Here is a 57,671-nt window from a genome sequence, read left to right as displayed (position 1 = left end):
TGCCGGTGAAGGAACATCACCCTGCAGCACAATCCGGTCTTGCTTCCGTCTTGGCGTCGGCTTGGGAATAGCCGAGAGCAGCGCTGCTGTATATGGATGCAATGGAGCGGCGAATAAAGCCTCGGTCTCTGCGACTTCAACCATTTTACCCAAATACATGACGCCTACACGATCCGAGATGTGACGGACGACATTTAGGCCATGCGCAATGAACAAGAATGTCAAACCAAGCTCCTTCTGCAGCTTCATCAGCAGGTTAATTACCTGGGACTGCACCGAAACGTCGAGTGCCGATACCGCTTCGTCGGCAACAATGAACTGAGGATTCAGCGCAATCGCACGTGCGATCCCGATCCGCTGGCGCTGTCCGCCCGAGAATTCATGCGGGTAACGGTTTCTCCGCGATGCATCGAGGCCCACCAGCTCCATCAGCTCCACGACTCTGGCGTCGATTTCCTTGGCCGACATGCTCCGGTGAATACGCAGCGGCTCTCCAATAATATCCTTGACCAGAAACCGCGGATTCAAAGACCCGAAAGGGTCCTGAAAAATAATCTGCATCTTCTCCCGCAGCTTCCGCAAATCCTGATGGCTCAAAGAGTGGATATCCTGGCCACCAAACAGGACCTCTCCTCCAGTAGCGCTTTGCAGTCTGAGCAGTACGCGTCCAAAGGTAGACTTGCCGCAGCCGGATTCACCAACGAGTCCAAAGGTTTCCCCTTTGCGGATAGACAAGGAAACACCGTCTACCGCCTTTACCTGCCCCACGGTCCGGTTAAGAAGACCTTTAGTAATCGGGAAGTATTTTTTGATATTCTTCACCTCCACCAGAACTTCAGCGGTGGAGGTTGTCTCCATCATCGGTTGGACTGCCGTGTCATTCGTCATGCTTGTCTCACCTCATCTTTGTTGTCAGCTTGAACCGGCTTACCCTGAAACAGCCAGCAGGCCGCACGGTGATCATCCGTAATCATGAAATCCGGCGGCTCCTTCATACTGCAGACCTCCATCGCATGCGGACAGCGCGGATGAAAGCGGCAGCCTGTCGGAAGCTGGCCAATGGGCGGAATCGTTCCTTTTATCGTATACAGTTCTCCGCCGCGTCCTCCCTCAAAGCCGGGAATGGATTGCAGCAGACCAATGGTGTACGGATGGCTGGGATGATCAAAGATTTCTTCTACCGTGCCCTCTTCTACAATCGCTCCCGCATACATAACAGCAATACGGTCCGCAATTTCAGCCGCAACACCCATATCATGGGTGATCAGCAGAATGGACATGCCAAGCTCGGCCTGAAGCTTGCGCAGCAAATCCAGAATCTGAGCCTGAACGGTAACATCGAGGGCTGTAGTAGGCTCATCGGCGATCAGCAGCTCAGGATTACAAGCGAGGGCAATAGCGATAACCACCCGCTGGCTCATCCCGCCGGACAGCTCATGCGGATACTGTTTCGCCCGGATTTCCGGTGCCGGAATACCAACCAGCTTCAGCAGGCCAACAGCCATCTCTGCAGCTTCTTTGGCATTTTTATTCTGATGAAGCTGCAGACTTTCGGCAATCTGATCCCCTATCGTGAATACCGGATTCAATGTGGACATCGGATCCTGGAAGATCATAGCGATCTTGTTGCCACGGATTACCCGCATCTCCTCCTGCGTCTTGGCAGCGAGATCCTGGCCGTGAAAGTTAATATTGCCTTCGAGAATCATCCCGCCTGCATAATCGATAAGCCGCATAATAGCGAGTGAAGTGACACTTTTACCGCTGCCGGATTCACCTACCAGACACACCGTTTGACCTTTATCCACTGCAATGGAGATTTGGTCGGTTGCTTTTACCATCCCCTTCTCTGTGATAAAGCCGGTGGTCAGTTTCCGGATTTCGAGTAATTTTTCCGCCATTTGTCCAGCCTCCTCCGGGATTTGGTCACTTGCTGTCTGGGATCCAGTCCATCCCGGATACCATCGCCGATAAAGTTAACCGCCAGCACCACAAGCAGGATACATAACCCTGGATACACGGCCTGCAGCGGATCTATCAGCATGAATTCCTGTGCATTACTGAGCATAAGGCCCCAGCTTGTGGCCGGAGATTGAATGCCAAGCCCCAAATAGGACAGTGCAGACTCACTTAGAATCGCCCCGCCGACCATCAGAGTCGCATTCACAATAATCGGGAAGCTCGCATTGCGAAGCAGGTGGCGGAAAATAATCCCCCAGTTCGATACCCCAATCGCTCTGGCAGCCTCAACATACTGCATCTCCCTAAGCTGCAAAAAATTCCCCCGGACCAGACGGGCAATGCTCATCCAGCTGGTTAAGGCCAGAATGAGGATCATATACTTAACCTCTGAACCGAAAATGGCCAGCACCAGAATGTTAAGGAAGAGCGTAGGCACGGAGTTCGTCACGTCAACTATACGCATGAAAATCGTATCCACCCAGCCGCCAAAGTAACCCGAAATTGCGCCGACAATCGAACCGACGACTACTGAAGCAAAGGCTACTGTAAATCCGATACTCAGGGAAATTCTCGCACTGTACAATAATCGGGTGAGAATGTCGCGGCCCAGTTCGTCCGTCCCCAAAAGATGTCCTTCAGCTCCGGGCTTCAGGTTGGGAAACATCATGTCAATGGCGTCTGGTTTATATTTGGTTAGAACAGGAGCAAGAATCGCCACAATGATGAAAAAGAGCAGAACGAAAAGCCCGCTCATAGCATATGGGTTGTGTGAGAACTTTTTCCACAGGATGACCCAAGGACCGGGAGGTCTCTTAAGCTCTGCCGCCGGCAGCCCTTGTTCCACTTTCAATGAATCCGTCGGAAGTTGTGATTGCCCTATACTCATGCCGCCTTGCCTCCTTGCTTGCTAAGCTTGACACGAGGGTCTACTACCGCATACAGAATATCCGCCAGCAGATTGCCCAGTACAACCATAACTGCCGTTACGATGGTTATGGCCATAAGTACTGAATATTCACGCTGGGTCGCCATTTGCACGTACAAGCGGCCCATACCCGGCCAGTTGAATACACTCTCGGTTAATGCGGCCCCTCCCACCAATATTGGAAGATCCATTCCCAGAACCGTAATGATTGGAATAAGTGCATTGCGCAGCGCATGGTGGAAAATGACCTTGCGTTCTTTAACACCCTTTGCACGTGCTGTTCTGATATAATCCTGATCCAGCACTTCAAGCATGCTTGCTCTCGCATATTTCATATAAGACACCAGAAAACCAAGGGCCAGAACGGTAATCGGCAGCACAAGGTGCATGAATAAATCACCAATGTCCCCTTCTTTGCCCCGTGTGTGCATGTCCGATAAGGGGAACCAATCCAGCTTCAGAGAGAACCACTGCTGCAGTAGGATTCCGAACCAGAACGTCGGCATCGCAAAGCCGATATAGGAGATGAAGGATGCGGACTGGTCAGATAATCCGTATACCTTGGTGCTGTTGTAGATGCCCCAGGGAATCGCAATGATCAGGGACACCAGCCAAGCTGCTCCCATCAGAATGAAGGTGTTGCCGATACGAGGCAACAACAGATCGGATACCGCGAGATGATTTTTAAAGGTATACCCCAGATCGCCCTGCAGCAGGTCGCCGATCCAGCGAATATACTGAATATAGATAGGTTTATCCAGACCCAAATTATGCGCTTGCTGCTTGAATATTTCCGGTGAAAGACCAGGGGACAGCATCACCTGGGTCGGCCCTCCGGGGGCCGCATGTATAAGAAGAAAGGTAACTATAGTAATCAAAAAGATTACCAGCACTGATTGCAGTACGCGACGGATCAGATATTCTGTCATCAAATGTCCTCCTAGAGATGGTAAGACATAGAACCCGGAACTCCCTTATGACAAAAGGAGAAGAGGAAAGAGAATTCTCTTTCCTCCCCCGTAATTCTATTTCCTGTGTCTGTTTGTTTAGTTGGTTACCCACCATTTGAGAGCATGGAAGTACTGTCCATAGCCCAGTGACGGCTCTGGAGCATCTTCGTCTGCCCAATGAACTCTAGGGCCCGTACCAATGGCTTGACCATATTGATACAGGAACACGTAAGGCAGATCAGTAGAGATTTCTTTACCTACTTCTTTATAAATTTCTTTACGCTTCGCTTGGTCAACAGTAGAATATCCATCTACCCACAACTTATCCAGCTTCTCATTCTTATACCAGCCGCTGTTCTGTCCAGCAGGCGGGAAGTATTTGGAGGAGAAGACGCTCTCTGAATCCGGGTCCGGAGTGTTCAGGGACCACGCTAACAGCAACGCTTGGAATTTACCCGGTGTTACGTTCTGGTCAATCCAGGCTGCAAAGTCAATGGCTTTTGGTGTTACCTCAATGCCGACTTCTTTCAGGTTCTGCTGAATGACAGCAGCAACCTGCTCACGGCGGCTGTTGCCCGCATTATATTGCAGTTCGAAGGAGAAACGGTGTCCGTCTTTGGTGAGAATACCATCCTTGCCGGCAACCCATCCGTCTTCTGCCAACAGCTTCTTAGCTGTTTCGGCATTGTAATCATAGTTAACAGCTGCATCACCCGGATCAGCCCAGGTACCTGGCAGGAACGGTGCGTTCATCAGCGCGCCGACACCCTTCAGAATGTTGTCGACCATCCCTTGGCGGTTCAGTGCGTGTGCAATGGCCTGTCTGGTCTTCTGTCCAGCGAACAGACCGTATTTGTCTTTGAAGTTCTTCGAATCAAAGTTGAACATTACATATTCGTACTGAGCGCCTGGCTTTTGGATGATATTGATCTTGTCGTTAGCTTTGACCGCTTCAACCTGAGTAACCGGAATAGCACTGATATGGTCTGTGTCGCCCTTCAGGAGAGCTTGAACTTCGGTATTCTGGTCGGCATAGATTTTATAAACCACCTGTGCAATGTGAGGTTTAACTTCGCCCCAGTAGTTGGGATCAGCATCAAGGGTATGGCTGTCGCCCTGTTTCCAGGAGGTCCATTTCCAAGGTCCGCTTGTGACGGTCTTGGCCGGGTCAGTACCATATGCATTGGTTTGCATGGTTTTCGGTGCTACATCCTTCAGAATATGCGCTGGTACAATAGCCTGGCAAAGTGCGTAGAGGAAAGGCGCATAAATCTTGGACATCGTAATTTTCACAGTGTGGTCATCGACCTTCTCTACGGTCTTCACTTTGTCAAAAGCACTTGTAAGCGGTGATCCGGTTTCCGGATTCTTGGCCGTTTCGATGGTATACACCACGTCATCGGCTGTAATAGGCTGACCATCACTCCATTTGATCGTATCTTTCAATTTAATGGTGTATGTCAGTCCATCTGCGGAGATTTCCGGTACAGCTGCTGCCAGCGACCAAGGTTCTGCTTGTACATTGCCCTGACGGTCCAGATCATAGAGCTTCGCAAATACGAATTCTGCTACATCACCGGAAGAGGTGTCGTTAATCATGAGGGGATTAATATTTACGATATCGGAGAAAGAGCTCATAACTATCGTACCGCCATCAACCGGTCCATCTGCAGCCGGTTTAGAAGCAGCGGGGGCTTCACTTGCGGCAGGAGCAGAGCTCTCTGCTGTAGCACTCGGTGAATTAGTTGCAGTGTTATTTGTACTGCAACCTGTGAATAGAACTCCTACAAGAGATAGAACCAGTAAACCAGACCACCATTTTCTCTTTTTCGCCATTAAATTTACTCCTCCTTTTGTTAGATCCGTGTAACGTAAACCGTCAATGCCATCAGGTTCCAATGTACCCCTTTGTTCAACCTCCCTTGTGTAAATCACAACATCGGTCTTCAAGGTATGTAACAATACCTTACAAGGAATCTCTTACCCCTTCAGTCGCTATCCCCAGAATAGACCGAAGGTCAATAAACTGCAGGAACAGCACTTGAGGAGGTAAGGTTTCCCATATAAATTATGGTTTATATTACATGTTAAATTTTCTTACGTCAATATCTTTTTTATCCGTTTTTTACCTTGTATTATTTCTATTATATGTATTAGATCGCCTTACAAACCCATTACATTTCCTATTTAGATTTTTAATTCCATTAATAGTTAAAAGGATATAGGTTTCTATCACGAACTATTAAATTATTAATGTAAACGTTATGTGATGTTTTCATTTGTGAATATACATTTTTTCATAATTAAAAGAAGCGAACCGCGATGAGAGGCTATCCGCCTATCCGCTGTTCGCTTTCTTAAATAATGTAGCCCGATTTGGCTCTATCGTATATTTATACCAAATTTTACGTCGATGTCCGCCAGCCACTCCAGACGTAATTGCCCCCCTCTATTTACTCACACAATTCCTGCCTTTTTTCTTCGCGCGGTATAGGGCGGTGTCCGCTGATTTCATTACGCTTTCCGTGGTTTTGTACTTCTCGTTCTTCTGAGAAACCCCGATGCTTACAGTTATGTAGATTTGCTTAGTGGCTTTTGTGCTGGCAGATCTTTTTTTGGATTTGCTTTTGGATCTGCCTTTGGCGCGCAGGGTGAAGGCCCGCTTGGATATCTTGTCCCGCAGCTCTTCGAGATGGGGGAGCACATCATTGATGTTTTTCCCCGGAAAAAGAATCGTGAATTCCTCCCCGCCATAGCGGAAGGCTCTCCCGCCGCCGGTAACGTCCTGTAAGGTGGATGCCACCAGCTTTAGCACTTCATCTCCGGTATCATGTCCATAGGTGTCATTGAATTTTTTGAAGAAATCAATATCCAGCATCGCAATGGTATAGTTAAAGCCCAGCTTCATCATGTCCTGCTTGAGCGCCCGCCGCGAAGGCAATCCGGTAAGCTCATCGGAAAAAGCCATCGAATACGAATCCTGAATGATCGAAAGAATGAGAACCACCCCTGAAACGGCAAAAAATATCGAATACAGCAGCGGACTGCTGCTCTGATCCAGCACGTAAAACATGGCTAGCAGGACACTGATGAATGAAATTTCCTGTGATGAGGACCGGTATACGATTAACCTGACTAGCAGAATAGCTAAAGTGACGACAAATGCAATAACAGACAGCTGCGGTATGGGAGTGACGTCGTGAAGATTTACAGGTACAACATCTGTATTCAATAGATTAAGCCATTTGCTGTCCCCTGATTTCATCTGCCAGAACAGAAACAGGCACTCTGCCAAGATCAGAGCGATCCGAAGGCTGCCCCATAAACTGATGATGCCCCGCTCTTTAAAAAACGAAAACAACGCAATGTTCAATGGAATCACCAGACAGATAATAGAATAGATATCCTCCTTCCGCACTGCCATACCCGGAATTTCCGGTAAATAGGTTGTGGAGGCCAGGCAAACCGCCAGAATAATCAGAATGTAGAATTCCCGGCTACGGTTAAACTTCCAGGATAATATGGCCCCCACGCCAAAAATAACATACGGAGAAAGACTCGCCGCCGCCAGCTGTGAATCAGACATGGCATTCGTACGGGTAGACAAAAAGTAGGCTGCCGCAATGAGAAACAAGGGTATGGCTCTGGAAAAGAAAGCTGTAATGGTCGTTCTCAAGCTTAGGTAATTCCCTTCATGGAGTTTTTCTGTGGCTCCCTATTATATCGGTTTATTGAGGTGGCAGCTTCACCAAAACGTCGTATACCCTGCCAGCTTCCACATTCTTGATTATGCCATCTTCGATGCGGCTGCCGTTTACATACACTTCTACAGCAGTCACACCCGCCTCCCGTTTCATCGCAACATGCAGATCGGCCCCTCTAAAGCTCCGTTTGACCGACGCCTCTTCCCAGTATGCTGGAAGCTGAGGATGGATGCGGATTCCCTCCTCATTCCCCTGTACCCCAAACAGACCGTCAATCAGGCAGCGGTATACCCATGGCACCGTCCCTGTATTGAACAAATGGCTGGAACGTCCGGCGGTACGCGGAAACTGTCGGTAAGCCCCCCGATAATAGTTGGGGATGAACACAGGCAATTGGCCGCGTCGGATCAGATCCTCAGGGTCTGGTCCGGGGATCATTTTGCGCAGCAGGCGGAAGGCATCATCCGGTTCACCCACGGCGTAAAGCGCATAGATATAAAAGGCTGCTGCATGGTTATACACCGCCCCGTTCTCGGCGGTTCCCGGATGCTTCTGCGTGACTCTGCCCACATCCTCACGCATGGCAGTGTAGGATGGCGCGAGCTTTTCCAGCCCATAAGGGGTTTCCAGCTGCTCCTTGACCGCACGCATCAGCTTCTCTTGCTTCGAGGCATCCGCAGCCCCGCACAGCAGAGCCCAGCCTTGAGGGTTAATGAAAATCCGCCCCTCCGTATCCTTACTGATGCCGAATACCACATTATCATCGGTGATTCCCCGGGCATACCAGTTGCCGTCCCAGAGATATTGATTAATGACCACATTCGCCTCATCCGCCGCCGCAGTGAGCTTCCTGCTCATCTCCGGTCGTCCGCTAGTACCGCAGATATCCGCCCAGATCATGAAGGCATATGCGGATGCCATGGTCAGCCAGCCGGAGACGCCTTTGCCTTTGTAGCCCACCATGTTCATCGGATCACACCAGTCGCCCTGGTCGATATAGTTCAAACCGCGCTCATCCGTTGCCTCCATCAGCCAGAACATCGCCCGGTTGATATGTTCATATACGGTAGCCGTCTCTTCCCCGCCCGCAAAAGCAACCTCTTCCTCCAGAATGGTGTAATCATTCGTTTCATCCAGATAGGTGCTCAGACAAATGGGCAGCCAGACACAATGATCCATATGCGGAACCTGATTGATGTACTTCAGCTCAGCCGCTTCATGCAGAATGATTCCGTCCGGCATGGCACCGCTTGCATTTTGCTGGCTTAACGCCGTGAGAAACGCATTTCTTGCCATCTGTGGCTTGATATAGCTCATTCCCATATTGTCCTGGAGATAGTTCCGGGTCTGCGGGTCTGTCGTCAGGCGGTTGGTCTGTCCATGATAATACATTTGCCGGGGCAGCCAGTGATTCACAAAGTTGTCCAGTTCAGGATCAGGCGTCTTAATCTCGATGCAGCCTTTGCCCTCCTGTATATATCCCGCATATTCCCGCTCCGCCGCAGCAAATCCATCCTCACTGCCGGAAGCCGCATTCAGGAAATACTGCTGGCGGATCTGCGCGATCTCCTCTTCTGTTTTGGCCGGACCAAAAATAAAGCGGTAGAGCTTGTCTTCACCAGGCGTAAGCTCCAGACTGTATTGCAGGACACACAGCGGCATCTCATAACGGGCATCCCCTTTGGAGAGTTCCTCCTGCTGAACGGCCGATGGCATGCCAATCCCGCCTTCACCTTCAAAAGCTTCCTGGCTGGCTTCCCAGGCGCGCGGCGGCTGATCGGCAAGGAGAAAGGTTTTGTCCTTCAGCTGCTTGATCTTCGCATAGTCCTGATATTTCTGATATGGGGTAATCGCAGAACAGACCATCCCCTGCAGCTCTTCATGATACTCCGCCGACTGATTCATCCACGACATGTAGCCCACTGTAAAATAAGGATAGATGCTGAGCTTCCGCTTCCGGTCCGAGAGATTCTTCACCTTCACCCGCCATAGCTCCATGGCCTCGTCTTTGGGCAGGCTGAGCGTCATTTCCACAGCAATGCCAAGATGCTCAAGCTTCCAGACAATATGGTGTTTCCCTACAGCAAACGTGTATTGGTCCGGCAGAACACGAACCGGCTCATACGGTGCCGAGAAAATCTCACCCGTCTCTTCATCCTTCACATAGAGAAACCGGCCGGGATGATGGGCATAGTAGGGCTGCTCCGGCTGCATGAAGGTCTTCGCTTCCAGATTCGGCGCATAGGAATACTTGGCAGGCTCTGGCTGCATAAACTGCGCGACCGCATATCCGCGGCAATTGACGTGAATCATCATCTTCTCGTTCCATAGAAACCCTGAAGCTTTGGGGAGCTGAGTGGGACTCGTCAATTCAACATATTCATTGTCTTGTGTGGCTCTAATCATCATGTATCCTCCCTTTATTCACCCGTTATTCATCCTAAATCACATAGTAGTTTTAGTATAACTGTCATAGAAGAGATAGTACATTGTGGAGTGGTAACGCTCTCGGCAGCAGCAAAATAAGGGGATGTCCCCTAAGTGGGGCACCCCCTGCTGTTCTACAGTAGGAAGTATTATAGTATGGTATAACGCTATAGAATTACTGCTCTTTATTCCGGCCAAGCAGCCCGCTGAGCGCCTCTGTAAAATTCATGCCGGTAAGCGACTGGGTCAATTCAGGAACCTGGGCCATGATTTTAGCGATATCACCGGTGATTTTATTCACCCCGGATGAAGCCCCATCCTGTGAAATCACTGTAATCTTATCGACCTTGGCCAGCGGGGAAGCGATTTTTTCAGCCAGCTCTGGCAGAACTTTTAAGAATTCCACTGTGAGTGCGGCTTGCGTAAACTGTTTGTACGCTTCGGCTTTCTTCTCCAGTGCCCCTGCTTCCGCCGCTCCAGCCAGTTGAACAATTTCTGCGTTGGCTCTCCCTTTCGCCAGCTCTGCTTCCGCTGTTGCCAGCCCCCGTTTGGTCGTGGTGGCTGCCTCTGCTTCCGCCTCAAGAATCTGCCGCTGCTTGGCGGCTTCCGCTCTCATGATCGTAGCTTGGTTCTCCGCCTCAGCAGGCTTGATCACCGTTGCCTCCAGCTCCTTCTGTCTCAGCTCAACTTCGATTTCCCGGACGGTCCGGTTCGCCTCCGCTTCCATCTGCGTGATCTTGACCTGCTCGGTAACCAGCGACTGCTTGATTTTGTTCTGCTGTAATTCGTATGCAAGATCCGCCTGTGCTTTCTTCACTTCAGTCTCCAGCTTAAAGTCCGCCTGCTTAATGTTCAATTCCTTCTCAAACTGAGATTCCTTGGCGCGGGCGGCAGTTCCTGCTTCAATGGTGGCCTGATGCGCATTAGCTTTGGCAATGGAGGATTCTTTCTCCGCCTCGGCTTGCTTGATCTGAATGTCGCGTTCCGCTTCCGCCTTGGCGATGCTGGCATCCCGCCGGATGCGCTCAATTTCCGGAACCCCCATATTGTCGATATATCCTTTGTCATCCGTAATTTTCTTAATGGTGAAGCTGACTACCTCAAGTCCCATCTTGTCGAGGTCTTCCGAGCAGGTCTCCCGCATCTTGCTGTTGATTTCGTCAGGAGTCTTGAGAATGGATTCCACTGTTAATTGTCCGATTAAGCCGCGCAAATGGCCTTCCACCGAATGCAGGATAATCGTCTCGCGGTCTTCCTCCGGCCGGTCGATAAACTGCTCACTGGCAGTCAGAATAGCGGTAGGATCGCTTTTTATCTTAATCTGAGCCACCGCCTCCAGGTTGAGCTTGATGCCTTGCTTGGAGAACATCGCCTGCGCCGGGATGACGTCGAAGCTCATCAACATCATAGAGATGGTCTTATTGTTCTGGAAGCCGGGGATGACGAATGTCCCGCCGCCCTGGACCACTCTTTTGCCGCCAAGGCCGTACACAATCATCGCCTGATTGGGCGGAACCTTTTTATAAGAGTTCACGATACTGAACAAGGCCAGCAGAATAACAACAACAATTGCCGCGATTACATACAGAATAACCATTCGGATTGACACTCCCCGTGAATTATAATTGATCGATATCCCTCTCGAAGAGGGTGACTGCCGCCATTCCTTTGTTCACCTTCAAAATAATAACCCTGTCGCCTTTATCAAGCTGCTGGCCGGATTCTGCCCGTACTCCAATGGAGCGCATGGTTCCGTGCAGTACATATTTCATTTCCCCGACCGCCCCATCCGCTGCAGGGATACTGATGTACCCGAGCTGCCCTGCCTGCTCGTAATCCAGTTCATTCATGCTGCTGTCATACCGGGTCATCACCCGGGCCAGCACCGCATACATCACACAGCCCAGAAGCAGAGCGAGCACGGTACAAATCAGCACCACTGCGAGCATCCTCATTTCGCTGAACCGGGCAAGCACGTAACCTGTACCGCCCCAGACTGTGACAAACACCATCAGAGGGAGTATGGGTACAAAGCCGGGTCCACCGGCATCGCCGCCGCCCGCATGCAGATGACCCGCCAGGCCATGCCCATGAAATCCGCCGCTGAGGAGGAGTATTAGTCCAACCCAGAAGCACACGATAAATACAGTAACGATAAGAATCCCCCCTTTGAAGCATTTATAATAGAGCATTTTAAATAACCCTTAATGTCTCTAATTATCGTTGTTATGAGATTTCTAGTTCCTTGTACAGACTGCCTTTCCTTCCTGCACACACAACAAAAAGACCACAGAAGCGGCAGGGCTCTCCGTGGTCGGTTAATCGATCATGGCGCTCATCCTCTCTCTTCGAGGCTTACGGGGTTAGCTGACGGATTCGGGCAGCGAGATTGCCCTACCCTGCCACAGCGGCTTTTCAGCACGCAGCAGGGATTCACCCCGGGTGAGCGGCAGCTGACTGTGCAAAAGCCGCATTCACCATTGGTTCCCCCGTTCCCAATTACGGAATTCAGCCATATGAGAACAGTTAACTTACATTCGGTTGTTGATTTGAATCTTACGCCTGTGGGCATTTATTGTAAAACGTCCGGGATGACAAAAGAAGCCAAAAACGCCTCCCCTCCGCGAATGAAGGCGCATTCTTTGGTTTCACTCTTATTCGGCCGATGATTTGCTCACTGTTGCTCCATTTCTCGCAAGCTGTCCCAATCGTCCAAAGCCAAGGCCGCACGCACTATAAACCTTAGGCGCTTACGGTGTTGGCAGCAGCCGGGAAATTCTACGGAGTGAGAAAGGTTACGCTTGGCCGTGCGTCAAATGACGGAACCGGAAAGTGTATTTGGACAACTGCAACCGGGGCTTCCGGCGATTTCTACTTCGCGGTATGGAGAAAGTGACGCTTGAGGTAGGATGGCTTTCCCTTACCCATAATCTGCTAAAGCAAGCCACCCATGACCAAAAAAACAGAGCAGCGATCCTTCAATAACAGGAGAATCGCTGCTCTGCTCACTTTTTGTGGTTTTAAGAATGAAGAGAACTGCCTTCCGCCATAGAAAATCCACTTTTGGGCCAGCCCCTTTTTTTCGGAGAACCGGCATTAGTTAAGTGAATCCAACAGCGTCTTCAATTGCGGGTTGAGCTTCAGCGCATTCAGGATGATCTGCAGAGCTTCTGCGCGTGTGGCGTTGCTCTTAGCATCAAATTTCCCATCTGCTTTGCCGTTTATGATACCAGCTTGTGCTTCAGCTTTGATCTCGTTTGCTGCATAGGAACCCTTCAGGTCATTGAAATTGCCTTTGGTGGTGTCCTTCGTTACGTTGTTAAGGTTTAAGATGCGGGACAAAAGGATAACCATTTCCTCGCGGGTGATTGTTTTATCTGGCTTGAACGTAACATCCTCGTAGCCGCTGATAACCCCTGCCTCTGCAAGCTTCTCGATGGCGCCTTTCGCCCAGTGACTGCCAACGTCCTTAAATGCAACACCAGTATTGTTGCCGCTTTTGATATCGAATACCCGACTCAGAATCACTGCAAATTCAGCGCGCGTAATCTCACCATCCGGCTTGAACGTACCATCGTTGTAACCTTCAATCACATGGAGCTTTACGAAAGTATCGATAGTTTTTTCGGCCCAGTGCCCTTTCGTATCAGCAAGTTCAACCTTAACATTAGATTTCTTAGCTTCCTCTACCTTGGACTCGAAAGCATTAACTAAGTTTATTACATTAACAATGCCGCTATTGAATACATCAACCTCTTGTTTCGTAGGTCCAGGTGTCACTGTTGGCGTTATACTGTCCGCCGGCGGACCACCCGGTGATGGTAACCTTGATACATCCTCCCGATTCACAGTTACCATATACGTATTGCCAGTACCGTCTGGGGCCATTACGCTAATCTGAATCAGGTTCGCGCCCACCTGTAAGTTGTTGGCTCTATAGGTATACATATTGCCCGTTAGGGAACTGTACACGGCTCCCGAAACGGTAAACGTCGCATGGGAATCCGCTGTGGTAAAAGAAAGATTGCTGCTTGAAACCGAATTAGCTACATCATTCACGTTATATTTCAGAGTTGCTGCTGTAAATGCTGGTGTCAATGTCCCCTGATCCACTGACAAGCTGGACAACTGCGCATTTGATGACGTCCACTTCGCATAGAGGGTGGCATTCGCCGAGCCCATGCTGAAGGTGGCATTCGCCCCGTAGTCGGTGCCGCTTCCGTTAGCAGCTGTGTTCCAGCCTGCGAACATATAGCCCGACTTCACCAGCGTTCCGGTGTTCCCCAGCACTGTCACCGCGTTCCCCTGCTGATAGCTGTTGTTGTCGGTCGGAACCGTACCGCCGGTGTTGCCGTTTCCGTTATATGTTACGGCGAAGGTCGGATTGGCCGTCCACTTCGCATAGAGCGTGGCATTCGCCGTGCCCATGCTGAAGGTGGCATTCGTCGCGTAGTCGGTGCCGCTTCCGTCCGCCTTCGTGTTCCAGCCTGCGAACGTATACCCTGTCTTCACCAGTGTTCCAGTGTTCCCTAGCACCGTCACCGTGTTCCCCTGCTGATAGCTGTTGCTGTCGGTCGGAACCGTACCGCCGGTGCTGCCGTTTCCGTTATACGCTACGGTGAAGGTCGGATTGGCTGTCCACTTCGCATAGAGGGTGGCATTCGCCGAGCCCATACTGAAGGTGGCATTCGTCGCGTAGTCGGTGCCGCTTCCGTTAGCGGCGGTATTCCAGCCTGCGAACGTATACCCTGTCTTCACCAGCGTTCCGGTGTTCCCTAGTACTGTCACTGTGTTCCCCTGCTGATAGCTGTTGCTGTCGGTCGGAATCGTCCCGCCAGTGTTGCCGTTTCCGTTATACGTTACGGTGAAGCTCGGATTGGCCGTCCACTTCGCATAGAGGGTGGCATTAGCCATTCCCATCGCGAAACTACCGCTAACCGTGTAATCCATACCGCTTCCGTCCGCCTTTGTGTTCCAGCCTGCAAACGTATAGCCCGTCTTCACCAGCGTTCCGATGTTCCCCAGCACCGTCACCGTGTTCCCCTGCGGATAGCTGTTGCTGTCGGTCGGAACCGTACCACCGGTGTTGCCGTTTCCGTTATACGCTACGGTGAAGGTCGGATTGGCCGTCCACTTCACATAGAGGGTGGCATTCGCCGAGCCCATGCTGAAGGTGGCATTCGCCGCGTAGTCGGTGCCGCTTCCGTTAGCAGCGGTGTTCCAGCCTGCGAACGTATACCCTGTCTTCACCAGCGTTCCAGTGTTCCCCAGCACCGTCACCATGTTCCCCTGCTGATAGCTGTTGCTGTCGGTCGGAACCGTACCGCTGGTGTTGCCGTTGCCGTTATACGTTACGGTGAAGGCCGGATTGACTGTCCACTTGGCATAGAGGGTAGCATTCGCCGAGCCCATGCTGAAGGTGGCATTCGCCGCATAGTCGGTGCCACTTCCGTTAGCGGCGGTGTTCCAGCCTGCGAACGTATAGCCTGTCTTCACCAGCGTTCCAGTATTCCCTAGCACCATCACGGTGTTCCCCTGCTGATAGCTGTTGCTGTCGGTCGGAACCGCACCACCGGTGTTGCCGTTTCCGTTATACGTTACGGTGAAGGTCGGATTGGCTGTCCACTTCGCATAGAGCGTGGCATTCGCCGTGCCCATGCTGAAGGTGGCATTCGCCAAGTAGTCGGTGCCACTTCCGTTAGCGGCGGTGTTCCAGCCTGCGAACGTATAGCCTGTCTTCACCAGCGTTCCAGTATTCCCTAGCACCATCACGGTGTTCCCCTGCTGATAGCTGTTGCTGTCGGTCGGAACCGTACCACCGGTGTTGCCGTTTCCGTTATACGTTACGGTGAAGGTCGGATTGGCCGTCCACTTCGCATAGAGGGTGGCATTCCCCGAGCCCATGCTGAAGGTGGCATTCGCCAAGTAGTCGGTGCCGCTTCCGTTAGCGGCGGTGTTCCAGCCCGCGAACGTATAGCCCGACTTCACCAGTGTTCCGGTGTTCCCTAGCACCGTCACGGTGTTCCCCTGCGGATAACTGTTGCTGTCGGTCGGAATCGTACCGCCGGTGCTGCCGTTTCCGTTATACGTTACGGTGAAGGTCGGATTGACTGTCCACTTGGCATAGAGGGTGGCATTCGCCGTTCCCATGCTGAAGGTGGCATTTGCCGCGTAGTCGGTGCCGCTTCCGTTAGCGGCGGTGTTCCAGCCTGCGAACGTATAGCCCGTCTTCACCAGCGTTCCGGTGTTCCCCAGCACCGTCACTGTGTGCCCCTGCTGATAACTGTTGCTGTCGGTCGGAATCGTACCGCCGGTGCTGCCGTTTCCGTTATAGGCTACGGTAAAGGTCGGATTGGCTGTCCACTTCGCATAGAGGGTGGCATTCGCCGTGCCCATGCTGAAGGTGGCATTCGCTGCGTAGTCGGTGCCGCTTCCGTTAGCGGCGGTGTTCCAGCCTGCGAACGTATAGCCCGACTTCACCAGCGTTCCGGTGTTCGCTAGCACTGTCACGGTGTTGCCCTGCGGATAGCTGTTGCTGTCGGTCGGAACCGTACCGCCGCTGTTGCCGTTTCCGTTATACGTTACGGTGAAGGTCGGATTGGCCGTCCACTTCGCATAGAGGGTGGCATTCGCCGAGCCCATGCTGAAGGTGGCATTCGCCCCGTAGTCGGTGCCGCTTCCGTTAGCGGCGGTGTTCCAGCCTGCGAACGTATAGCCCGTCTTCACCAGCGTTCCGGTGTTCCCTAGCACCGTCACGGTGTTCCCCTGCTGATAGCTGTTGCTGTCGGTCGGAACCGTACCACCGGTGCTGCCGTTTCCGTTATACGTTACGGTGAAGGTCGGATTGGCCGTCCACTTCGCATAGAGCGTGGCATTCGCCGTTCCCATGCTGAAGGTGGCATTCGCCGCATAGTCGGTGCCGCTTCCGTTAGCGGCGGTGTTCCAGCCTGCGAACGTATAGCCCGTCTTCACCAGCGTTCCGGTGTTCCCTAGCACCGTCACGGTGTTCCCCTGCGGATAGCTGTTACTGTCGGTCGGAACCGTACCGCCGGTGCTGCCGTTTCCGTTATACGTTACGGTATAGGTCGGATTGGCCGCCCACTTCGCATAGAGGGTGGCATTCGCCGTGCCCATGCTGAAGGTAGCATTGGCTGCGTAGTCGGTGCCGCTTCCGTTTGCGGCGGTATTCCAGCCTGCGAACGTATAGCCCGACTTCACCAGCGTTCCGGTGTTCGCTAGCACTGTCACGATGTTGCCCTGCGGATAGCTGTTGCTGTCGGTCGGAACCGTACCGCCGGTACTGCCGTTTCCGTTATACGTTACGGTGAAGGTCGGATTGGCCGTCCACTTCGCATAGAGGGTGGCATTCGCCGTGCCCATGCTGAAGGTGGCATTCGCCGCATAGTCGGTGCCGCTTCCGTTAGCGGCGGTGTTCCAGCCTGCGAACGTATAGCCCGTCTTCACCAGCGTTCCGGTGTTCCCCAGCACCGTCACGGTGTTCCCCTGCGGATAGCTGTTGCTGTCGGTCGGAACCGTACCGCCGGTGCTGCCGTTTCCGTTATACGTTACGGTGTAGGTCGGATTGGCTGTCCACTTCGCATAGAGAGTTGCATTCGCCGTGCCCATGCTGAAGGTGGCATTCGCCCCGTAGTTGGTGCCGCTTCCGTTAGCAGCGGTGTTCCAGCCGGCGAACGTATACCCTGACTTCACCAGCGTTCCGGTGTTCCCCAGCACCGTCACGGTGTTCCCCTGCGGATAGCTGTTGCTGTCGGTCGGAACCGTACCGCCAGTGCTGCCGTTTCCGTTATACGTTACGGTGTAGGTCGGATTGGCATTCACTGTAACTGTAATTGTCCTTGTCGCAGTTGACGTACCGTCACTAACTCGAACAGTAAAACTGTCAGTCCCTGCATATCCGCTGGCAGGTGTGTAGGTAATGGTTCCTCCCGGTGCAATATCAGTACTGCCACTGGCTGCTGTTGCGCTTAAGAAATTGAGTGTCCCATGATTTGGCGGCGTACTTTGTGACCATGTCTCTACCTGACTGGGATCAGTATCGCTTACATGAAGCAGACCTTTGATATCTGTTGCACTTGAATCTTGATTTACGATAAAACTGGTTGTTACACCAATAAAAGCAGGTGCAGTGTTTGTGTTTCTGAAATTAACTGCATTGATATTGTCGATTCCAAAAGCCCCGGTAACTTGATAAGATCCATCGGTCTGGATACGAAATTTATCAATACCTACAAATTTAGTATTGGAAGATACATTAAAAGTAACAAGTTGTCCTCCAAGATATGCATCGGTTACAGTTAGAGACATGACTGCTCCAGAAACGGCTAAGCCATTTACATATCCTATAAGTTGAATATTTCCATTTGTCCCCAAACTTACACCAGACATTGCAATATCTACGGACTGGAGATCAAATATTTTCCCGCTGTTTGAAGACACTTCCATGTAGGATAATGGAGTTCCATCATTGGTCGCTCCGCTGATAAGATTGGTTTGACCTGTTAGGAATTCTGCACCAATGTAGCAATTTGTTGCGCTGCTTGACTTGAGCAGAAAATCATATCCATTAATATCAGTAGCCATTAGTCCTGAACCAGTAGACGATCCAGATATGATGATCGGTCCACTAACTGAATTGAAATCTGTACTTCCGTTTACGGGAGTATTAGCACTTGCAATCATTAACGTGTTCGTTCCAAATACAAGAACCAATACGAGGATAAAAACCTTCTTTACTACGTTTACTTGCGAACTGAGAATTCTTGCTTTTCGCCTTAAACTATTAGTCATAATTACCTCCACTGAAGTTAGTCACAGTATCACCCATTCTACGGGTGGCTTGATTTAGCCCCTATACAACATAAGATCGGACAAGGGTTTCCTTGCACCCTCATCATTTGTTAGGAAGTCGGGAAACACTTAACTTTTTCAAAATTGTTCGGCAAAACTCCCTACCTTTCCTGGTACGTATATATATATATATGTAATTTCTTTGTACAGTTGGATTTCACCTTCTATATTTTGACGTATTCCTTTCGTATGTTTTGAGTAAAACCGCCCAGCGATTCCCACAAGATGATCTAGCCCTTCCCCCATATCTCTTCATGCTGTTAACAAGATAGATCAGGCCCGATAAATTCACTATACCTATTATGGAGTATCTTCCTTCAAATAGAGCAAAAAGAATGGAAGGATTGGATTTCCGAGGTGTTTATAGCTACGCGGAATAGCTTCGATGTGAAGTTCCTCGGCGAATGCTGTAAACTTCTTTCGTTCCATAAAAATGCTCCCCATACAGTAACAGGTTTTTATTATTTCACCTGTCTACTATATGGGGAGCATATCACTCGCGGGACAGCTCTTTGTTCACTTCTATTCCAGTTGTCTATTTCTCAGAGCTATTCTCCGCTGCCCTCACGAGCCCGCTCTAACGCGGCAATGTCCAGCTTGCTCATCTGGAGCATCGCCTGCATGACTCTTTGTGCTTTGACAGGATCCGGATCACTCAGCAATCTCCCCGCTTCGGCCGGGAAAATCTGCCAGGACAAACCGTATCTGTCTTTCAGCCAACCGCACGGCCCTTCCGAGCCGCCTTCGGACAGCTTCTCCCACAGCTCGTCGACCTCCTCCTGCCCTTCGCAGTTCACCATCAGCGAGATCGCTTCCGTAAATTTGAACTCCGGGCCACCATTGAGTGCAGTGTAGACCTGTCCGTCCAGTACAAACGTTACAGTCATCACCAATCCGGCAGGACGTCTGCCGCCTTCTCCATAATAAGAGGTATTCAAGATTTTGGAATTTTTAAAAATTGAGGTATAGAATTTCGCCGCTTCTTCCGCTTCCGTATCGAACCATAGATTCGTGACAATTTTCGGCATTACAGATCCCTCCTAAATGTTGTTGTGCATTGGAACGTTCTGCTGTTCTACATTCCGGCAACGGGTCTCACTTCGACACTGGTCCCCTCACCGAGCAGAATCGGACAGCCCTTCGCAAGCTGAACCGCTTCCTCCATATCCACTGCGTTAACCAGGATATACCCGGCCATGGATTCTTTATGCTCAGTGTAGGGTCCATCCGTTGTTATGCCATGGGGCCGCAGCACTCTGCCTTCGGCGGATAGATGATTCCCGCCTGCTGCAAGTCTGTCCTGTGCAGCAAGACTGCTGGTCCATTCTCCCCACTGCTCCATGTAACCTTGCATTTGCACCGGCGTCGGCTGCGCTTCCGGGGTGGTGATATCCATACGGAATACGAACAGGAATTTGTTCATTGACTTGCCTCCTTGGCTTCTAGCCTTAGCTTCTAGCGTTCCCCATGACCCAAATCTTAAGACGTTCCCCTTCATTATAGAACAAAGGCTGACTTTCATTTCTTATGGATTGCTAAAATAACCCCGAAACCGTATAAGTTCTAACAGAACAAAAAACGAATTGGCCTACTGGAAAGGGATGCAGGAACGTTCGACTCCACCATGTAAATCCACAACCGCATGAGATTGTGGATTTTTGCATTTCTTCCGTCTTAATCTTTAGAATTACATCTACAGGATCTTTACCCTTATACATATCGCTGACCTTTTCACCTCGCGGAGTATACGCTCAAAAAGGAAAGGAGAGTCAAAAAGAAACGACCTCGCCGTCTTCAGGAACCCAAACGGAGTCCTCCAGATGTTGTTCCTTCAGAAACTTAGCAAGCTGATTTCGGCTCAATTTACTTTCTACGATAATTTCGAGTTAAAGGCACAGGTGAAAGTTCGCCCACATCACTCAACATCGGATCAATCAGTATACGTTTACCGTTTATGGTTAGAATTGATGTAGCGTGCCGGATATGTTGAACTGAAATGAGCATACTAGACAACTCCTCTAATTTAAATGCCGACCGGTCTATTTTGAAAATATCATATTAATCTCATAGTATATAGGAAGCCGTTTCCCTCGGATGGCTAAGAGGAAAATGATGACCATATGGAACAACATCAATCTCACCAAGATGTAATGGAGCAGAATAGCTTCTATCATGATCTCCCCAAATAATATGAAGCTTATCCCTTGGTACTTTGGTGAAATCGCCTTGATAGTCTTTCGATAGAAAACGATTTAGCTGAAGAGTTGTATTTAATATTCTAGGCGAAGTAAAGCTGTTGCTTACTTTTGCAATATAATGTTTCGGAATGCTCTCCGTATTTTCAAACAGACCATTACCAATTAAATAACGTTCTATTGAATTAGCAGTTGCTAACTTCAATGCCCATTTGTTCATAAATTGAGGAACATTAAACGATTTAGAATTTCTTTTCGAAACAGGGGGCTGAAGTAAAGTAATAGTATTCTTCATATTTATGTACTCTCGCACTAATGCTTCCAGCAGAATAATTGCTCCGAAGGAATGGCCGATCCAATGTGCACCATCAGCAGCTTTTCCCAATAACTCTTTCACTAAATTCAAATAGAGATCTAGAAGATTTTTCTCTCGTTTAAAAGGGGAACGTCCTAAACCAGGAAGATCTGGAATCCATACGGGTTGCCCAGTTTTTTCATGAAGCTCTAATCCTAAAGGAAATAAATCCTCTCCATCACTCAACAAACCGTGTAATAAAATAAATGGCTTACCCTCTCCTGGTATTTGATAAATCACAGTGTTTCCGATTAAGGTTCGTTCAAATAGATGATTATGCTGGTCATTTTGATACATCAAGCGATAATCCAAATCCGCTACTACGGCCGGGAAAAAATTCATAACACTCGTCTTAGTAAACCAATCTTCTCCCATGATTTTTTTCGATGAATCATTTGGAAACTTTCTATTTGTAATAAAGTTCAGTCCATCAGATGGAATTTGTGTTATTTTACTTATCCCACTTTTCATAAGTGCCTTCACGAAGCGAATGGGCACAGAGATTTTAGGTGCTGCCATATTCATACTTTCTGACATAACTTCTAATAATTCAGATATATCCGGATCAAGCTGGTTGTCTTGAACAAGTGTATATGTTTGAATAGACGATTGCTCCAGCTTAAAAACCTGAACAATAAACTTCGCTAGCTCATCGTTTGAAATAAGCGGTAATTTATACCCCTTGCCTCCAGGAATAAATGGCATCAGCCCTCTTCGCATACTCGCCACAAGCAAGCCTAAGCCTGCTGTTTGCTCCGTACTCCCTGTTTTACTACTGCCGACTACAGTTGGTGGATTAATCACAGAAAGCGGATAGCCTATTGCGGATGCCTGCTGGCGAATATAAAGATCTGCTAAAAATTTTGTTTTTTCATAAGGATTCTTTATTTTTAAATAGTCGTGCCCTTCTTTAAACACATCAATCGCAACCTTGCTATTATTATCATCAAAGGGGGACATATATCCTACTACATGAATAAATTGCTGCAAGCCCTTCAATTGATGGATACTTTTAGCGAATTCACTGATATGCTTGGCGCCGTTTAAAAATACAGATGTTGCCTCTTGCTGTGTCGCTTGAATATCCATTTGTCCACCTGCGTGAATAATAACATCCGTGTTCGATACCCTATCCTTATCTTCATCACTTAAACCTAAATCTGTTTTTGTCAAATCACCTTCAATAAAGTGCAGGGCCGCTTCGTTTAAAATACCTTTTTCTTGAAAAGCACGTGTTGCTTTACTTTTTGACCTCACTAAAAGAAAAATCATAACATCCTCTTTAAGAAGCTCCTCCACTAATTGCCTCCCAATAAAACCTGTTCCACCTGTTAGAAATATTGTCCTCATATCATTCGCTCTCCTTTTTAGTACTGTGTAGTACTAATTTAGTGTAAAAAAAATGCTTCTCTTATCGAAGCAAGTTGAAAAATTGGCTGGCTGTTTTCATGATAACAGTTGCATCCTTCAATGTTTCTGAAAGAAACAGCGCTCCTTCAAGATTCGTTATAAAAAGTGCCGCTACCTCGTCAATATGAATCGTATTTCTAAACTCGCCTTTTTCTACTCCTTGTTTTAGTAATAGAGAGACTTTCATTTGTAATCCTGTAAAAAAGAGACCTATTTTTTCTTTTATGTGTGTAGCTTGTGCAGGACTTTGAATATAAAGAGTAATAAATGGACAGCTGCCCTTATACTCTCTTGACTGAACTCCCTGTGATAAATGCTCTAAAAACATCTGGACACGATCTTCAACTGATAATTGGTTCTGAGAAAGTATTTGATCCATTGCACGCTGATACGTTTCAATCCAATAATCAACGACCCCTGCTAACAATTCCTCCTTATCAGAGAAGTGATAATACACATTAGATTTTGAGACTTTGCTTACACGTACTAATTCATCCATGCTTGTATAAGCAAATCCTTTTTCTAAAAATAATGTTGCCGCTACTTCAATCACACGTTTTTGATTCATTATTTTTCCCTTTGTCATAACTAGAACTATACAGTACTAATTTGAATGTTGCAAGTGAGAAAATAGTGCAACTGAAATTTCATGTTTCTTGAACATGTCAACTTTGGAAAAAAAGGTTAGGGATCAGGGCTAGAGATGATAAGTAAGCAAGCTTAGGCCACCTCCCCAAACAATCTAATCATCACGCGGCAGCGAATTGTGAAAGTACTCCTACCAGTTCTCTTGTCCTTCTGATAGAAACATATGTCTACTATCGATAATAACAAGCCACTGACCTTTACTTTTCACGTCCAAGACTAGTGATAGTTCTTACCGTACTCCATCCCGTTGTTCACGGTTTCTACTAATCCGCTCTATTGACCATTGGAATATTATCACATATTATTACATCTATAAAATTAATTCTAATTAATGGCATTTAGTTAGGTGGTGTTTCCATGAAACCTACAACCACGATTCGCGATCAATTAGCGGCTTATCTAACTCAGCAAGACATGTCCATTCATCAATTTTCCATACAATCCGGAATTAATTCCGGAACACTCAGTCGTGTAATTGGTGACCGGCAGCCGATTGCTATGAATCATCTGGAGCGGATCACTCAGGGAATGAAGCTGCAGGAGGATCATTTCTTCAGCTTATACGTGGATGAATGTTTTCATCATTCGGCACCGACCTGGCGGCGGTTACGCCCGTTTCTGATGCGTTCAGCGGCGCTCGGCCGCCTCGATTGCATTGAGCAGGTGGTTCAGAATCTGCTCGACAATCTGATCTATGCCCCCATGCTATTTGAAGTGGCTGAGGGGCTGTATCAGCAGGGGCAATGGCAAGCCGCAGCGCTGCTATATAAGAATGTGAGTGCCAGTGAGAAATATCAGAATTCGGAGCGGCTGGCGTTATGTCAATACCGCCTATTTAGAATTGCCCTGGGTGACGATCAGAGCATTAATTCGCGGGAGGCAATCCTCTTCGAGTGTTACATAGATCGGCTGGATGAGGCTGATCAATTAGATGGAATAATAGACCTGCTGAATGTCTATTATTCCTTGCAGCAGTGGCCTAAAGTGGAGGAACTCGCACAGAAGATGCTCCGACTGGCTACACTCCGTTATAATCTACATCGCCAGTCGAATCGTAAACAAGACAACGGAAAAATGCCTCAAAGACCGCTATACCTATATATTCTAAACGCCTATCTCTTTCTCTCAAGTATTTGCATGGAATATGGGGACTATAAGTCTGCGATAGAGCGCGTGCCACTCTATATGGACGGAAGCTGGATACAGGAAGATAATGAAGAAGTGCAACGGACATTAGCCCAGTTCCGGGAGTGGGGTACGGCAAACATCTATTTGTATCGCGTGCTGGACGGACAACTGGAGGTACTAGCTGACTATGTGGAATATATCTCAACACAACCGGACGAGATATTTACGGCTGTATACAATATTATCAAATCGGCTAACCAGTATGACTGGAATGTAGATCACATTCTGGAGCGCTTCTCTGCCTATATCCCTTATCGGACATACAGATCGAAACTTTGTGAATACAATCAGCAGATTATGGCAGACAAACACGCCAGATTTCTTGCTGAACTGGCAGTCTATTACTTACACAATAAGCGAAATGAAGAATTCAGCTTCGTGCTGCAAAGTATGGAAACCTCCGCTAAGATAAACAATGAGAGTATAGCAATCACTTGTGTCGAACTGTTTGAGCAATATCGGTATGCAGCAGGAGAAGAAGAACTGGATAGATACAAACTTCTGATCAGAACAGCGCGGAATGCGAAAGCTAAGAAGATTCATCAAGCTCCTAGTTTTATGTAGTTTGGTCGCTGTAATTGTTTTTCCTTCTGGAAACATCGAAATCGTAGCAGATAGTACTCAAATCCAAACCATGTCCCATGGTATCGGCGGTAGTTAAATCTCATTATCACCGAAAGTCCGCTTGCTAACCAACCGACGTTCTCGATTTTTTCGAGAGCGTTTTTCATTTTCTTCCTTATAGCTACAAGCTTTCATGAACCTCCAGTTGAACTGGGGAGTGCTTATACAAAAAGTCCGGGCCACTTCGCCCGGACTTCATAGTTAAATCTATATGATAATTATTTGCTGTCCATCCACCCAAAATGGAAGCTCCCCGGCTGATCCAGCCGTTCAAAGGTATGGGCTCCGAAATAATCTCTTTGGGCCTGCAGCAGGTTAGCCGGGAGACGTTCCGAACGATAGCTGTCATAATAGGCCAGGCCGGAGGCAAAGGCCGGAACCGGAATCCCTCTTTTAACGGCAATCGCAACCACATCTCTCCAGGCTTCCTGGTAGTTGTGAACAACGCCGCTGAAATACTCATCCAGGAAAAGGTTTTTCAGCTCAGGGTCGCGGTCATAGGCGTCCTTGATATTCTGCAGGAAGCCAGCACGGATGATGCAGCCTCCACGGAAGATCATCGCAATACTGCCATAGCTCAGGTTCCAGTTATATTCGTCTGAAGCCACTCTCATCTGGGCAAAGCCTTGGGCGTAGGAGGCGATTTTGCTGGCATACAGGGCTTTGCGGACCGCTTCGATGAATTCCTTGGCATCGCCGTCATAACCCTTGACTTCAGGGCCCTTCAGACGTTTGCTCGCAGCCACGCGTTCTTCCTTCATCGCCGAGATAAACCGTGCAAAGACAGATTCAGTAATGATGGATAACGGAACGCCCAAATCGAGGGCATTTTGACTTGTCCATTTACCTGTTCCCTTTTGTCCGGCGGAATCCAGGATGACATCGACCATCGGCTTGCCTGTATCCGGGTCAGCTTTGGCGAAAATGTCGGCTGTGATCTCGATGAGATAGCTATTTAGCTCCCCGCGGTTCCACTCTGAGAAAATCTCATGTAACTCATGGGTGTCCAGACCCAGTACATCCTTCAGCAGTTGATACGCTTCGCCAATAAGCTGCATATCGCCGTATTCGATGCCGTTATGCACCATTTTGACATAGTGTCCGGCACCGTCTTCCCCGATGTAGGTCGAGCAAGGATCGCCGTCCACTTTGGCAGAAATAGCTGTCAGGATCGGCTCCACCAGCTCGTAGGCATCCTTTTGTCCGCCCGGCATAATCGCCGGTCCCTTCAGCGCTCCTTCTTCACCGCCTGATACCCCTGCGCCGATAAACCGGAAGCCTTGGGCCTGCAGCTCCTTATTCCGTCTTTGCGTATCCGGGAAAAAAGCATTCCCGCCGTCAATCAGGATATCCCCTGGCGACAAATGCGGCACCAGCTGCTGAATCGTATCATCTGTCGGCTTACCGGCCTTAACCATAATCATAATTTTGCGCGGCGTCTCCAGGGATTCGACAAACTCTTCGATGCTGTAGGCACCGGCGAAGTTTTTACCTGCTGCTTCTGCCAGCAGCTCATCCGTCTTCTCCCGCGAACGGTTGTACAGGGCTACCGAGAACCCTTTGCTCTCCATATTCAAGGCCAGGTTCTTGCCCATGACGGCCAAACCGACCACACCAATCTGCTGTTTACCCATCGTTAATAGACCTCCTATATATGTGCTGAGTCGTTTTAGACCTGCGGAGCCTTTTTCCAGTCAGCAGCGAACTTCTCCAGTCCCTGATCGGTCAGCGGATGCTTGGAGATTTGCTCAATGACGCTGAACGGAATGGTGGCAATATGTGCACCGGCCATCGCTACGCGGGTCACGTGGTCCGGATGGCGGACCGAAGCGGCGATAATTTGCGCGCCCAGGTTATGAATACGGAACAGCTCGGCGACTTTCACGATCAATTGGACTCCATCCTCCGAAATATCATCCAGGCGGCCCAGGAATGGCGATACGTAGGTGGCTCCTGCACGGGCAGCGAGCAATGCCTGGTTGACGGTGAAGATCAGGGTCACGTTGGTTTTTACACCCTTTTGGGTCAGATACCGGCAGGCCTCCAGACCTGCGAGCGTCATCGGGAGCTTGATGGTAATGTTTTTATCATAATTGTTGATCTTAATCAGCTCGTTAGCCTGTGCAATCATCTCTTCCGCAGTAACGGCATCCGGTGTAACTTCGGCCGACACAGATTCCACTTCAGGCACGATGCGCAGAATTTCTGCAATGCGGTCTTCGAATTTCACGCCTTCTTTAGCGACCAGGGACGGGTTCGTCGTAACGCCGGACAGGATACCGATCTGGTATGCTTTTTGGATGTCTTCCACATTTGCCGTATCGATAAAAAATTTCATATTTGTAAACCTCCATTTTTAGTTGAACTAAACTTAGTATTAAAAATTTGAAGCATCAGGCAATGGCACTTCCATTTCTTCTTCAATTGCAGAGTCGAGCCACCAGTGATGTCCATCCTTGGCCAGCAGCTGATCCGATTCAGCGGGTCCGAACGTGCCCGCAGCATACGGATAAAGAGGAACACTATTCTTGGCAAAAGCATCCAGGATCGGCTGCACCCATTTCCAGGACAGCTCCACCTCATCCCAATGCGCAAAGAACGATGGATCACCGTGTAAAGCGTCATAAATCAGATTCTCATATGCCTCCGGCACTTCAATAGAGCTCGTATGGAAGTCAATGTGCATTGCCTTGAACTTCCCTTTGTACCGGGGATCTCTTGCTTTGAGCTGCAGGGTAATGCCTTCGTTCGGGCTGATCTCGAATACCAGAAGATTGGGGATATCATCCTCGGCGGCGGACGAGTTCTGCTTGAGCGGCTCTTTGAACTCAATCACAATGCGCGTGGATTTCTCTTTCATTCTTTTCCCGGTCCGGATATAGAAAGGAACACCCTTCCAGAAAGGATCATCGATCGTAAGTCTGGCTGCAATAAACGTATCATTCATCGATCCGGGTGCAATTCCTGGTTCGGATGTATAGCCTGTGACCGGCTTGCCCTGGATAGTGCCTGCGCTGTACTGCCCCCGGATCACGCCAAACTGGACATCCGCTTCTTCCAGCGGCTCCAGAGCTTCCATAACCTCTTTCTTCTTGAAGCGGACCTCTTCGGCAGAACTGTCCTTCGGCAGGCGGATCGCCAGCATCATGAGCAGCTGCAGCATATGATTCTGGAACATGTCTCTGAGCGCACCCACATGGTCGTAATAGCCCGCTCTTTCTTCCACACCCACGGTTTCGCCTGCGGTAATCTGTACATTGGCAATGTAGCGGTTGTTCCACAGTGCATGAAGCACCGGATTCGTCTGCTGGAACACATCCAGCTCCTGCACCATCGGTTTGCCAAGGTAATGGTCGATCCGGAAAATTTCATCCTCGGTAAAAGCCTCGCTCAGCTTCAAATTCAGCTCCTGCGCTGACTGCAGATCATGTCCGAAAGGCTTCTCGATCACCAGGCGTTTCCAGCCTTTGGCGGCACCCAGGCCACTCTCTTTAATGTTCAAAGCAATCGGTTCAAAAAACTCGGGGCCGACGGATAAGTAGAACATCCGGTTAGGGGAACTTCCCATACCCTTTTCCTGCTGTTCAACCCGCTCCAATAACTTCAGATAATCCTCTGTGTGCCCTACATCCAGCACATTATATCGGAAGGCCTTCAGGAAGCCGCGCACGGACGCAGAATCATTTACTTCCCGCCGGGAAAAGTCCCGGATCGACCGCTCCACCATAGCCTGAAAGGCTTCATCAGCCACTTCTCTTCTGCCAAGACCAATCACAGAGAATGAATGGTGCAGCTTGTGATCGAGATACAGATTATACAGCGCAGGGTAGATCTTTCTACGGGCTAAATCTCCTGTCGCTCCAAACAAAACAAATGTGGTTGCCTCCATCTCCATTCTCCTTCTGCTCTGGTTTAACTTTCCTGGTTACACTATAATACAAATACGACCTATACAAGTAATTAATATATTTCACAGGAGCTATAGACCATGTCTATGAACAATTTTGAACTGTACAAAGTTTTTTACTGGGCAGCCAAAACCGGAAGCCTGACCCAAGCCGCCAAATCCCTGTATATTACCCAGCCAAGTGTCAGCCATGCCATTAAGCAATTGGAGGATAGCTTTGGCCTGACCCTGTTTACCCGGAATTCCAAAGGTGTCGCCCTGACACCAGAAGGAGCCACCCTATACTCGTATATTGAGCAGTCGCACATCCTGATCACCCAGGCGGAGAAGAAGATGACCGAGCTCAAAAACCTCGACAACGGAGAGCTGCGGATCGGCGGCAGTGACTCCCTGTTCAAGCATTATCTGCTGCCCTTCATCGAAATCTTTCATCAGCGTTACCCCGGCATCCGGCTGCATCTGATCCACGGAACCACACCGGAAGTCATCTCCTACTTAAAAGAAGGGCTCGTTGATCTGGGCGTGGTTCGCATGCCCATCACCGATCCCCAGCTTGAGGTGCGGCAGGGTCTGCAGCTGCAGGACTGCTTCATCGCGGGCTGCCATTATGCCGAGTTGAATCAGAAGGTGCTCTCGATCAAGGAGCTGCTTCAGTATCCCATTATCCTCTTCTCCCGCAGTAGCCGGGCACGAATGGCGATCACGGACTTGTTCCAGGGGTACGGCTATGATCTGAAGCCTGAATTTGAGGTCGGCAGCGTTGGCCTGCTGATCGAATTCGCCCGCAAAGGGCTCGGCATCTCCTTCGTCACCCGTGAATTCGTATCCAAGGAGCTGGAGGAAGGCTCTCTTTTCGAGATTAAGCTCGACGTGCAGCTCCCCCCTGCCCAGGTGGGCATGATGACGATGCGCAACATGCCGCTGACGACCGCGGCGAGCAAGTTCATTGAGCTTACGAAGTAGGGAGACTGGGGCAGGAATGAAACGCCTCTTGGGGTTTCTTTGCAGTGTGAACAATATGGGAAAAATGTATTTTTAATTGAAAAATACAAACAAACGTTCTATACTGAGGTTCTACATTAATGGGGAAGGTGAAATCAAGGGGATGAATATTATGAATCCATTTGAACATTGTCCAATCTATGAAACCGATCATTTAGTATTCACAAAAGTTAAAGAAGAAGATGCACAAGAGCTTTTTGATTGTTATTCCGACCCGATAACGAAAGGTCATATGAATAATGATAATTGTGGCGGCGAATGGGATTGTCCCAGTATAGATCATGTTAGACAAGGGATTAGTGGATGGAATAAAGAATTCGACGCCGGATTTTTTATTCGATGGAGTGTCCGTTACAAGCAGCTGCATAAAATAATTGGAACCATTGAAATAGCACCTATCCCTAATACAACAAGGTTTCTGGATGGTGTTTGCCAATCAGGCATTCTGAGAATTGACATGATTTCGTCCTTTGAGGATCGGGCCATTTTTTCCGGGATTCTAAAAATAGTAACTGATCATTTTTACATGGATTTTGGGATACAAAATATTATTACCAAAGCCACAACAGATGATATCGAAAGAATTCAAGCCTTAGAGGAGAATCATTTCGTAAAAATAGAAAATAATACCTTTGTTCCTTTTGATGATTATTATTTAAAAAAGTATAGTGATTAATATCAGCATAATAGAAATCGGCATTCAAACTTTGGTCAGTTTGAATGCCGATTTTAAAATCAATTAAATGCCACCTATATTATTTCAACGGAATAGAATAAAATAACCGGCTGCCCTTGTTGTTGGTGTACCAGACAATTTTATCACCAACCAGAATAGGATTGGTCTCAGATAAGGCAAAATGCGCAAGGGTCTGAATGCCTCCTGTGGCCTGCCCGTTTCCATCAATATATACATATTTCAGGTCGCCAGGATTCCCTTTCTTATCGAATTCCTGCCACAGCACCATCAGCCTGTCATCCGAGATTTTAACTAATTTAGGAATGGATGCGATCTTGTCTGTTCCAACATATTTAGCCAAAGTGATGTGCTGGACAGAAGCGCTGGACATACTGGACTTGGGCAGCACACTAAGTAGGATATCCCGCTGGTCTATGTCCAGACCTACCATCTCATAAGAGGTATATTCCGTAACAGCTGAATGGTCCACGCTGTTCATCGCGACGATATAACTGCCCGAAGACATTTCAAATCCGCCGATAGAAACACCGGTAGCATTCGCTCCAATCGCACCTGGAATAGCAAACAAATCCACTTTGCTGTAGCTGTTCCCGTCCCCTTTACTCAGCACGACCGAACGGGGATAGGCGTCCCCATGATCTACAAGTACCTGAGCACTGCCGTCGAACAACACATATTGATCGAAGGAATGGCTGACATGATTTTTCTGGAATCTCCCCAGATCATTAGTCACTTTCATAGTTGAGGTATTTACCATAATCGTAAGCTGGGACTGATGATTTAATCCATCGGGTGTGGTATATCTTTTACGTGCGGTGTGTAGCACCAGGGTATCCCCAACCTCCGCCATCCGGCCGGAACCCGCTTCAAAAGGTTCAATCGTATAGCTCTCCCCGCCTTTAATGGAGACACTGTCGATCCGATTGAAGCTTTTATCATACCGGACAATACGAATCACTTCTTTATCGTTGTTCTCCTCCGTATTCTCTTGCCCAAAAGCGATATAGTTATATTTCACGCCGCTATAAAAACCCCCGAACAACGGAAGCTCGTACCCCAGCTTGTTGCTGGCAATCAACTCATATTTCTCATTATAGGTTTCAATCGTAATCTCTTTATTCGCCTCTATGACACTCACCGTCTGATCCTGATTATTGACCAGGTAGGAGGTGACCGGACTTTTCCATCTCGGGAAATCGGAAGTTTCCCCGTTATCCTTGGCTCCAAACGCTGTCTTCACCCGGTAGGCGTTGTCAGGAATCTTCGAGAAGACCGATATTCGATTGGCTTGGTTATCGTATTCAATATCAAATGGAATCTTGCCCGACAAATCTCTTAATTGAAAATAATTGCTGCCGCCTATCGTATAGGCTGTAATCTGTTGCTGCTTTCCATCGACCAGGATCTTGGATGTGGAGAGTGAGGCTATGTATTTTGTACTGCGGCTGTAATAGCTGCTGTTGGGTGACGCTTCAGGCGTATAGGCTTGTCCTGTTACAATCTCTACTGCGTTCTGCTGTTTATTCCAAGTCACATCGAATTGGCTCGCCGTCCCCGATAATTGCTTCGCAATATCCCGCAGACTGTAATAATTGCTGCCCGCTATGTTGAAGCCGTATAGTGACTGTTCCTCTCCATTAAAGTATGTCTTGCTGTCTGTCAGCATAGCCTGGGCAGTATTGCCGGCAAGTGCTGGCCTGCTTAGTAGCGGTGCAAGCAATAACAGGACCAGCAGTAACTTCATCAACCTTTTCATTCTTCATTTCCTCCATGTTTTCATTCAATATACAGAAGCCGCTTCGGCTTCATGTAGTCTTTATCGGTTATCCGGCAGCATCCAATCACCCTATCGTGGAGCAGGCTCAGGAGTTGCGAAACCGCCCGAAACCCTCCACTACTTGAAATGGAGATACCAGTACACGGCAACCTCTTCACACGCTTTTGGAATCCCTCTGTACACATATTTATCGAATCCGCCAATGACGAACCCGATACTCTCATAGAACCTGCAAGCACTCACGTTTATACTCTGCGTTTCCAGCATAATTCCAGGCAGTTCCTGTTCCAACGCCCAGTGTCTGGCCTGTTCCATTAATTGTCTGCCGACCCCATGCCGTCTGAATGCTTTGTCCACCTGTATCATTTCAATAAGAGCATAATGGTTCCAATTCTTCTTCAACACAATTCGGCCCACTGTCTGATTCTCCGCATAAGCCAAATAGGTCACCTGATCGGGATGAATACGCTCGGTGGAACCGTCCGCTGCGTCTGCCTCTTCAGAAACTTCTGCTGTGTAGCTCTTCTCATAGCTTGGAATATCTTTCACTGTATAGTTGAACTGGTTCCCTGAAAATGACAGGACGAGAACTGAATCTACGATAAAAGAATCATCGATGTCCGCCAAGCTGCCCTGTTCTTCAACCGCCATTTCACGGATGGAGATATCAAGAAAAGCTGAAGCTTCTTCATCGTGTGCTCTCCATACTTCGTTTGGATTCATTATTGAACCCTCCTTTAATTTTTACAATCCTGGCGCTTACTTCGTCACCCTTGACAAAACAGGTCTACTCCAATAAACTCCCAGCTAAAGGTCTATTGCAATAAACTTAGGGCTTGAGGTGAGAGAAAATGGAGCCGTATAAACTGTTTGATGCGGAATATAAATTTGTATCGCTTATTTGGGAGCACGAACCGGTGAATTCAACTGAACTGGTGAAGCTGTGCCAAGGCGAATTAGGCTGGAAAAAATCCACGACCTATACCGTGCTAAGGAAGCTGTGTGAACGCGGGGTTCTGCAAAATGAAAAGACTATAGTGACAGCCCTGATCAAACGCGGGGATGCCCAAAGATATGAGAGTGAAGCCCTGCTCGACAAAGCCTTTGACGGCTCATTGCCGAAATTCCTAACCGCCTTCTTAGGTACCCGCCGGATCTCCCCCACAGAAGCAGAGCAGCTCAAACGCATTATTGAGGAGGCCACCCAATGACCGCATGGTTCACCGCCATCCTGAATATGAGCATTACCGCCAGTTATGTCGCCGTGGCCGTGATCATCGTCCGCCTGTTTTTGCGTAAAGCCCCCAAAACCTTTTCCTATTTATTATGGGCGGCTGTGCTCATAAGGCTGATACTCCCTTTTAGCTATTGTTCCGGCCTCAGCCTCCTAAGCTTTCTGGTACCTAATGTTCAGACGGGAAGCGGAGCGATGGAATATGTCTCAGGTCAGATCGGCCTAATGAATACCCCTATGGTCAACATCGGGACCGATATCGTCAACCAAGTAGTTAATGCTTCGCTGCCCCCTGCCACCCCTGCCGGAAGTGTGAATTCCATGCAAATCATTATGGAGCTTGCCGCCATAGTCTGGCTGATTGGCATCGTGCTGCTGCTGGGCTACAGTGTAATTTCCTACCTTAAACTCTTGGACAGAGTGAGAACGGCTACGCTTGTGGATGGATATGTCTTTGAATCGGATCGGGTCACTACACCTTTTGTCTATGGCTTCATCCGGCCCAGAATCGTGATTCCAGTTGGCCTCAGGGACAACGAACTGACTTATATCCTGGAGCATGAGCTGACGCATATCCGTAGACGGGATTATCTGATTAAGCCGTTTGCGTTCCTCGTGCTTACTCTTCACTGGTTCAATCCGCTGATGTGGATCTCTTTCATGCTGATGAGCAAGGATATGGAGATGTCCTGCGACGAAAGTGTGCTGCGCAAACTGGGTAATGGGGCAAAAGCCGGTTATTCCCGCTCGCTGCTGGCTTTTTCCGTAAAACGGGGGCGTCCGCTGTCCGGCAGTCCGCTTGCTTTTGGCGAGAGCAGCATTCATGCCAGAATTAATAATATCCTGAACTATAAAAAGCCAAAGGTTGGAGTGGTCGCAGCGGCCTGTATGTTATCAGTGATCTTCATGGTGGGGTTTACCGCCAACCCGGCCGGCAATCAGGAACGTTCAGTGGATCAGCCGGGCAAGCTCGCTTCCGTCTGGGCGAACGCCCTCGTCTCCCGTGACGGTCACCCCCGCTATAAGATGATGTCGGCCGCCATGAAGGAGCAATTCAAGCAAGAGCAAATCGCAAGAAGCGGCCAGGACTGGAATTACAACATCGGCGTGTCCAGCCCTTGGGTAGTCGATTACAAAATTCACATGGAGGGCCACACCGCCCGCATCACTTACCTCTCCCAAACCAGCGAGCCAGCCCATTACCAAACGGAAGAGAGCCTTACCTTCAGGGTTGAAGACGGGAAACTCGTGGTTGCAGAGTATCACACGGTTTATGAGGAGAGGCCTTTTAATGCAGAAGCTAGTATCTCTGCCTTTAACTCCTGGGTTAAGGGCTGATTGTGAAATGTCAAAGCGTACGGATTGATCTCCACCTCCTTGCCTTCCTCAGCCATCTTTTCAGCCATATAGAGCAGCCCCTTTAATGGACTCGTTGATTCATTCAACAGATGGACCGTTAGTTCGTCTAATAACTGCTGTTCATGGACAGTTTGGAACTGCAGCAACCCGTGAGTGCTCCGGAGCTGTGATTCATAATCACTATAGTTCTCAATGACATCCCAGCCGGGCCATATACACTGAAGCTGCCTGGATAAGCCGGAAATCACATCAGCATGCCAAAATTCCAATCGTTTCTGCGCAATATCCAGATGGAAGCCACCCAGAGGAAAGTCTTTCTTCCATTCGCTAAGCGTAAGCTTGGGATAGCCATATGCTCTATTGATCTTCTGGACCATTTCAGGGCCATGAAATAAATACTCATCTATCCCTCCCCCTAAGGGGAACATTAGCATTTCATTTGCTGAGAAGCTTACACTGGCTATGGTTTCAACCCAGTCCCGATATTCAGGAGGCGTTAAACTTATACCTTTTAAATCATCCTCATGATCGGTTAGCACCTTTTCCTTGGGGTAACCTACATAAGAGGCAATATCGGCAATGCCGCCGGAAGCCCATTCCACTTCCCAACCCGCCCACGTTTTCCCCAAAAGCTGTAAATATAGATTTCGAAGCGGAATGTCAAACCGTATATCTTCACCGCCGTAGATCAACAATTTCTTCATGTCTACATCAAGAACCGCACCGCCTTCAGCCCATATATCATTGAGCCACCCGGATTCATCTACCTTAGTTTGCATTTCAATAAATGGGGTAGCATACTCCGGCCCCCAGAACAAGTCACGTGGCAGCGTATTCGCACACCAATGGCTATAATACAACTCATAAGTTCGATTCCTGACAATGACGAGATTTGCCCTTTGACCCACTTGTATCCTCCGTTCAAAATAAATACTAATACCTAGCCCATACTACTGTTAGTTTGAAACCCAACCGTCTTTCCATCTCTGGAATCAAATCCGTTAATTCATCTTCATTCCCTCTACCTTCAATAACAAACCTAGCGAACCCCGCAGGCAAGTGCTAGTCCAGACGGTTAAGATCTGTTCCCTGATTGCAGCAGGGCATATGTATGCTTAAGTCATCAAAATCATGGGCGAAGCTCCTTGTCATCTCTTCCTGCCACCATGCCACATCCAGTATTTCAGAACAAAAAGGGCAGGCCACATACTCGAAATTCCCTCCTTGATCAATAAACTGGACCGAATCAAAGACATGAATATCGTAAGTGATCGCGTGGTCATCCAGAAGACTTCTCAGATTCTGAATCATGGGCGAAGCCGGTATCAATGTATAGTTCTCCTCAGGGATCAGCCTTATGATGTTCTCGGACATTTGATGCTCCCTTCGTTGAAGCCATATGATTTCTTACCAATAAGTCTTTTCCACAGGTTGCGTAGGAATCTAAGAAGCTGTTATCAATATGAAGATGCTTTAAAAACCGAATAGAAGGAAATAGAAGAAATCGAAAATGGAAAGAACGCTACTGACATACTGTTGGCAGTAGGGGGATTGTATACTCAAGACATCCAAAGTGAAAGTGAGGTTATCTAGATGGCATGTCTTTAAAAGAAACGAATGGTACGCTGAAGGCTGATGAGCGTCAACTGTACTCCCCCTGCTGGAGAGCTACAGGATACCGCATCTTTTCGCGGATTCCATGAGAGATTTGTACAAATGCTTAACAAACTCACGTTAGTTGATGTTTTCAGTATTGAATGCGACTCCTTTTGTACAGGGTAGCACAAGCTAAACATAAACACACTCCGTACATTGGCCATTAATGAACACCTGTAACATAAACTACCGCATATACTAAGGAGGACACTATGTCAGTAATTGGACCCGACTTCATTTCACTTCAAGTGAGCAATCTTGAAAGCTCTGCGGAATTCTATCAAAACTATCTCGGACTTGTCCGCTCACTGGCGGGACCACCTCATGCTGTGGTCTTTGAAACAAAGCCTATTGCATTTGCTCTTCGTGACCTAATGCCAGGAGTAGAACTCGGTTCAGGTACTCAGCCTGGACTTGGTGTCGCTCTCTGGCTTCATGCCCCTGATACGCAAGAAATCCACGACAAGCTTATTGCAGCAGGCGTAAAGATTACATCCGCACCAATAGATGGACCATTCGGGCGAACCTTTACATTTTCCGACCCAGACGGTTACCTAGTTACCCTTCACAGTAAAGCCTAAATCCGTAAATGTATCAAGCAAGCTTATGATAGTGATGACTTCCTCTGTCACAGGGAGCCAGGTGATTATTACGAGGTTAAGATTATTTCTCTAAAAGTGATATACTCCCCGTACGGTAGACAGGTGAAATCATTAAACCTGTTACTGTAAGCGGAGTTTTTGCATGTCTAAAGGAAGCTTAGTGCAACGGAGGAAGTTTAGCTATCCTTCAAGAGATTGAAAGCCGCCATAGTGGAATAAAGGGAGCATCCGTATGAATTCTCCAAATCACTGCCCCAGCTGAATTCACATAATCCCCATAATTAATCATCTATCGACTTCCCTTCAACATGTTCATTTTTGAGCCTATTATAATATGACATTGGTTAGAGATACCAATATTGTCATGCTATATGATCTGAAGCGAAGTGGAAAAAGTAAACCTAATCCCCTGGAATTGCAGCTCAAAAGGGGATTAGTTGGATTTTGTACATCTAATCCCAGCCCATTTCCACCTTACAGGTGGTTTCAGCAGAATTAGTGATCCTTTTTCCAACTACGAGTCCTCCATGAGCCCAATGAGTTCCATTAGTGATCCTTTTTCCACTAAGAGCGGCTGCAATTCCTCCTCAATTCCTCTCAATTCCTCAATTCAACTCGATACACGCACTCCCAAACCAGCTAAATGCCAAAAGAACACAGAAAACCCGGCTACTCTCCCATCACGGAGGTAACCGGGTTATGTATTAATCCATACCCATAGGATAAATATGACATACTGCTGTCACCGCTCTATGATATAACAAAGACAAAAATGAGGTGCGAAAGCTATGGCGAGCTATGAGTATTTGTCCAAGGAGGATCTGCTAGAGGCCATTCACACTAAATATATCCTTCTGGATGCAGAATTCGAGGACATCGACAATAGCCAGAAAGATGTGAGAATACCCGGAGCAGATAAAACCCCTGCCGAGGTCATCGCCTACCAGCTAGGCTGGCTTCAGCTTGTTATGGGCTGGGACAAGGATGAACGGGAAGGCCGGGCCGTGAGTATGCCCTCTCCAGGCTACAAATGGAACCAGCTTGGCGGACTGTACCAGTCTTTTTACAGAACATACGCCGAGTATTCCCTCCCCGAGCTGCGGGACTTATTCCGGCAGATGGAACAGCAGTGGCTGGACTGGGTCGGCACGCTAACGGAAGAAGAGCTTTTTACGCAGGGCATCCGCCATTGGACCGGCAGCAAGGAGAACTGGCCCATGGCAAGATGGATTCACATCAATTCGGTGGCACCCTTCACCAGCTTCCGGGCAAAGCTCAGAAAGTGGAAGAAACACATACACATTCACTTGGTACCCGTTGATCCGCTGGTTGATCCGCCCGTTGATCCACTCGTTGATCCGTCGGTTGATCCGCCGTCCGTCCCTTGACCGCCGTTTCTTTGCGTCCTGCCATTCATGCCAGGAAAGCCGCCGTTCCCCCGGCCTCCACCCTTAAAGTTCTTGCCGCCGTTCATTCCCGGGAATCCGTTCATCCTTGAACCGGAGTCGGTACTCGGGATTTGTTGGGCGGTAATGGCGTCACAGGAGACAAGCACCATGGAACAGCTAAGCATTAGAAGCAGCACTGAGATACAGGTTCTCTTGCTCCGCATCCTATGACACCTTCTTTCTGAATATATAATCGTATATGTCCTTGAATCCCATGTAAGAAAATATAATCAGCAGCGGATACACCGGATAAATATAGCGGGACTTGATCTCCCACAGCAGATAGAATCCGATGAACCCCAGAATCACCAGAATCAGAGGGGTTTCGGCATACCGTCCAGCCTTTAATCCGCCGATCAACCGAACAAGAATACCAGCATACATCACCATATTCAGGACATACATCATCCAGATCAATCCTCTTCTGGCATCCGAATCTCCCTTGAACCCATCCGAAGCAAACGTATGATATACATAGCTATCCATAACAAAGCCCATTCTTCCGTGATTGCTGGACGAGCCGTCATTACCTATCCCATACCGCTCCATCTGGTACGTACCTTCAGTCCAGGTCCATATCAGCTTTTTATAATACATCTTCCCTAACTCGCCCACCGTGGCTGCAGACAACTTATTCGCGATGGATTCCTTGAACAGTTCCGTGCTTTCCGCCTTGTTATAGCCCGCATCCTGCTGATAGATGCTATAGCTCTCCCGGTTATCCCAGAAGCCGAACGTCTCCAGATTGATGCCCATATTCAGCCACATGTAGACAGGCGCTGAGTTGGTATTGACCGGTTCTTCTACGACATGTGTAGCCTGCAGCACAGCATTTTGCGTCCAGTTCGGAACATTGAAGAGTACGGCTGTGATGCCTACTGCGATGATGAGTTTTTTGAGCCCAAGGGTCCGCATGTGAAATAGAAGAGTTAGCAGCACCGTAATCAGGAAAATAACGCCAATACTCCGGAAATAGTTCCCTACTGCCAGCAAAATGGCTGCGATGAGGATATCCCTCAGTGAATGAGTTCTTATGAACCGTATTGCAAAATAGAATGCACTGGTCAGAAAAGCGGTGGCAATCACGTCATTATAGATGAGATTACTCATGAACAACGAAGGAATGTAAGTCGCGGCAAACACCAGGACTCCATAGTCATTAAGCTTGGACTTCGTGTTGAGCTCTTTGTACAGCAAGTAGATCATTAGCGTAGTAACCAGTGAAAACAGAATATTGAAACCCTTGATCACCAGATAATTATCCGGAAACAGGTACAGCAGCGTCTTCAAATACAGCACGATGGAGAATTGGAACGGAAACATATGAAGATAGCCGCTTGTTTCGAAGGAAGAATAATCGTTCCGGTACAGCATATCCATAGCCAGTGAGAGCACCGTCTGGGAATCATCCGTGGGCAAGCGGGTGAACAGGAAGATGATCACGATTTGGATGGCACAAGAAAAAAGCAGCGTGAGCGGAATGACAATCCTCGGACTGTACTTATCGAGCTTCAGGCACATTCTATACAGAACGATGCTTGCAGCAAGGACGACTAAGATCAGCACAATGAACATAAGCAGCTTTTGCCGTTCCAGAACCGGCGTGTCGCCGTCTGCAAAATAGTTGTACTCCGCCCGGAGAAAGAAGGAGGAAGCGATGAACAGGCTTATAAAAAGAGCCAGTATGACATACAATGTTCGTTGAATTCCCTTTACCATGGACAACCTCCCTAGCAGCAGTGCCTGTGTTGTATTTATCACATGCCTGGATATATAGAAGCAGTATAATGGTCCAATCTGAAAATTTGATGAAAGTCACGCAGATCTGAACAGGAACGGAAGAGAATGAACATACGTAAGAGATCCTATGAAATTCAATACAGTCTAGATAAGAGGAGTGTATCCGATGAAAGAGCCCTATTCGGCCAAGCTTGAATTATTTGCTGAGAATGCACAGCGGGTCAAAAAAGGATTTGCCTGGAAAAATGCCCAGGTCAACCGCCTGGCGGCACTGCTGTATACTGCCGAGAACAAAATAGCCGACAGTGACGCGATTCGTGCCAGCTATGAATTGATTAAGGAGCATACCGGAAGCTTTTCTACATTTAGAGGTACTACCGCAATCAGCATTGCCGCCCTGCTCTCCCTATCTGCTGAGCAAGAGCAGCAACTCGCAGACACATTGGCTGTCTATGAAATGCTCAAGGATGTTAAATTCAGAGCCTCTGACTATCTTGTCATAGCCGCCTATCAGATCGCTGTGAATACAACATCGGATCAATATCAACAGACAGTGGAACGGGCAAAAGCGTTCTATGACCGCATGAAGTCCAGGCACCCTTTCCTTACGGGCCGTGACGACTATATCTTCGCTGCGATGCTCGGCCTCTCTGGTATCAACGTGGAGAGCGGAGTAGAACGGATGGAGCAGCTATATACTGTGCTGAAACCCGAGTTTCTGTCCGGAAACAGCGTACAGGCGCTGACGCAGGTGCTGGTTCTTGGGGAAGATGCCTCGGAAACAGCAGCCCACGTACTTGCCCTGCGCGAGGCGTTTCGCGCTAGAGGAATCCGGCTGGATAAAGAATATACCCTATCCTCTCTTGGCGTATTATCTCTGCTGCCCTGCACCCAGGGAGAGATCGTGAATGATGTCTCGGAGATCTATGAGTTTCTGCGCACCCAAAAGGGCTTCGGCAGCTGGTCCATTACGAAGCAGGAGCTGCTCCTGCTGTCGGCTGCTATGGTAGCTTTCAAATATGTAGAAGAGGCTAAAAACGGTGTGGTGACCACGACGCTGACCACCAGTATTACCAACATTGTCATCGCGCAGCAGACCGCTATTGCCGCGGCGGCTGCCGCATCAGCAGCCAGCGCATCTTCAGCTTCAAGTTAGTCCATTGGTTGCGCATTCAAAAGTTCAATCGATTGTAACAAGAAAATTATTCAATTCCAGTTACTGGCTGCATGTAAGTGTTATAATCACTTTGATTTATTCACTCACTCCTGTATGGCAGGGGTGAAAGAACATGCAGAAACAGGTGATCAAATGTTTGAACTGAAATGGCTGTGGCAGAATCTGCAGGGAAACCGGGCCCGGTATATTCTGGCGCTATGTCTATCGGTGGCGGGCTCAAGTCTGACGATTGTGAATCCGTACCTCAGCCAGCGTATTGTCGATACGTTCATTGCCGGAGACGATGCCGTGCAGAATCTGACGGATAAGCGCGGGCTGCTCATCATGCTCTGCCTGGGGATGATCGGCTTTTCCCTGCTCCGCACAGGTCTGGCCTACTTTACGACCATGCAATATGAGCGCTCTTCGCAGAACATGCTGTACCGCATCCGCATCTATTTGTACAACAAGATTCAAGGACAGGACCGGGAGTATTACGACCATAACCGCACCGGTGATCTCATGACCAAGATGACAGGGGATTTGGACATGGTCCGGCACTCGATGGCGTGGATTTTCAAAACGATCATCGAATCGCTCACGATTTTCGCGGCCGCCGTGATCTATTTTTTCAGCATCGATATCGGCCTGACGTTGTGGATGCTCACCCTGTCACCACTAATTTTTGTCGTAGCCTACATATTTGCCAAGCATGTACGCCCCATGTATGTGGACCTGCGCGAGCGGCTGTCCCAGCTTAACACGACCACGCAGGAGAATATTTCCGGCAACCGGGTGGTCAAGGCTTTTGCCCGCGAGGCATACGAAATTGAGAAATTCACAGAAAAGAACGTCAACTTCTCGACCGCGAATAAAAAAGCAGCGCTCGTATGGCTGGACTACTTCCCGTATCTGGAAACCTTTGCCCAGGGCTTCAACGTCATCCTGATGCTGGTGGGCGGGCTCTACCTGATGGATAACCGGATCACCTTTGGTGAATTCGCTGCCTTCTCCTCACTGGTCTGGGCCATATCGAACCCCATGCGCAACATCGGCATCATTATCAACGACATTCAGCGCTTTTTCGCCAGCTTGACCAAGATCGTCGAGATCTATTACGCCCGGCCGACTATTGTCAACGAGCATAAGGCTACCACCAAACGCCGCTATGAAGGCCGGATCACGTTCGAGCATGTCACCTTCAAATATGACAGCGCTACAGTTCTGGATGATGTCAGCTTCACGGTGGAGCCCGGCGAAACCATTGCAATTATGGGTTCGACAGGGTCAGGCAAAACAACTCTCATCAATCTGATTCCCCGCTTCTATGATGTGTCCGGCGGGCGTGTGCTGGTAGACGGGGTTGATGTCCGTGAGCTGGAGCTTGACGAGCTGCGCGGCAATATCGGTATGGCCACTCAGGACGTTCTTCTGTTCTCCGATACCATCGACGGAAACATTGCCTATGGCGAACCCGAGCTTCCAGAGGAAGAGGTCGTAGCCTATGCCAGACTCGCAGCCGCCCACGATTTCATTGTCCGGATGCCTGAAGGGTATGATACCGTGGTCGGGGAGCGCGGCGTCGGCCTGTCCGGCGGGCAGAAGCAGCGCATTGCGCTCGCCCGCGCCCTGGCCGTCCAGCGGTCTATCCTGGTTCTGGATGATACCACCTCCGCTGTGGATCTGGAGACGGAGGAGCACATTCAGAACAGTCTGCGCGGGCTGGACTATCCCTGCACGAAGCTGATTATCGCGCAGCGGGTATCCACCACTGCTGAGGCTGACCGCATCCTCATCCTGGATGGCGGACGGCTGATTGAAGAAGGCACCCATGCCGAACTGCTGGCACAGCGGGGCTATTATTATGATGTATTTATGCTGCAGAACGAAGGTATTGGAAGGCAGGTGATGGCTCATGGCCAGGAATAAATTCGACGTCGACGAGAATCTGGAGTCGCCTTTTGACATCAGGCACTTCCGCCGTGCGATGATCTATATCCGGCGGAAGAAGACGCCGATGATTGTCGCATTTATACTGAGTGCTCTCTCGGCAGCCATCGCATTGTCAGCACCGCTGATCCTGCAGCATGTCGTTGACGTAACCATCCCCGCCAAGGAGAAGCTTCACTTGGTGGGGTGGTCGCTGCTGATGCTGCTGACCATCGTGGTCAGCGTCATTCTGGCTACCATCCGCTCCCGGATCATGACAAGCGTCGGGCAGGATATTATATTTGACATCCGCACGGATTTGTTCTCACATTTGCAGGAGCTGCCCTTCAAATATTACGACGACCGCCCGCAGGGTAAAATCCTGATTCGGGTCGTGAACTACGTCAACGCGGTTTCCGATGTGTTATCGAACGGGATCATCAACTTTATTCTGGAGATTGTCAATTTAATCTTTATCGCCGCATTCATGTTCGCCGTGGATGTAAGGCTCTCCTTCGTCATTCTTGCAGGACTGCCAGTGTTCCTAGGCATCATGCTGCTGATCAAAACCCGGCAGCGGCGAGCATGGCAGGCCGTATCCAACAAAAGCTCCAATCTGAACGCCTATACCCAGGAGAGCATTACCGGTATCGGCGTGACACAGATCTTTTCCCGTGAGCAGCAGAATGAAGGGATTTTTACACGCCTGTCGGGCAATTTCCGCAAGGAGTGGATGCGGGCAGTATCTTACAATATGCTGATTCCTTTTTCGGTAGATAACCTGTCCACCATCGTTACAGCCTTGATCTTTCTTGTAGGTCTGCTGACCCTGGACCCCAAGGATGTAACCTTTGGTGTCATTCTGGCCATGAGCAGCTACGCCGCCCGCTTCTGGCAGCCGATTCTGAATCTCTCGAACCTGTACAATAACTTCATTAATGCCGTAGCCTATCTGGAGCGTATCTTTGAAACGCTGGATGAGCCGGTTACCGTCAGTGATATTCCGGATGCCCGGGAGCTTCCGCCCGTTCAAGGCCGGGTCACCTTCGATGATGTGACCTTCGCCTATGACCCGGGGCTTAACATTCTGGAGAATATCTCCTTCGACGTCAAGCCCGGGGAGAGCATTGCCCTGGTTGGACCGACAGGTGCAGGCAAAACGACCGTCGTCAATTTGATCTCGCGTTTCTATGACTTGACCGGGGGACGAATTCTGATCGACGGCCAGGATATTTCGCAGATTACGCTAAAGTCTCTGCGCAGCCAAATGGGGATTATGCTTCAGGACAGCTTCATCTTCTCGGGCACCATTCTGGACAATATCCGTTACGGGAAGCTCGATGCTACCGAAGAAGAAGTCATCGCTGCCGCCAAAGCGGTCTGCGCCGACGATTTCATCCGTGAATTCGATCAGGGCTACCTGACCGAGGTCAATGAGCGCGGCTCCAAGCTGTCGCAGGGACAGCGGCAGCTCATCTCTTTTGCCAGAACGTTGCTAGCCGATCCGCGGATTCTCATCCTGGATGAAGCCACTTCGTCCATCGATGCGAAGACGGAACGCCTGCTGCAGAAAGGTCTGAACGAACTGCTCAAGGGACGAACCTCATTCATTATTGCGCATCGCCTCTCCACCGTTAGGAACTGCGACCGCATCATGTATGTATCGGACAAAGGCATCGCGGAGAGCGGCTCGCATGATGAATTGATTGCCCGCCGGGGTCTGTATTACCGGCTGTATTCGGCGCAAAAGATGGAAGCCTGAGACACAGTAAGGCTCCAATAGCAGAAGGAAGACCCCGGTTCCAGGAACCGGGGTCTTCTTATGTCCTTTTAAGTGATAACAGGTAATCCTTTACACGTCCGGCTGTCCGCATCCGGTTTAACAAATCTCATAGCCAACCGTCAGTCTGAATCCATACAGCTCGTAGCCGATCTGCGTATAGAGGCGAATAGCCTTCTGATTGTTTCCATGCGTGCCCAGGGTAGCGATGGTTTTCCCCTGCGTTTTCAGGTAATCCAGTGCAGTACAGATGATGTTCCGGGCAATACCTTGTTTCTGCCATTCTGGAATGACAAATACATTCTCCGTTGCACTTCTCTCCTCTGATATTCTCCAGGTCGAGGTATTGGCGATCAACTCGCTGCCATGAAACGCACAGAAGTTGACCATTTCCTGCGCTCCCTGCATCCAGCTTAATTGGTTCATGCTCCACGCCACACCGTCAAAGGAAGCAAGTTCCGCTTGGTGATACTTCTCCAGAGCCTCACTGTTATCCAGTACAAAGGGCTGTACCTGCACACCATCAGGTAATGGATACCTCGGAATCTCCTGCTCCAGATCATACTTGAACACCACAATCGTATCAAAGATGGTAAATCCGCGTGCGAGGTAATAGCTCAATTCTTTTAGGTTATCCGTGTCAAAATAGTTAGCCATCACAATACGCTTATCCGGATACTCCGCTTTGATGTCTCTGGACCGTCCGATCAATGCAGCTGTCAGGGCATCCTTGACACGCTCATCCTCCCTATTATCCGCAAAGATAATATCAAAAGTCAGATAGCGGACAAAGTTGCTGTCTTCCGCCTGCCGGACCGCATGAAAGGTATCATGCTCCATCAGATGGGCCACGGCTACAATTTCCCCAGCTCCATTAACTGCGCAGAACATATTTTGCTTAGCCAGATCGCCATGATACAGAAACAGCATGTTAAGAACAAAATCCAGACTTTCAATTTGCGCTGCATCTTCCTCTTGCGGATTGCGGATTACAAAATCATTCATTTACGAACATCGTCTCCCATCATTTGGAATCATTTAACCTAAATAATGGGCTTGCAAGCTCAATCCGGCAAGGTAGAGTTTTAATATAGGCATTTTCACCTGGATATCTTCTGGCTGCATACCTTGACCTTGAAGCATACTTCAACCTTTATACTCTAGATATCGTACTCCAAACGGAAAGGTGGTCTATCTATCACATGGATATATACAACAAAAGGCGTTCTATAAGGAGCTTCCTATTTTGAAAAGTAGAGAACACCCTGAAGCACCTTGAGCACATGGGCGTAGAAAATATAAAGCCTTACCGGATAGGTAAAGTTAAATTATCCAGCGATGTTGCGGAGTACTCCTTTGAGGACATGCAGGTATTCACATTAAATGATAAGAAATCTCCTGATCAGAAGGTGATTCTCTATATCCATGGCGGTGCCCATACCCATCAACCGTTAGCTTTTCACTTCAGGTTCATGGATCACATGGCTCAAACCTTGAATGCCAAAATCATTGCGCCCATTTATCCCAAGGTGCCTAATTTCAACTATCAGCATACCTATCCAAGACTCCTGAACTTATACAGAGAAATTCTTGAATCCATTAAGAATCCTGAACAACTAACCCTCATGGGAGATTCGGCAGGCGGAAATATCTCGCTTAGCTTCGCACATTACATCCAAATGAATCATCTTCCGCAGCCCAAAGATATTATTTTGTTATCTCCATGCGTGGATATGGTATTGGATAATCCGGTGCTGTTCGACTATGTGACAAGAGACCCCATGTTGGCTGTGGAGGGATATGATGTGATACACCAAGGCATCGCTCACAACACCTTTGTGTATCCCAAAATGAATCATGTTTTCGTTCTTTTTCCTATCCCTGAAGCCCATGATGCAAAACGTAAAATGATTGACATTATTAACAGTTGAATGAAGGAGCCTATGCTATACTCTTTACGTCAATTGGGATGAACTCCCAATCAACTAGGACTGGAGATGAAGCAATGATTATAACACCTACGTTACATTTTCACGGAGAATGCGAAGAGGCCATCGGACTATATCAGCAAGCGTTTGACATCAGAATAGACTTCATGTTGCATTATACCGACGCTAACCAACAAGACTGGAATCATGAATTGACAGAAGAACAAAAAGGCTATGTCTATCATGCTGAGGCTTATCTCGGGGAACAGCGCATTATGCTCTCGGATGAACTAGCCCCAGCAGCTGCTGCAAGCACATCATTATTTCTCACGATCACCTTTGAAACCGCCACTCAAGTAAAAAAGGCCTATGAAGTTTTGAAGGCTGGAGGTACGATCATTCATCCGCTGCGCGGTACGACCTATAGCTCCTGTATGGTTTCCCTTGTCGATAAGTTTGGCATCCGCTGGGGACTCATGACGGAACAGACCGATAGATAGAATCCAGGGATACACCAAGAAGGTCACTCACTGCGAAACACGCGAAAGCCCTGATCAGGGCCTATGCCACTAGCCTCGAACTTCCCCTGAAAAGTTAGCTCGCTGCTGCTGACATCGCCCACCCAACCGCCGCCTTTAAGAACCCGGTAGGAGCCGCTGTTATTATTATTCAAGTCTCCGTACCAGTTCCAGCACCATTCTCTGACATTGCCCGACATATCATAGAGTCCCAGCTCGTTGGGCTTTTTGTTACCGACGGCCTTAGTTTGATTATGATTATTTTCTATCACCGGCCAGTTCCAATCACCAGATAAGTATTGATCTCCGGTGTTTCTCCAATACCATGCCACCTCATCTGCACTATTGCTGCCGCTGTATGTATAACTCTTGCTCATCCGGCCTCCGCTGGCAGCATATTCCCACTCCATTTCTGTCGGCAACCGGTAACCATTAGCTCCTGCATTGATCGTTACTGTCCATTTAACATTATCGATATCACTCTTATTATTCGGGTCCATTGTATTCTTGTCTATATTGTAATAGGGTTCTAAGCCCTCTTGTATACTCCTTTTATTACAGTACTCCACAGCGTCATACCAGCTTACCCTCTCTACCGGCAAATTGTTGCCTCTAAAAGCTGACGGATTATTCCCCATGACCTCAGACCACTCTTTTTGAGTGACCTCATATTTTCCTACATAAAAGTCTGTTAGAGTTACATTCTTCCCGTAGTAGCTGGACTTAGTATTCATAAAAGTTCCGCCTTGAACGAATATCAAATGATCTGGTTTTTCTTGCGGGTTGTCAGGCTTCCTCTGCGACTTGTCAGGCTGTTCTTGCGAACAAGCGCTAAGTACAATCATAATCATCACTAAAAGGATACTGGATAGCTTTCTCATGGATTCAGCCCTTTCACTCAATATTGTAAAATGAATACCGCCGGCCGTGAGACCGGCAGGACTCACCTATCGGAGATTAAAAGACTGTTACCACACGGTTACGTTAGAGCTCCCGCTGCTCTGGTATCCCTCTGTCGCTAACACCTGGTAAGCCCAGCTGCTGCCCAGATTCATTCCTTTACTCTGCCAGGCATTAACGTGGTTGCTAAACGTGATAGCGACGTTGCTGCCCGTTGCCCGCTTAGACTGTCTTACACTCCAGAACTGGGTGAATGTTTGGTAGCCGTCAATGGAAGGCGCATTGGTTCGCAGAGTCGTATAGATGTCATAAGTGCCTCCATCACTGGTCACAGTGCCTTTATACGTTCCAGTAGGTCTATATGTGCCCCAACTATCAACGACGTAATATTCAATGAGTGAGTTTCTCGTCCACCCGTAGAGAGTCAAATATCCATTGCCGCTAGGTGCCCAGACACCAGCATTATAGTTAATGGTCCGGGTGGGAGATCCGGTGGTCCAGCCTTTGCCGATCACGAAATTGCCGGTATTGGACCAATTAACACTATAGTTCCCGCCAGATCCGTTCACAGCATTTACTGTTCCACCGCCATCGGTCCAATTCTGCCAATAGTCTGTATCTGCACTGGCAGTTGCAGCAAACAGGCCTGTCATTGAAACGGCCATCACTAACGTCAAGATTTTCTTGTTAAACTTAAACATGATTGTACCTCCCATATTTTCTGATTTGTAATTCCTTACTTTAATCCACTAGATTATCACTCTAAGTAAATCACTCCCTCTCATTTGTGAGCCATCCCCAGCAAAAAAGTCATCTAACATATGCAAGACAAGCTACGTCTTGTATATGTAAATTATAGGAAGTAAGCGCATACATTTCAAATTACCAAATTCAAGATTTACCCCCTATTTTTTTCACTAATTTTTGGAAAGTCATCCATATCCGTTTGTCTCATAACGCAAAAAGCCGACCCTATAAAGGGACGGCTAGGCATTTGGGGAACTAATCCAGCGCTGTCCAAATGTTAAGCGCATGTGAGCGAACCGCAATGTTCGTGTGATTTCTGTACAGCCTCAGACGGTCTGCACACTCCGGACTCCACAATAGGGCACTTCCAGCAACTTCGAGCACAGAAAGCCCAATATACTGAGACTCGTAACCATTACCCTCAGCCCCTAGCAGATCTACAATATCTAATAGGGTTTCCGGATTCCAATAACCCCTACTGTCATTTAAATAATATGCGACCTGCTGATAAGCATCACTTAACAGCTGTGGCTGATTTGAAACACAGTTAACCATGCGGTTGAGATAAGCGGCGGATTCCTCCACGACATTCCAGTCTATGGCTGCTATATATAATTTCATCACCAGCTGCTGCAAGGTCTCATCCAATGCCAGAACATCAATAATCCCCATATACAAAGGAATCAGGTTTACGCGTGTGATCTTCTGCAATGACGTCAGCTGGTCTGCAAATTTCAGGAGACGCTGCCGGTGAGGCAAATCTCTTGTGGCAGTTGCATTCCATTTATCACTTATCGCTGCACTGGCCAGCTTCTGACAAACACTAATTACGACCTCATTGACCTTACCATCACGGCAGGTTTCGATCAGAGTATTCATAGCAAATTCCCACCTGGTGCTATCCTCCAAATCCGTAATCGCCTGGGCCGTAGCAGCTGCAATAACTTCTTCATTTCCACTTATCCACTGCATCATACAACTGAAAGCACACCTGCCAACAAATACATCCGAATGACCTGAGATTTCAATGATTAATGCTAAGTAGCGCGCTCTATAGTCTAGCGGAAGATCATGAGGCTGTTGAGATAATAAACTTCTCACGATGTCACTTTCTGCTGAAGAAGCCATTGCCTTTAATATAGTCCAGCCGCGTTCATCATCCAAAAGCTGTCTCGCTGCATGACCTATGGATATCATTACATCCTTGTGTACGTTTGTTTTTGCGAACTCATCCATCAATAGCGGGATACTGTCACTGCTTCTATAGGCACCCAGTAACCGGATGGCCTCTTTTCTGACAGTGACTTTCAGCTGGTCCCGGTTCAACAGCTCTCTAAGCATTGCAGTCAGTAACACCGGGTTCACCCTGCGGATACATCTGGGTATAGAGTACATGGCTACACGGGCCCGGTCCCCATCCAGATGCTCCAGCAGAACAGGAAGCGCCTTTTCCGGCTCTTCCAGGAGTGAAAGGGCATGAAGTGCAGCTTCTGCTACGGTTACCTCTTCATCCTGCACAAGCTTCAGTAAGGGACCCGGGCCAAGATCTGGCATACTTGCCATGATCCTAATGATTCTTGAACGTTCGGTCAGGCTGCGCTTGGCATCGAAGGCGACTTTTGTGAATAAGGAGCTTAATGATTGTTGCTGCCTTGGCAGCCACCTGTTAAACCCTTCAGTAGCCGGCAGAAGATAAATCGTTTTACCCGATAAAAACCTGCCTTTGATCGCAGCCCCCGAAATAAAGGGGTCCAGCCACTCTTGACGTTTCCGGTGCAGATGGAGGAACACTTCATAGACTGTAATGAACGATTTATCCAAAGCCAGTAACTCTTTCACTCTTTCATCACGTGTGGTATGCGGGGCAAGCCAATGTCTGGCCGCTTGTATAGCTGTAGAATCTGTTTTTGCTCCCGTGGCTTCCTTTAACAGATTCTGAAGTCTGTTGATGCCGTAACCCCGTTTGCCGAATGAATTAGCCAGGCTAATCACCAGATTGTAGTCTTCTCTCCGGTTGGCTTGCACAGCTAATGGATAAATGGCGTCGAAGATGCTCCCTTCAATCCCCCGGGGTACATTCTTCTCTAAGGATGGCAGTGAGAGCTGACCACTCTGCTTGCCCAGTTTCCGGATCGTATCAACAGCGAATTTGAACAGCTTACCCTGAGGATCGAAGGCATGATGCCGCAGAATTGCGAATGCCAGCTGTTGGACGCAGTACTTTGTACCATATGAAGTATCTCTCGCATCTATAACACTATCAACGAGCACGGTAAGCTCTTGGACATGGGCATCCGTGAACACAGACGCAGGACTATCCGACAGCTCTTTGAACACTGCTCCCCGGACAGGGTCCTGGTCATTTTTGATCCGCCGCAAGAACAGCAACGTCTCATCCATGCCCTGTCTCGATAGAACCGCACTCCTGATCAGCTGCATAAGCGCCGTGGCGCGTTCGTCTGCATTCGATACCTGTGTGGCTTGTTCAAGCTTCTCTCTGGAATGTTGAATAGAACGGCAAGCGGTAATTCTAATCGTCCGGTCCTGGTCATCCTTGATTTCACGAAGTCCCAGCATCCGGGCAGCTTCCTTGTCACGCAACGTATGCGGCAATACATACAGTAATCCTTCCGGAAAAATACGCTCTTGGCGTCTATCCTCTGCATACACCGCATCAAAAATCACTTTCCGGCTGGAAGGGGGCATATGATGGAGCAGCTTCGCTATTTGCATAGGACGATCTGCTAGTAACTTAGCCACTTCAATCCATTGATCGATGGATAAATAATTTCTTCTTTTTAGAATCTCATCAGGTACGCCATGAGCAAGCAGATCGCTGCGCGACTCGTTTCTTGTAAGCAGCATATACACTGTATCAGGATGGATTCGAACTAAAATGCCGAGTTGTTTTTTCAGCACAGGATGTATGGTCCCCAGGGGTCCATGATTCATAGCACATTCTAAAAGCAAATCCGCCTTGGAATGCCCCAAAATTTCGATAGCCGATGAGAATCTCCACCACACATATCCCTTTTCCCTGGGGGGTGTGCTCTCCAAAGTGGTTCTGAAATACTCTGCAACCACGTCTAGATGACGACTAGCCAGCTTGCGCCAATTATGAATGACATATCCAATGTCCATTAGCCATTTGCGAACCGTTTCCTTATAACATGCAGATAGCAATAGGGACGCCTCTTCCGCTCCCCACCCGGCATATACAGAAGGCAATAACCGTTCCGCCAATTCCTGACGATTGATCATTGAAACACAGCGCAGCAACTTTCGGCGGCAATCATGCGATAGGTTAGGAAGCTCGCGTTCAATATCCAGATCTGAACCCACTTTGGCCAAAAGCCCCGCTGCCGTATTTCTGACACTTGCCACAGGATGCCGTAGGGCTGACAACACAACCTTAGCATCTTGAGTGACATCCGCACCGGCTAATGCAAGCTGTGCCTCATAGGCACCCCCCTCCAGTAAAGAAGACAGCAATTCGGAGTACTCCGTGGAGCCATTATGATCACGGCCTAGAATGGCTACTGTATGGATTCTGTCTGAATATTTGAGTGCATCCAGTTCTTTAAGCAAGCTCTTTTTATCCATGGGATTTTTTTTGAAAATCATATGCTGCCTCCTCCGTTGTTCTCGTTTCATTCAACTGGATCAACTGGAATATTGGTTCTCATTCATGGTGTTATACTGTATATCTAAATAGTAACTGCCTTCGGGAGTTTCCAGATATAGATTCAAAGAGGCTTGTTCGTAGGGACCAGACTCTACTTTGAACTTTCCTTCACTGTCTAAGGTTACAGTCACGTCTTCTATCTGTTTAGGATGCTTCCCCCCTGTTTGTACCCGCACTTTGAGGCTTTGGCCGGCGAATTGGGTGAACTTTCCTTCAACAGTCAGCGCATGATCTCCATGGAAATCTGCAAAGAGGGTTTGATTGGTGAACATATCCGGCTTAACGTACACTACCTTTGGGGGAAGCTCTGTTAAAACTGAAGTTGGTGTTGCACCCGTCGGCCGCCCCCGTAATTCAGTAAGCTTGGGCCGCAAATATTGAAGGATCTGAGCAGCCTCTGCACGGGTAATCCCCTTATCCCCCTGATACCCTGACAAGGACAGCTCCGTAACCCCCCTCACATAATCCTTCCCTAACACGAACTTCACAGCATCATAGTTTTTGAAATTCAGCCCATCAGCTGCAGCTATAATCTCAGCGATCTTTAGCCGGGTAATTCGACTGTCCCTTGCGGGCAGTTTGGATAATCCATCCAGCGGGAAATTCCGGTCCTTGGCGATCAGGTATGCGGCATCTGCCCAATGCTTTATTTTGACTGGCTGATAAGCTTCAATGTTAACATTGTATGCTTTTAGGAGCATGGTCCAGAATTCAGCTTCGCTTACTGCTGCATCGGGTTTAAAGAGTCCCTTTCCAGCTTCGGTCATGATGCCTGCTTTCAGTGCCCATTCAATGGCCGGGAACGCCTTGTTCCCGGCAATATCCGTCAATTTGCCCGGGTCGGCAGCAGGGTAGATCTTTGATTTTAATTTTGGATATACTTTCACTTTAAGCTGTGAAGATAGGGCACCTAAGGAAGCTGTGATGGTGTAATCCCCTGATTTAACACCCATTATAGCTCCCGTGGAGGATACACTTAGACCATTAGTCCGGTTAACGGAATATTTAACCTCATCGCCCAAGAGCACATCCTTTGTTCCATCATCATAGTTGCCTTCCATTTGAAGCTGAAATGGTCCGCCTTCATTGATCACGATTTCTTTATAGGTTGGAACCAGCTGTGTCAGTACATGACCTTTTCCGGTGGTGAAAGACCATACTTTCGTCTGGGTATCCAAAGAGCCTTCTACTTGATATTCCAGGGATACGGTATACTTGTGATTCCCTTTTAATACCGACTTGGGATAAATAAAAAGAGTATTATCGTCTTTAAATTCTTCATAATAAGGAACCTCCGTTCCTTTCTCATCAGTAAGTACCGTTTGGTGTGAGATCATATTCTTATCTGTAGCTGCAGATATAATATAACCCGAGTACTTGGCTTCAAATTGTTCAAGTGGATTCGGTATTTCACTTCCGTAGAACCCAACAGGTACGTTGGTCTGCTGATCGTAAGGGTATACGGAGATCCCTCCAGCTACAGGCTGTGTTTTTCCAGGACCGCCGGCATCCAACACGGCAGTACCGTTAACCAGGCCAATTCCAATCTCTGTATAGCGGGGGTCCAGTATAATGTCACGGTGATAGGCTGTATCGAGCCACCCTTGAATAGCTGCTTTACTGCTCTTTTGTTGGAAGTGCATGACCTCTCCAGATGCATAGCCCTGCGATCCCGACGCCCAACCCGCCGCCTTCATCCGCGCTATTACCGACTGGCCCGTATAGCCGGGCTTTCCCGATATTTCGGAGTGAGCACTCAGGCCTGGAAGATCCGCTTGATTGTTATTGTAAAATTCAGCATGCGAGATTGCCGCCTTAGTAATCGCTGCATTCAGTTGAACGGGAGGAATCCCCGCCCGGGTTCTCACCTCGTTGAGGAATTGGAGACCTTCCAGCTGATCTTCGGTATACCCGCTCCCCTCACTAGTTGGATCTGCTGCGGCAATATTGCCTGCTGCACTAAATAACCCTGTACTTACAATTCCGAATACCAGTACGAAGAGGACAGTATAATGGATGAAGCGCATACGAGGACTGCGAACTACCTGATTTCGTTTTTTTCCGACAAATAACATGATAATCCCCCTTTTTTCTGAAGTTACCTATTCGACGTTTTTCAATATTTTTCCTCTATATGATCAGAGGTCTCCTACTCCAGCAAAGTAAAAACGCAAAAATGAAGACGCTGGGGGATGTATTCCCGAGCGTCTTCTTGTGTTCTTTTGACATTTGTTTTGACATGATATTAGCATAGTATATTGACAATTATAAAAATAGGTTCATAATAATGATCGGGTGATTATTAATGCAGGTACTTAAAGAAGAACTTAGAACCTTGATTTTGAAAAACGCAGAACAGGAATTTCTACAAAAAAAATTCGAGAATGCCTCCTTACGTAACATTGCAAAAGAAAGCGGCACGACCATCGGCAATATCTATCGCTACTTTTCAAACAAAGAAGCCCTTTTTGATGAACTTGTCAAAAATGAATATAATGCTTTTCTTTATTTGATGGAGCATCATGAAAATGCAGAGGTAGATATCAATCACGAAAATGATAAAAATATGAACTGGCGGGATTATTTTCAGACTTATCTCACAGAGTTTATGCCCATCTTCACTAAACGTTTTCTACTACTCATTGATAGGAGTGAGAATACACAGTACAAATCTGCAAGGAATATGGTTTTAATGACCCTTGAGCAGCATTTCGACAAGCACTTTACTGAGTATGGTATTCGTGCAACGCCAGGATTTACACGTGTTTTAGCTGAACAGATTCTCACAGGTTTGCTTTTTATTATTGAGAGCTGTGAGGACAATAAACAAAAACAACAGCTTATTAGTGACATGTTTGCCTTTTTTATTGAGGCAACCTTGCATTTTTCATAGCTTTATTTTTTGCCCAAATAATGATCACATGATCATTATTAATAAAAAACAGAAAGGAAATGTCTTTTGTATGGAAAATATCAAAAAATTACCTCTTTGGAAATCTATCGTTCTGTTTGCATTACCCAGCGCCTATTTCATTGCGTTAACAAAGTGGTTCACGCCCTTTTTACATGAAAATCTAGGCTTACATCCCTCGCTGAGTTGGTACATAACAGGCCTTCTTGTGTTTGTCCCACTGTTTGCTAGTGCTCTTTTATTCGTAAAAAGGGAAACAGGCATCCTCAATCTCCAAATAGTATTGAGAAGATTGAGGTTAAAAAAGCTGACAAAAAAAGATGTGACTTGGACGCTTTGCGCTACATTGTTGTCATTGGCAGCCATGGGACTAGTATGGTGGATTTCCACTCTGCTTACTCAATATTTTTCTGTTTCCCCACTCCAAACTACACCTAATTTCATGAGCTCCCAGCCTCTGGAGGGCTCTCAAAAATTATATTTGCTCATCTGGTTGCCCATGTTTTTCTTTAATATTGTGGGGGAACAAATGCTGTGGCACGGCTATATTTTACCACGGCAGGAGCTAACCCATGGCAAATCGGCTTGGCTTGTTAATGCCTTCTGCTGGCTGCTATTTCACATTTGCTTTGGTTCCGACTTAATCGTTCTTTTGCTGCCGTTGCTATTTATTGTCCCTTACACAATACAAAAAACTAAGAACACCACGACCGGACTTATTGTTCATGCAATTGTAAATGGACCGATGGCAGTAGTCATCGCTTTAGGTTTTTTTAAGTGAGATAATTTAGCAGGGTGCTTTCCATTTCAAGAACAATTGCCGTATTGGAAATGAATTGCTTCGTCGATTCCTGTATTAACTCTAAAATTTCGTTAGCTTCGAGCTTCATATCCACCCTCCCAATCCATATCCAACCGGCCAGCATCTGATCAACCTGCTTGATCTATAGCTTATCTATTAGAGTATTCCAGGTCAGCTCAAGAACCCCTGTCATGTTGTGTGGTTCATTTGAAATATAGGTAACAACGGCATTCTTATCTGGAAGCATGACAACATATTGACCATATAAACCATCCATTCGATATGAATTAGGATAGGAGTTCATCCAGATGTGATATCCATATCCCTGCTGATGGTCAGCGGTTGCAAAGTCCGGGGTGAAATCTTTGGTTTGAATTTGGACAGATGTTGCCTGTTTGATATAACTTGAAGGAATAAGCTGCTTCCCTTGCCAGACCCCTTGATCAAGAATTAATTGCCCGAATCTGGATAATTGCTCTGCCGTTAAATATAATCCTGCAAATCCCTGCGGAATTCCCTTTGGACAGGTATCCCATTTAGGTTTCGGTATATCCAATTGCTGAAATATTCTTTTATCTAAGTAATCATCTAAGTTAGTCCCTGTGGTCTTGCTTATTATTTTTGAAAGCATGTACGT

General features: G+C 48.1%; 42 protein-coding genes, 1 pseudogene and 1 riboswitch (2 of these 44 cut by a window edge). Of the genes and pseudogenes, 15 read left to right on the top strand and 28 right to left on the bottom strand.

Annotation, left to right across the window (positions count from 1 at the left end; genetic code table 11):
* The 9 genes from A3848_RS07675 to A3848_RS07635 all read right to left on the bottom strand — a co-directional run.
* Positions 1-888, bottom strand: the 5' portion of a protein-coding gene (locus A3848_RS07675) for an ABC transporter ATP-binding protein (RefSeq protein ID WP_074084366.1). The gene continues 135 nt to the left of window position 1, outside the view; only the first 888 of its 1,023 coding nucleotides appear in the window; its start codon is at positions 886-888; the stop codon falls past the left edge of the window.
* Positions 885-1,901 (bottom strand): ABC transporter ATP-binding protein, encoded by a 1,017-nt coding sequence (locus tag A3848_RS07670; RefSeq protein ID WP_074084365.1) that lies wholly within the window; start codon positions 1,899-1,901, stop codon positions 885-887. Before A3848_RS07670 ends, A3848_RS07675 begins: the two co-directional genes overlap by 4 nt.
* On the bottom strand, positions 1,868-2,842 hold the full coding sequence (locus A3848_RS07665; RefSeq protein WP_074084396.1) for an ABC transporter permease: 975 nt from the start codon (positions 2,840-2,842) through the stop codon (positions 1,868-1,870). The genes A3848_RS07670 and A3848_RS07665 overlap by 34 nt, the downstream gene beginning before the upstream one ends.
* A 2-nt stretch (positions 2,843-2,844) precedes the next feature.
* Positions 2,845-3,816: an ABC transporter permease gene (locus tag A3848_RS07660; RefSeq protein WP_074084364.1), complete on the bottom strand. Its 972-nt coding sequence runs from the start codon at positions 3,814-3,816 to the stop codon at positions 2,845-2,847.
* 117 nt (positions 3,817-3,933) lie between these two features.
* Entirely contained in the window at positions 3,934-5,673 is a 1,740-nt protein-coding gene (locus A3848_RS07655) for a peptide-binding protein (protein ID WP_074084363.1), read from the bottom strand.
* A gap of 613 nt (positions 5,674-6,286) precedes the next feature.
* A complete protein-coding gene (locus tag A3848_RS07650; RefSeq protein ID WP_074084362.1) occupies positions 6,287-7,513 on the bottom strand; it encodes a GGDEF domain-containing protein in 1,227 nt (408 codons plus the stop codon).
* A gap of 52 nt (positions 7,514-7,565) precedes the next feature.
* On the bottom strand, positions 7,566-9,947 hold the full coding sequence (locus tag A3848_RS07645) for a GH36-type glycosyl hydrolase domain-containing protein (protein WP_074084361.1): 2,382 nt from the start codon (positions 9,945-9,947) through the stop codon (positions 7,566-7,568).
* A 196-nt stretch (positions 9,948-10,143) separates the two neighbouring features.
* The gene (locus tag A3848_RS07640; RefSeq protein WP_074084360.1) at positions 10,144-11,565 is read right to left on the bottom strand and encodes a flotillin family protein; all 1,422 of its coding nucleotides are present in this window, start codon (positions 11,563-11,565) and stop codon (positions 10,144-10,146) included.
* A gap of 22 nt (positions 11,566-11,587) precedes the next feature.
* Positions 11,588-12,160: an NfeD family membrane protein gene (locus A3848_RS07635; RefSeq protein ID WP_074084359.1), complete on the bottom strand. Its 573-nt coding sequence runs from the start codon at positions 12,158-12,160 to the stop codon at positions 11,588-11,590.
* Between the two features lie 145 nt (positions 12,161-12,305).
* A riboswitch (cyclic di-AMP (ydaO/yuaA leader) is annotated at positions 12,306-12,492 on the bottom strand.
* 242 nt (positions 12,493-12,734) lie between these two features.
* Here A3848_RS07635 and A3848_RS33545 point away from each other — a divergent pair.
* Positions 12,735-12,953 (top strand): annotated as a pseudogene (locus A3848_RS33545) (transposase); the annotation flags it as partial.
* A gap of 111 nt (positions 12,954-13,064) precedes the next feature.
* Here A3848_RS33545 and A3848_RS32820 read toward each other — a convergent pair.
* The 5 genes from A3848_RS32820 to A3848_RS07610 form a co-directional block, all read right to left on the bottom strand.
* A complete protein-coding gene (locus A3848_RS32820; RefSeq protein WP_074084358.1) occupies positions 13,065-18,569 on the bottom strand; it encodes an InlB B-repeat-containing protein in 5,505 nt (1,834 codons plus the stop codon).
* A gap of 815 nt (positions 18,570-19,384) precedes the next feature.
* The gene (locus A3848_RS07625) at positions 19,385-19,864 is read right to left on the bottom strand and encodes a VOC family protein (protein WP_074084357.1); all 480 of its coding nucleotides are present in this window, start codon (positions 19,862-19,864) and stop codon (positions 19,385-19,387) included.
* Positions 19,865-19,911: 47 nt separating this feature from the next.
* On the bottom strand, positions 19,912-20,259 hold the full coding sequence (locus A3848_RS07620) for a YciI family protein (RefSeq protein WP_074084356.1): 348 nt from the start codon (positions 20,257-20,259) through the stop codon (positions 19,912-19,914).
* Between the two features lie 641 nt (positions 20,260-20,900).
* Positions 20,901-22,736 carry an alpha/beta fold hydrolase gene (locus tag A3848_RS07615; protein WP_074084355.1) on the bottom strand — a complete coding sequence of 612 codons (1,836 nt, stop codon included), beginning with the start codon at positions 22,734-22,736 and terminating at the stop codon, positions 20,901-20,903.
* Positions 22,737-22,797: 61 nt separating this feature from the next.
* Positions 22,798-23,364, bottom strand: coding sequence for a TetR/AcrR family transcriptional regulator (locus A3848_RS07610; protein WP_074084354.1), 567 nt, complete (start codon positions 23,362-23,364; stop codon positions 22,798-22,800).
* 437 nt (positions 23,365-23,801) lie between these two features.
* Here A3848_RS07610 and A3848_RS07605 point away from each other — a divergent pair, with 437 nt between their 5' ends.
* Complete coding sequence (locus A3848_RS07605) at positions 23,802-25,196, top strand: transcriptional regulator (RefSeq protein ID WP_083611991.1); 1,395 nt, start codon at positions 23,802-23,804, stop codon at positions 25,194-25,196.
* A 278-nt stretch (positions 25,197-25,474) separates the two neighbouring features.
* Here A3848_RS07605 and gndA read toward each other — a convergent pair whose 3' ends face one another.
* From gndA to zwf, 3 genes are read right to left on the bottom strand one after another with little or no spacing between them, the layout of a single operon-like run.
* Entirely contained in the window at positions 25,475-26,890 is a 1,416-nt protein-coding gene (gene gndA, locus A3848_RS07600; RefSeq protein WP_074084353.1) for an NADP-dependent phosphogluconate dehydrogenase, read from the bottom strand.
* Positions 26,891-26,925: 35 nt separating this feature from the next.
* On the bottom strand, positions 26,926-27,594 hold the full coding sequence (gene fsa / locus A3848_RS07595) for a fructose-6-phosphate aldolase (RefSeq protein ID WP_074084352.1): 669 nt from the start codon (positions 27,592-27,594) through the stop codon (positions 26,926-26,928).
* Between the two features lie 39 nt (positions 27,595-27,633).
* The gene (gene zwf, locus A3848_RS07590; RefSeq protein WP_074084351.1) at positions 27,634-29,145 is read right to left on the bottom strand and encodes a glucose-6-phosphate dehydrogenase; all 1,512 of its coding nucleotides are present in this window, start codon (positions 29,143-29,145) and stop codon (positions 27,634-27,636) included.
* A gap of 99 nt (positions 29,146-29,244) precedes the next feature.
* On the opposite strand from zwf, the gene A3848_RS07585 reads away from it, so the two are divergent.
* Together A3848_RS07585 and A3848_RS07580 are read left to right on the top strand one after the other, a co-directional pair.
* Complete coding sequence (locus A3848_RS07585) at positions 29,245-30,126, top strand: LysR family transcriptional regulator (protein ID WP_074084350.1); 882 nt, start codon at positions 29,245-29,247, stop codon at positions 30,124-30,126.
* A 151-nt stretch (positions 30,127-30,277) separates the two neighbouring features.
* The gene (locus A3848_RS07580; protein WP_074084349.1) at positions 30,278-30,841 is read left to right on the top strand and encodes a GNAT family N-acetyltransferase; all 564 of its coding nucleotides are present in this window, start codon (positions 30,278-30,280) and stop codon (positions 30,839-30,841) included.
* Positions 30,842-30,920: 79 nt separating this feature from the next.
* Here A3848_RS07580 and A3848_RS07575 read toward each other — a convergent pair whose 3' ends face one another.
* Positions 30,921-32,618, bottom strand: a complete 1,698-nt coding sequence (locus A3848_RS07575; RefSeq protein WP_074084348.1) for a hypothetical protein — start codon at positions 32,616-32,618, stop codon at positions 30,921-30,923.
* 138 nt (positions 32,619-32,756) lie between these two features.
* Complete coding sequence (locus A3848_RS07570) at positions 32,757-33,362, bottom strand: GNAT family N-acetyltransferase (protein WP_074084347.1); 606 nt, start codon at positions 33,360-33,362, stop codon at positions 32,757-32,759.
* Between the two features lie 128 nt (positions 33,363-33,490).
* Between A3848_RS07570 and A3848_RS07565 the strand changes: the two genes are divergently transcribed.
* A complete protein-coding gene (locus A3848_RS07565; protein ID WP_074084346.1) occupies positions 33,491-33,850 on the top strand; it encodes a BlaI/MecI/CopY family transcriptional regulator in 360 nt (119 codons plus the stop codon).
* Entirely contained in the window at positions 33,847-35,211 is a 1,365-nt protein-coding gene (locus A3848_RS07560; protein WP_074084345.1) for a M56 family metallopeptidase, read from the top strand. The genes A3848_RS07565 and A3848_RS07560 overlap by 4 nt, the downstream gene beginning before the upstream one ends.
* Here A3848_RS07560 and A3848_RS07555 read toward each other — a convergent pair.
* Both A3848_RS07555 and A3848_RS07550 read right to left on the bottom strand, forming a co-directional pair.
* The gene (locus tag A3848_RS07555) at positions 35,145-36,140 is read right to left on the bottom strand and encodes a hypothetical protein (protein ID WP_074084344.1); all 996 of its coding nucleotides are present in this window, start codon (positions 36,138-36,140) and stop codon (positions 35,145-35,147) included. The genes A3848_RS07560 and A3848_RS07555 overlap by 67 nt on opposite strands.
* A 154-nt stretch (positions 36,141-36,294) precedes the next feature.
* Positions 36,295-36,606: a hypothetical protein gene (locus A3848_RS07550; protein ID WP_074084343.1), complete on the bottom strand. Its 312-nt coding sequence runs from the start codon at positions 36,604-36,606 to the stop codon at positions 36,295-36,297.
* Between the two features lie 494 nt (positions 36,607-37,100).
* On the opposite strand from A3848_RS07550, the gene A3848_RS07545 reads away from it, so the two are divergent.
* Together A3848_RS07545 and A3848_RS07540 are read left to right on the top strand one after the other, a co-directional pair.
* Entirely contained in the window at positions 37,101-37,469 is a 369-nt protein-coding gene (locus A3848_RS07545; RefSeq protein ID WP_074084342.1) for a VOC family protein, read from the top strand.
* A gap of 809 nt (positions 37,470-38,278) precedes the next feature.
* Positions 38,279-38,878 carry a ClbS/DfsB family four-helix bundle protein gene (locus tag A3848_RS07540; RefSeq protein WP_083611989.1) on the top strand — a complete coding sequence of 200 codons (600 nt, stop codon included), beginning with the start codon at positions 38,279-38,281 and terminating at the stop codon, positions 38,876-38,878.
* A 225-nt stretch (positions 38,879-39,103) separates the two neighbouring features.
* On the opposite strand, the gene A3848_RS07535 is transcribed toward A3848_RS07540, so the two are convergent.
* Positions 39,104-40,657, bottom strand: coding sequence for a glycosyltransferase family 39 protein (locus A3848_RS07535; RefSeq protein ID WP_074084341.1), 1,554 nt, complete (start codon positions 40,655-40,657; stop codon positions 39,104-39,106).
* Positions 40,658-40,844: 187 nt separating this feature from the next.
* On the opposite strand from A3848_RS07535, the gene A3848_RS07530 reads away from it, so the two are divergent.
* The 3 genes from A3848_RS07530 to A3848_RS07520 all read left to right on the top strand — a co-directional run bounded on the left by A3848_RS07530 (position 40,845) and on the right by A3848_RS07520 (position 45,525).
* The gene (locus tag A3848_RS07530; RefSeq protein ID WP_074084340.1) at positions 40,845-41,834 is read left to right on the top strand and encodes a DUF4003 family protein; all 990 of its coding nucleotides are present in this window, start codon (positions 40,845-40,847) and stop codon (positions 41,832-41,834) included.
* A 153-nt stretch (positions 41,835-41,987) separates the two neighbouring features.
* Entirely contained in the window at positions 41,988-43,763 is a 1,776-nt protein-coding gene (locus tag A3848_RS07525; RefSeq protein WP_074084394.1) for an ABC transporter ATP-binding protein, read from the top strand.
* Complete coding sequence (locus A3848_RS07520; protein WP_074084339.1) at positions 43,750-45,525, top strand: ABC transporter ATP-binding protein; 1,776 nt, start codon at positions 43,750-43,752, stop codon at positions 45,523-45,525. The genes A3848_RS07525 and A3848_RS07520 overlap by 14 nt, the downstream gene beginning before the upstream one ends.
* A 117-nt stretch (positions 45,526-45,642) precedes the next feature.
* Here A3848_RS07520 and A3848_RS07515 read toward each other — a convergent pair whose 3' ends face one another.
* Positions 45,643-46,548: a GNAT family N-acetyltransferase gene (locus A3848_RS07515; RefSeq protein ID WP_074084338.1), complete on the bottom strand. Its 906-nt coding sequence runs from the start codon at positions 46,546-46,548 to the stop codon at positions 45,643-45,645.
* A 278-nt stretch (positions 46,549-46,826) separates the two neighbouring features.
* Here A3848_RS07515 and A3848_RS07510 point away from each other — a divergent pair, with 278 nt between their 5' ends.
* A complete protein-coding gene (locus A3848_RS07510) occupies positions 46,827-47,474 on the top strand; it encodes an alpha/beta hydrolase (RefSeq protein ID WP_083611987.1) in 648 nt (215 codons plus the stop codon).
* A 74-nt stretch (positions 47,475-47,548) separates the two neighbouring features.
* A complete protein-coding gene (locus A3848_RS07505; RefSeq protein ID WP_074084337.1) occupies positions 47,549-47,971 on the top strand; it encodes a VOC family protein in 423 nt (140 codons plus the stop codon).
* A gap of 23 nt (positions 47,972-47,994) precedes the next feature.
* Here A3848_RS07505 and A3848_RS07500 read toward each other — a convergent pair whose 3' ends face one another.
* The 4 genes from A3848_RS07500 to A3848_RS07485 all read right to left on the bottom strand — a co-directional run bounded on the left by A3848_RS07500 (position 47,995) and on the right by A3848_RS07485 (position 55,396).
* A complete protein-coding gene (locus tag A3848_RS07500; protein ID WP_074084336.1) occupies positions 47,995-48,870 on the bottom strand; it encodes a formylglycine-generating enzyme family protein in 876 nt (291 codons plus the stop codon).
* Positions 48,871-48,957: 87 nt separating this feature from the next.
* Positions 48,958-49,590 (bottom strand): glycoside hydrolase family 11 protein, encoded by a 633-nt coding sequence (locus tag A3848_RS07495; protein WP_074084335.1) that lies wholly within the window; start codon positions 49,588-49,590, stop codon positions 48,958-48,960.
* 301 nt (positions 49,591-49,891) lie between these two features.
* A complete protein-coding gene (locus A3848_RS07490; RefSeq protein WP_074084334.1) occupies positions 49,892-53,260 on the bottom strand; it encodes a HEAT repeat domain-containing protein in 3,369 nt (1,122 codons plus the stop codon).
* A 39-nt stretch (positions 53,261-53,299) separates the two neighbouring features.
* Complete coding sequence (locus A3848_RS07485) at positions 53,300-55,396, bottom strand: CAP domain-containing protein (RefSeq protein ID WP_074084333.1); 2,097 nt, start codon at positions 55,394-55,396, stop codon at positions 53,300-53,302.
* A 230-nt stretch (positions 55,397-55,626) separates the two neighbouring features.
* On the opposite strand from A3848_RS07485, the gene A3848_RS07480 reads away from it, so the two are divergent.
* Positions 55,627-56,214, top strand: a complete 588-nt coding sequence (locus tag A3848_RS07480) for a TetR/AcrR family transcriptional regulator (RefSeq protein WP_074084332.1) — start codon at positions 55,627-55,629, stop codon at positions 56,212-56,214.
* Positions 56,215-56,284: 70 nt separating this feature from the next.
* On the top strand, positions 56,285-57,013 hold the full coding sequence (locus A3848_RS07475) for a CPBP family intramembrane glutamic endopeptidase (RefSeq protein WP_074084331.1): 729 nt from the start codon (positions 56,285-56,287) through the stop codon (positions 57,011-57,013).
* A 163-nt stretch (positions 57,014-57,176) separates the two neighbouring features.
* Here the strand turns inward: A3848_RS07475 and A3848_RS07470 are convergent, their stop codons facing one another.
* Positions 57,177-57,671: the 3' portion of a serine hydrolase domain-containing protein gene (locus A3848_RS07470; RefSeq protein WP_074084330.1), read on the bottom strand. 432 nt of this gene lie beyond the right edge of the window; only the last 495 of its 927 coding nucleotides appear in the window; its start codon lies beyond the right edge, outside the window; the stop codon is at positions 57,177-57,179.

Origin of the sequence: Paenibacillus sp. P32E (assembly GCF_001909085.1) — a bacterium.
Taxonomy (GTDB): Bacteria; Bacillota; Bacilli; order Paenibacillales; family Paenibacillaceae; genus Paenibacillus_AQ; species Paenibacillus_AQ helianthi.
The sequence above is the reverse complement of the archived record's forward strand: the minus strand, read 5'-3'. Positions and strand labels throughout refer to the sequence as shown.

Bases quoted from the DNA above. Each gene is read 5' to 3' on its own strand.
- A3848_RS07670 (WP_074084365.1), bottom strand. From the start codon at position 1,901: ATGGCGGAAAAATTACTCGAAATCCGGAAACTGACCACCGGCTTTATC.
- A3848_RS07660 (WP_074084364.1), bottom strand. From the start codon at position 3,816: ATGACAGAATATCTGATCCGTCGCGTACTGCAATCAGTGCTGGTAATC.
- A3848_RS07655 (WP_074084363.1), bottom strand. From the start codon at position 5,673: ATGGCGAAAAAGAGAAAATGGTGGTCTGGTTTACTGGTTCTATCTCTT.
- A3848_RS07645 (WP_074084361.1), bottom strand. From the start codon at position 9,947: ATGATTAGAGCCACACAAGACAATGAATATGTTGAATTGACGAGTCCC.
- A3848_RS07640 (WP_074084360.1), bottom strand. From the start codon at position 11,565: ATGGTTATTCTGTATGTAATCGCGGCAATTGTTGTTGTTATTCTGCTG.
- A3848_RS07635 (WP_074084359.1), bottom strand. From the start codon at position 12,160: ATGCTCTATTATAAATGCTTCAAAGGGGGGATTCTTATCGTTACTGTA.
- A3848_RS32820 (WP_074084358.1), bottom strand. From the start codon at position 18,569: ATGGCTACTGATATTAATGGATATGATTTTCTGCTCAAGTCAAGCAGC.
- A3848_RS07625 (WP_074084357.1), bottom strand. From the start codon at position 19,864: ATGCCGAAAATTGTCACGAATCTATGGTTCGATACGGAAGCGGAAGAA.
- A3848_RS07620 (WP_074084356.1), bottom strand. From the start codon at position 20,259: ATGAACAAATTCCTGTTCGTATTCCGTATGGATATCACCACCCCGGAA.
- A3848_RS07615 (WP_074084355.1), bottom strand. From the start codon at position 22,736: ATGAGGACAATATTTCTAACAGGTGGAACAGGTTTTATTGGGAGGCAA.
- A3848_RS07610 (WP_074084354.1), bottom strand. From the start codon at position 23,364: ATGAATCAAAAACGTGTGATTGAAGTAGCGGCAACATTATTTTTAGAA.
- A3848_RS07605 (WP_083611991.1), top strand. From the start codon at position 23,802: ATGAAACCTACAACCACGATTCGCGATCAATTAGCGGCTTATCTAACT.
- gndA (WP_074084353.1), bottom strand. From the start codon at position 26,890: ATGGGTAAACAGCAGATTGGTGTGGTCGGTTTGGCCGTCATGGGCAAG.
- fsa (WP_074084352.1), bottom strand. From the start codon at position 27,594: ATGAAATTTTTTATCGATACGGCAAATGTGGAAGACATCCAAAAAGCA.
- zwf (WP_074084351.1), bottom strand. From the start codon at position 29,145: ATGGAGGCAACCACATTTGTTTTGTTTGGAGCGACAGGAGATTTAGCC.
- A3848_RS07585 (WP_074084350.1), top strand. From the start codon at position 29,245: ATGTCTATGAACAATTTTGAACTGTACAAAGTTTTTTACTGGGCAGCC.
- A3848_RS07580 (WP_074084349.1), top strand. From the start codon at position 30,278: ATGAATCCATTTGAACATTGTCCAATCTATGAAACCGATCATTTAGTA.
- A3848_RS07575 (WP_074084348.1), bottom strand. From the start codon at position 32,618: ATGAAAAGGTTGATGAAGTTACTGCTGGTCCTGTTATTGCTTGCACCG.
- A3848_RS07570 (WP_074084347.1), bottom strand. From the start codon at position 33,362: ATGAATCCAAACGAAGTATGGAGAGCACACGATGAAGAAGCTTCAGCT.
- A3848_RS07565 (WP_074084346.1), top strand. From the start codon at position 33,491: ATGGAGCCGTATAAACTGTTTGATGCGGAATATAAATTTGTATCGCTT.
- A3848_RS07560 (WP_074084345.1), top strand. From the start codon at position 33,847: ATGACCGCATGGTTCACCGCCATCCTGAATATGAGCATTACCGCCAGT.
- A3848_RS07550 (WP_074084343.1), bottom strand. From the start codon at position 36,606: ATGTCCGAGAACATCATAAGGCTGATCCCTGAGGAGAACTATACATTG.
- A3848_RS07545 (WP_074084342.1), top strand. From the start codon at position 37,101: ATGTCAGTAATTGGACCCGACTTCATTTCACTTCAAGTGAGCAATCTT.
- A3848_RS07540 (WP_083611989.1), top strand. From the start codon at position 38,279: ATGGCGAGCTATGAGTATTTGTCCAAGGAGGATCTGCTAGAGGCCATT.
- A3848_RS07535 (WP_074084341.1), bottom strand. From the start codon at position 40,657: ATGGTAAAGGGAATTCAACGAACATTGTATGTCATACTGGCTCTTTTT.
- A3848_RS07530 (WP_074084340.1), top strand. From the start codon at position 40,845: ATGAAAGAGCCCTATTCGGCCAAGCTTGAATTATTTGCTGAGAATGCA.
- A3848_RS07525 (WP_074084394.1), top strand. From the start codon at position 41,988: ATGTTTGAACTGAAATGGCTGTGGCAGAATCTGCAGGGAAACCGGGCC.
- A3848_RS07520 (WP_074084339.1), top strand. From the start codon at position 43,750: ATGGCCAGGAATAAATTCGACGTCGACGAGAATCTGGAGTCGCCTTTT.
- A3848_RS07515 (WP_074084338.1), bottom strand. From the start codon at position 46,548: ATGAATGATTTTGTAATCCGCAATCCGCAAGAGGAAGATGCAGCGCAA.
- A3848_RS07510 (WP_083611987.1), top strand. From the start codon at position 46,827: ATGGGCGTAGAAAATATAAAGCCTTACCGGATAGGTAAAGTTAAATTA.
- A3848_RS07505 (WP_074084337.1), top strand. From the start codon at position 47,549: ATGATTATAACACCTACGTTACATTTTCACGGAGAATGCGAAGAGGCC.
- A3848_RS07500 (WP_074084336.1), bottom strand. From the start codon at position 48,870: ATGAGAAAGCTATCCAGTATCCTTTTAGTGATGATTATGATTGTACTT.
- A3848_RS07495 (WP_074084335.1), bottom strand. From the start codon at position 49,590: ATGTTTAAGTTTAACAAGAAAATCTTGACGTTAGTGATGGCCGTTTCA.
- A3848_RS07490 (WP_074084334.1), bottom strand. From the start codon at position 53,260: ATGATTTTCAAAAAAAATCCCATGGATAAAAAGAGCTTGCTTAAAGAA.
- A3848_RS07485 (WP_074084333.1), bottom strand. From the start codon at position 55,396: ATGTTATTTGTCGGAAAAAAACGAAATCAGGTAGTTCGCAGTCCTCGT.
- A3848_RS07480 (WP_074084332.1), top strand. From the start codon at position 55,627: ATGCAGGTACTTAAAGAAGAACTTAGAACCTTGATTTTGAAAAACGCA.
- A3848_RS07475 (WP_074084331.1), top strand. From the start codon at position 56,285: ATGGAAAATATCAAAAAATTACCTCTTTGGAAATCTATCGTTCTGTTT.